The organism is Pseudomonas sp. ABFPK (assembly GCF_001586765.1).
In the GTDB taxonomy this organism is placed as follows: domain Bacteria; phylum Pseudomonadota; class Gammaproteobacteria; order Pseudomonadales; family Pseudomonadaceae; genus Aquipseudomonas; species Aquipseudomonas asiatica.
In genome coordinates this window covers 1-57,671 of the sequence record NZ_LQXW01000017.1, presented here as the reverse complement: position 1 = coordinate 57,671, position 57,671 = coordinate 1, and the positions used below count along the sequence as shown (strand labels likewise).

Annotated in this window: 45 protein-coding genes, 2 tRNA genes and 1 other RNA gene (1 of these 48 running past the window's edge); 18 read left to right on the top strand and 30 right to left on the bottom strand. The window is 60.8% G+C overall.

The genetic code is table 11. The features are described 5' to 3' along the window. From pgi to WM94_RS13350, 4 genes are all read left to right on the top strand, one after another. Window positions 1-1,348, top strand: the 3' portion of a protein-coding gene (pgi, locus tag WM94_RS13365; protein WP_061551387.1) for a glucose-6-phosphate isomerase. The gene continues 317 nt to the left of window position 1, outside the view; 1,348 of the gene's 1,665 nt are visible here — the last part of the coding sequence; its start codon lies off the left edge, out of view; it ends in the stop codon at window positions 1,346-1,348. Window positions 1,349-1,546: 198 nt separating this feature from the next. Beyond that, window positions 1,547-3,481, top strand: a complete 1,935-nt coding sequence (gene acs / locus WM94_RS13360; protein WP_061551386.1) for an acetate--CoA ligase — start codon at window positions 1,547-1,549, stop codon at window positions 3,479-3,481. Between the two features lie 42 nt (window positions 3,482-3,523). Further along, window positions 3,524-4,393 (top strand): oxygenase MpaB family protein, encoded by an 870-nt coding sequence (locus tag WM94_RS13355; RefSeq protein WP_061551385.1) that lies wholly within the window; start codon window positions 3,524-3,526, stop codon window positions 4,391-4,393. 78 nt (window positions 4,394-4,471) lie between these two features. Continuing rightward, entirely contained in the window at window positions 4,472-7,408 is a 2,937-nt protein-coding gene (locus WM94_RS13350; protein ID WP_061551384.1) for a DUF748 domain-containing protein, read from the top strand. Between the two features lie 121 nt (window positions 7,409-7,529). Here WM94_RS13350 and WM94_RS13345 read toward each other — a convergent pair whose 3' ends face one another. After that, window positions 7,530-7,943, bottom strand: a complete 414-nt coding sequence (locus WM94_RS13345; RefSeq protein ID WP_061551383.1) for a VOC family protein — start codon at window positions 7,941-7,943, stop codon at window positions 7,530-7,532. 60 nt (window positions 7,944-8,003) lie between these two features. On the opposite strand from WM94_RS13345, the gene WM94_RS13340 reads away from it, so the two are divergent. Beyond that, entirely contained in the window at window positions 8,004-8,306 is a 303-nt protein-coding gene (locus WM94_RS13340) for a putative quinol monooxygenase (RefSeq protein ID WP_061551382.1), read from the top strand. A gap of 78 nt (window positions 8,307-8,384) precedes the next feature. On the opposite strand, the gene WM94_RS13335 is transcribed toward WM94_RS13340, so the two are convergent. The 16 genes from WM94_RS13335 to rlmE form a co-directional block, all read right to left on the bottom strand. Then, entirely contained in the window at window positions 8,385-8,735 is a 351-nt protein-coding gene (locus WM94_RS13335) for a BON domain-containing protein (RefSeq protein WP_013974282.1), read from the bottom strand. 264 nt (window positions 8,736-8,999) lie between these two features. Continuing rightward, complete coding sequence (gene pnp, locus WM94_RS13330; protein ID WP_013974283.1) at window positions 9,000-11,105, bottom strand: polyribonucleotide nucleotidyltransferase; 2,106 nt, start codon at window positions 11,103-11,105, stop codon at window positions 9,000-9,002. Window positions 11,106-11,355: 250 nt separating this feature from the next. Further along, complete coding sequence (gene rpsO / locus WM94_RS13325) at window positions 11,356-11,625, bottom strand: 30S ribosomal protein S15 (protein ID WP_003249971.1); 270 nt, start codon at window positions 11,623-11,625, stop codon at window positions 11,356-11,358. A 147-nt stretch (window positions 11,626-11,772) separates the two neighbouring features. Then, complete coding sequence (truB, locus tag WM94_RS13320) at window positions 11,773-12,690, bottom strand: tRNA pseudouridine(55) synthase TruB (protein ID WP_013974284.1); 918 nt, start codon at window positions 12,688-12,690, stop codon at window positions 11,773-11,775. A 3-nt stretch (window positions 12,691-12,693) separates the two neighbouring features. Further along, on the bottom strand, window positions 12,694-13,092 hold the full coding sequence (rbfA, locus tag WM94_RS13315; protein ID WP_003258061.1) for a 30S ribosome-binding factor RbfA: 399 nt from the start codon (window positions 13,090-13,092) through the stop codon (window positions 12,694-12,696). Window positions 13,093-13,208: 116 nt separating this feature from the next. Beyond that, on the bottom strand, window positions 13,209-15,749 hold the full coding sequence (infB, locus tag WM94_RS13310; RefSeq protein WP_024087764.1) for a translation initiation factor IF-2: 2,541 nt from the start codon (window positions 15,747-15,749) through the stop codon (window positions 13,209-13,211). A 27-nt stretch (window positions 15,750-15,776) separates the two neighbouring features. Then, window positions 15,777-17,258, bottom strand: coding sequence for a transcription termination factor NusA (gene nusA, locus WM94_RS13305; protein ID WP_003258062.1), 1,482 nt, complete (start codon window positions 17,256-17,258; stop codon window positions 15,777-15,779). A 59-nt stretch (window positions 17,259-17,317) separates the two neighbouring features. Continuing rightward, entirely contained in the window at window positions 17,318-17,776 is a 459-nt protein-coding gene (rimP, locus tag WM94_RS13300) for a ribosome maturation factor RimP (RefSeq protein ID WP_003249960.1), read from the bottom strand. 129 nt (window positions 17,777-17,905) lie between these two features. Continuing rightward, window positions 17,906-17,982 (bottom strand) — tRNA-Met (locus WM94_RS13295). A gap of 100 nt (window positions 17,983-18,082) precedes the next feature. Next, window positions 18,083-18,168 (bottom strand) — tRNA-Leu (locus WM94_RS13290). Window positions 18,169-18,186: 18 nt separating this feature from the next. Then, the gene (gene secG, locus WM94_RS13285; RefSeq protein ID WP_015271857.1) at window positions 18,187-18,585 is read right to left on the bottom strand and encodes a preprotein translocase subunit SecG; all 399 of its coding nucleotides are present in this window, start codon (window positions 18,583-18,585) and stop codon (window positions 18,187-18,189) included. A gap of 4 nt (window positions 18,586-18,589) precedes the next feature. After that, entirely contained in the window at window positions 18,590-19,345 is a 756-nt protein-coding gene (tpiA, locus tag WM94_RS13280) for a triose-phosphate isomerase (protein ID WP_015271858.1), read from the bottom strand. 65 nt (window positions 19,346-19,410) lie between these two features. Then, window positions 19,411-20,751 (bottom strand): phosphoglucosamine mutase, encoded by a 1,341-nt coding sequence (gene glmM, locus WM94_RS13275; RefSeq protein ID WP_061551381.1) that lies wholly within the window; start codon window positions 20,749-20,751, stop codon window positions 19,411-19,413. Between the two features lie 16 nt (window positions 20,752-20,767). After that, window positions 20,768-21,619 carry a dihydropteroate synthase gene (gene folP, locus WM94_RS13270; protein ID WP_024087765.1) on the bottom strand — a complete coding sequence of 284 codons (852 nt, stop codon included), beginning with the start codon at window positions 21,617-21,619 and terminating at the stop codon, window positions 20,768-20,770. 8 nt (window positions 21,620-21,627) lie between these two features. Next, complete coding sequence (ftsH, locus tag WM94_RS13265; protein ID WP_061551380.1) at window positions 21,628-23,532, bottom strand: ATP-dependent zinc metalloprotease FtsH; 1,905 nt, start codon at window positions 23,530-23,532, stop codon at window positions 21,628-21,630. Between the two features lie 203 nt (window positions 23,533-23,735). After that, complete coding sequence (rlmE, locus tag WM94_RS13260; RefSeq protein WP_024087766.1) at window positions 23,736-24,362, bottom strand: 23S rRNA (uridine(2552)-2'-O)-methyltransferase RlmE; 627 nt, start codon at window positions 24,360-24,362, stop codon at window positions 23,736-23,738. 102 nt (window positions 24,363-24,464) lie between these two features. Here rlmE and yhbY point away from each other — a divergent pair, with 102 nt between their 5' ends. Continuing rightward, a complete protein-coding gene (gene yhbY, locus WM94_RS13255; RefSeq protein ID WP_003249945.1) occupies window positions 24,465-24,773 on the top strand; it encodes a ribosome assembly RNA-binding protein YhbY in 309 nt (102 codons plus the stop codon). Window positions 24,774-24,914: 141 nt separating this feature from the next. On the opposite strand, the gene WM94_RS13250 is transcribed toward yhbY, so the two are convergent. The 8 genes from WM94_RS13250 to grpE all read right to left on the bottom strand — a co-directional run bounded on the left by WM94_RS13250 (window position 24,915) and on the right by grpE (window position 35,326). Next, on the bottom strand, window positions 24,915-25,355 hold the full coding sequence (locus tag WM94_RS13250; RefSeq protein WP_052261053.1) for a hypothetical protein: 441 nt from the start codon (window positions 25,353-25,355) through the stop codon (window positions 24,915-24,917). Then, complete coding sequence (greA, locus tag WM94_RS13245; protein ID WP_003258067.1) at window positions 25,333-25,815, bottom strand: transcription elongation factor GreA; 483 nt, start codon at window positions 25,813-25,815, stop codon at window positions 25,333-25,335. The genes WM94_RS13250 and greA overlap by 23 nt, the downstream gene beginning before the upstream one ends. Then, entirely contained in the window at window positions 25,812-29,033 is a 3,222-nt protein-coding gene (gene carB, locus WM94_RS13240) for a carbamoyl-phosphate synthase large subunit (RefSeq protein ID WP_061551379.1), read from the bottom strand. Before carB ends, greA begins: the two co-directional genes overlap by 4 nt. Window positions 29,034-29,138: 105 nt before the next feature. Next, complete coding sequence (carA, locus tag WM94_RS13235; RefSeq protein ID WP_013974294.1) at window positions 29,139-30,275, bottom strand: glutamine-hydrolyzing carbamoyl-phosphate synthase small subunit; 1,137 nt, start codon at window positions 30,273-30,275, stop codon at window positions 29,139-29,141. Window positions 30,276-30,602: 327 nt separating this feature from the next. Continuing rightward, window positions 30,603-31,409 carry a 4-hydroxy-tetrahydrodipicolinate reductase gene (dapB, locus tag WM94_RS13230; RefSeq protein ID WP_015271866.1) on the bottom strand — a complete coding sequence of 269 codons (807 nt, stop codon included), beginning with the start codon at window positions 31,407-31,409 and terminating at the stop codon, window positions 30,603-30,605. Between the two features lie 13 nt (window positions 31,410-31,422). Next, window positions 31,423-32,544, bottom strand: coding sequence for a molecular chaperone DnaJ (dnaJ, locus tag WM94_RS13225; protein WP_061551378.1), 1,122 nt, complete (start codon window positions 32,542-32,544; stop codon window positions 31,423-31,425). Window positions 32,545-32,741: 197 nt separating this feature from the next. After that, window positions 32,742-34,667, bottom strand: a complete 1,926-nt coding sequence (gene dnaK / locus WM94_RS13220) for a molecular chaperone DnaK (protein ID WP_061551377.1) — start codon at window positions 34,665-34,667, stop codon at window positions 32,742-32,744. A gap of 101 nt (window positions 34,668-34,768) precedes the next feature. Beyond that, window positions 34,769-35,326: a nucleotide exchange factor GrpE gene (grpE, locus tag WM94_RS13215; RefSeq protein ID WP_003258073.1), complete on the bottom strand. Its 558-nt coding sequence runs from the start codon at window positions 35,324-35,326 to the stop codon at window positions 34,769-34,771. Window positions 35,327-35,517: 191 nt separating this feature from the next. Here grpE and recN point away from each other — a divergent pair, with 191 nt between their 5' ends. After that, window positions 35,518-37,191 (top strand): DNA repair protein RecN, encoded by a 1,674-nt coding sequence (recN, locus tag WM94_RS13210; RefSeq protein WP_061551376.1) that lies wholly within the window; start codon window positions 35,518-35,520, stop codon window positions 37,189-37,191. Window positions 37,192-37,382: 191 nt separating this feature from the next. Here recN and fur read toward each other — a convergent pair whose 3' ends face one another. Next, window positions 37,383-37,787, bottom strand: a complete 405-nt coding sequence (fur, locus tag WM94_RS13205; RefSeq protein WP_015271870.1) for a ferric iron uptake transcriptional regulator — start codon at window positions 37,785-37,787, stop codon at window positions 37,383-37,385. Window positions 37,788-37,884: 97 nt separating this feature from the next. Here fur and WM94_RS13200 point away from each other — a divergent pair, with 97 nt between their 5' ends. After that, a complete protein-coding gene (locus WM94_RS13200) occupies window positions 37,885-38,418 on the top strand; it encodes an outer membrane protein assembly factor BamE (protein WP_025340711.1) in 534 nt (177 codons plus the stop codon). Window positions 38,419-38,479: 61 nt separating this feature from the next. Here the strand turns inward: WM94_RS13200 and WM94_RS13195 are convergent, their stop codons facing one another. Then, window positions 38,480-38,914 carry a type II toxin-antitoxin system RatA family toxin gene (locus WM94_RS13195; RefSeq protein ID WP_003258078.1) on the bottom strand — a complete coding sequence of 145 codons (435 nt, stop codon included), beginning with the start codon at window positions 38,912-38,914 and terminating at the stop codon, window positions 38,480-38,482. 162 nt (window positions 38,915-39,076) lie between these two features. On the opposite strand from WM94_RS13195, the gene smpB reads away from it, so the two are divergent. Continuing rightward, the gene (smpB, locus tag WM94_RS13190; RefSeq protein WP_013974300.1) at window positions 39,077-39,559 is read left to right on the top strand and encodes an SsrA-binding protein SmpB; all 483 of its coding nucleotides are present in this window, start codon (window positions 39,077-39,079) and stop codon (window positions 39,557-39,559) included. 73 nt (window positions 39,560-39,632) lie between these two features. Here smpB and WM94_RS13185 read toward each other — a convergent pair whose 3' ends face one another. Further along, window positions 39,633-40,400, bottom strand: a complete 768-nt coding sequence (locus WM94_RS13185) for an FCD domain-containing protein (RefSeq protein ID WP_013974301.1) — start codon at window positions 40,398-40,400, stop codon at window positions 39,633-39,635. A gap of 256 nt (window positions 40,401-40,656) precedes the next feature. Here WM94_RS13185 and WM94_RS13180 point away from each other — a divergent pair, with 256 nt between their 5' ends. From WM94_RS13180 to WM94_RS13140, 9 genes are all read left to right on the top strand, one after another. Continuing rightward, a complete protein-coding gene (locus WM94_RS13180; protein ID WP_015271872.1) occupies window positions 40,657-42,327 on the top strand; it encodes a lactate permease LctP family transporter in 1,671 nt (556 codons plus the stop codon). Window positions 42,328-42,390: 63 nt separating this feature from the next. Further along, the gene (lldD, locus tag WM94_RS13175; RefSeq protein ID WP_013974303.1) at window positions 42,391-43,536 is read left to right on the top strand and encodes an FMN-dependent L-lactate dehydrogenase LldD; all 1,146 of its coding nucleotides are present in this window, start codon (window positions 42,391-42,393) and stop codon (window positions 43,534-43,536) included. Window positions 43,537-43,611: 75 nt separating this feature from the next. Continuing rightward, on the top strand, window positions 43,612-46,422 hold the full coding sequence (locus tag WM94_RS13170) for an FAD-binding and (Fe-S)-binding domain-containing protein (RefSeq protein WP_061551375.1): 2,811 nt from the start codon (window positions 43,612-43,614) through the stop codon (window positions 46,420-46,422). Window positions 46,423-46,697: 275 nt separating this feature from the next. Continuing rightward, a complete protein-coding gene (locus WM94_RS13165; RefSeq protein ID WP_013974305.1) occupies window positions 46,698-46,994 on the top strand; it encodes a hypothetical protein in 297 nt (98 codons plus the stop codon). A 99-nt stretch (window positions 46,995-47,093) separates the two neighbouring features. Continuing rightward, window positions 47,094-47,488: a transfer-messenger RNA gene (gene ssrA / locus WM94_RS13160) on the top strand. Between the two features lie 173 nt (window positions 47,489-47,661). Then, window positions 47,662-48,867: an integrase arm-type DNA-binding domain-containing protein gene (locus tag WM94_RS13155; RefSeq protein ID WP_061551374.1), complete on the top strand. Its 1,206-nt coding sequence runs from the start codon at window positions 47,662-47,664 to the stop codon at window positions 48,865-48,867. A gap of 140 nt (window positions 48,868-49,007) precedes the next feature. Then, the gene (locus WM94_RS13150) at window positions 49,008-53,918 is read left to right on the top strand and encodes a type ISP restriction/modification enzyme (protein ID WP_061551373.1); all 4,911 of its coding nucleotides are present in this window, start codon (window positions 49,008-49,010) and stop codon (window positions 53,916-53,918) included. Window positions 53,919-54,282: 364 nt separating this feature from the next. Then, a complete protein-coding gene (locus WM94_RS31105) occupies window positions 54,283-54,615 on the top strand; it encodes a helix-turn-helix transcriptional regulator (protein WP_371264023.1) in 333 nt (110 codons plus the stop codon). Then, complete coding sequence (locus tag WM94_RS13140; protein ID WP_061551371.1) at window positions 54,615-55,670, top strand: AAA family ATPase; 1,056 nt, start codon at window positions 54,615-54,617, stop codon at window positions 55,668-55,670. The genes WM94_RS31105 and WM94_RS13140 overlap by 1 nt, the downstream gene beginning before the upstream one ends. A 144-nt stretch (window positions 55,671-55,814) precedes the next feature. Here WM94_RS13140 and WM94_RS13135 read toward each other — a convergent pair whose 3' ends face one another. Further along, window positions 55,815-56,516 (bottom strand): hypothetical protein, encoded by a 702-nt coding sequence (locus WM94_RS13135; RefSeq protein ID WP_061551370.1) that lies wholly within the window; start codon window positions 56,514-56,516, stop codon window positions 55,815-55,817. A gap of 260 nt (window positions 56,517-56,776) precedes the next feature. After that, on the bottom strand, window positions 56,777-57,352 hold the full coding sequence (locus WM94_RS13130) for a recombinase family protein (RefSeq protein WP_034061324.1): 576 nt from the start codon (window positions 57,350-57,352) through the stop codon (window positions 56,777-56,779). Between the last annotated feature and the right edge of the window lie 319 nt (window positions 57,353-57,671).

Below are 57,671 nucleotides of genomic sequence, written 5' to 3'. Positions count from 1 at the left end.
GCCGGTAGGCGACAAGCTCAGCGTCAACGGCGTGAACGTCATGCCGGAAGTACACAAGGTACTCAACCAGATCACCGAACTGGTCGGCCGCATCCACGACGGGCTGTGGCGCGGCTACAGCGAAAAACCGATCACCGACGTGGTCAACATCGGCATCGGTGGCTCGTTCCTCGGCCCCGAGCTGGTGTCCGAGGCGCTGCTGCCCTACGCCCAGCGCGGCGTGCGCTGCCACTACCTGGCGAACATCGACGGCAGTGAGTTCCACGAGCTGTCGGCCAACCTGCGCGCCGAAACCACCCTGTTCATCGTCTCGTCGAAGTCGTTCAACACCCTCGAGACCTTGAAGAACGCAATGGCCGCGCGTACCTGGTACCTGGCCCAGGGCGGCTCGGAAGCCGAGCTGTACCGCCACTTCATCGCCGTTTCCAGCAACAAGGCCGCCGCCGTGGCCTTCGGCATCCGCGAAGAAAACATCTTCCCGATGTGGGACTGGGTGGGCGGTCGCTACTCGCTGTGGTCGGCCATCGGCCTGCCGATCGCCCTGGCCATCGGTACCGCCAACTTCAAGGAACTGCTGTCCGGTGCCTACACCATGGACCAGCACTTCCAGACCGCGCCGTTCGACAAGAACATGCCGGTGCTGCTGGCCCTGCTGGGCGTGTGGTACGGCAACTTCTGGGGCGCCCAGAGTCACGCGATCCTGCCGTACGACCACTACCTGCGCAACATCACCAAGCACCTGCAACAGCTGGACATGGAGTCCAACGGCAAGAGCGTGCTGCAGGACGGCACCCCGGTGAAGACCGACACCGGTCCGGTTATCTGGGGTGGCGTCGGCTGCAACGGCCAGCATGCCTACCACCAGCTGCTGCACCAGGGCACTCAGCTGATTCCGGCCGACTTCATCGTGCCGGTGGTGAGCTTCAACCCGGTGGCCGACCATCATCAGTGGCTGTACGCCAACTGCCTGTCGCAGAGCCAGGCGCTGATGTTGGGCAAAACCCGCGAGGAAGCCGAGGCAGAGCTGCGTGGCAAAGGCCTGAACGAAGCGGACATCGAAAAGCTGGCCCCGCACAAGGTGATCCCGGGCAACCGCCCGAGCAACACCCTGGTGGTGGAACGCATCAGCCCGCGCCGCCTGGGCGCGCTGGTGGCGATGTACGAGCACAAGGTGTTCGTGCAGAGCGTGATCTGGGGCATCAACGCTTTCGACCAGTGGGGCGTGGAGCTGGGCAAAGAATTGGGCAAGGGCGTTTACCAACGCCTGGTCGGCAGCCTGGAAGACAGCGCCGAAGATGGTTCCACCCAAGGCCTGATCAACTACTTCCGCGGCCGTCACCGCGGTTGATCTGAAACCTTCGCCAACTTCTTCGCGGGCTCGCCCGCTCCCTCAGGTACCGTACAGGCCTCAAGAACTGTTCAGTACCTGTGGGAGCGGGCGAGCCCGCGAAGAGGCCGGCTCAGGTTGAACACCTCTCCCAGCTACACTGTCCTATCGAATAGCCGTTGCAGTCCATCGCCCCTTACAAGAGCAGGACCACCCGCCATGTTCGATATCCGCAACTACCCCCAGGCCCTGGCCGTCAGCCAGTCCGCCGCCCTAACCCCCGACGAGTACCGCCGCCTCTACCGCCAGTCGGTGGATGACCCCGACACATTCTGGGCCGAACAGGCCAAGCGCCTGGAGTGGTTCAAGCCCTGGTCGAGCGTGCAGCAATGCGACCTGAAGACCGGCAGCGCCCGCTGGTTCGACGGCGCCCAGCTCAACGTCAGCTACAACTGCATCGACCGCCACCTGGCCCGACGCGGCGAACAGACCGCCCTGCTGTGGGAAGGCGATGACCCCAAGGATTCCAAGACCATCACCTACCGCGAAATGCACCGCCAGGTCTGCCGCCTGGCCAATGCATTGAAAGCACGCGGGGTGAAGAAAGGCGACAGGGTGTGCATCTACATGCCGATGATCCCCGAGGCCGCCTTCGCCATGCTTGCCTGCACCCGCATCGGTGCCATCCACTCGGTGGTGTTCGGCGGCTTCTCGCCCGATGCCTTGCGCGACCGTATCCTCGATGCCGACTGCCGTACGGTGATCACCGCCGATGAAGGTGTGCGCGGCGGCAAACGCATCCCACTGAAGCAGAACGTCGACAAGGCCCTGGCCAGTTGCCCCGCGGTCAGCAGCGTATTCGTGGTGCGCCGTACCGGCGGCGATATCGTCTGGGCCGAAGGCCGTGACCTCTGGTACCACGAGGCAACGGAAAAGGCCGGCGACGACTGCGTTCCCGAGCCGATGGGTGCAGAAGACCCGCTGTTCATCCTCTACACCTCCGGCAGCACCGGCAAACCCAAAGGCGTGCTGCACACTACCGGCGGCTACCTGCTGCAGGCCACCCTCACCTTCAAGGTGGTGTTCGACTACCGTGACGGCGAGGTGTTCTGGTGCACCGCCGATGTCGGCTGGGTAACCGGCCACAGCTACATCGTCTATGGCCCGCTGGCCAATGGCGCGATCTCGCTGATGTTCGAAGGCGTGCCCAACTACCCGGACACCTCGCGCTTCTGGCAAGTGGTGGACAAACACAAGGTGAACATCTTCTACACCGCCCCGACCGCCCTGCGCGCGTTGATGCGCGAGGGCTCCGCGCCGCTGCAGAGTACTTCACGCCAGAGCCTGCGCCTGCTGGGCAGCGTCGGCGAGCCGATCAACCCGGAAGCCTGGGAGTGGTATTTCGAAGAAGTCGGGCTAAAGCGCTGCCCCATCGTCGATACCTGGTGGCAGACCGAGACAGGCGGCATCATGCTCACCCCGCTGCCCGGCTCGCAGTCGCTCAAGCCCGGCTGTGCCACCCAGCCCATGTTCGGCGTACAACCAGTGCTGCTGGACGAAAAGGGCAAGCTCATCGAGGGCCCCGGTGCCGGCCTGCTGGCGATCAAGGCCAGCTGGCCCGGGCAGATCCGAAGTGTCTATGGCGACCATCAGCGCATGGTCGACACCTACTTCAAGCCGATGCCCGGCTATTACTTCACCGGCGACGGTGCCCGCCGCGATGCCGATGGAGACTACTGGATCACCGGGCGTATCGATGACGTGATCAACGTTTCCGGTCATCGTATCGGTACCGCCGAAGTGGAAAGCGCGCTGGTGCTGCATGAGAGCGTTGCCGAAGCGGCGGTGGTCGGTTACCCCCACGACCTCAAGGGCCAAGGCGTTTACGCCTTCGTCACACCGATGAATGGTGTAACACCGGACGACGCGCTCAAGGCCGAGCTACTGGCCCTGGTCAGCAAGGAAATCGGCAGTTTCGCCAAGCCCGAGCTGATCCAGTGGGCTCCGGCGCTGCCCAAGACACGCTCAGGCAAGATCATGCGGCGTATACTGCGCAAGATCGCCTGCAACGAACTCGACAACCTGGGCGATACCTCGACCCTGGCCGACCCCAGCGTGGTGCAGGGCCTGATCGACAAACGCCTCAACCAGTAACCGGCGGCCGTTGCCCATGGCCGCCCTGAACCACAGGTCGCCATGGAAGCCCTTCGCCGCCGCATCGAAACCCAGGTCATGAGCCTTACCGGGCTGGCCCTCGGCCAGCTCGACCTGGAATCGCCCAAAGGTGACCCCGGGCTGTTCGGCCCGCACAGCATCAGCTGGCGGATACATGGCGACTTCCCGAGCATGCTGGTCGGTGGCATCAGTGCCCTCATGCTGCAGTTGCTGCACCCGCTGGCCCTGGCCGGGGTGTGGGACCATTCCAACTTCCGTGAAGACCTGCTCGGTCGCCTGCGCCGCACCAGCCAATTCATCTCGGGCACCACCTTCGGCGCCACCCGCGATGCCGAGTGGCTGATCGACAAGGTGCGTACCATCCACCTGCAGGTAACCGGCACCGCGCCGGATGGCCGCCCGTATGCGGCCAGCGACCCGGACCTGCTGACCTGGGTGCACGTGGCGGAAGTCAGCAGCTTTCTCGCCGCCCACCTGCGTTACCGCAACCCGCACCTTGCGCGCGCCGAGCAGGATGCCTACTACGCAGAGATCGCATTGATTGCCGAGCGCCTTGGCGCCCGCGACGTGCCGCGCTCGTGCCAGCAGGTCGAGGACTATCTGCAGCGCATGCGTCCGCAGTTGCACTGCGACGCACGCAGCCATGAGGTGGTCGGCATCCTGCTCGATGCCCCCGCCCCCAGCCGCTTGGCACAGCCGGTGGGCAAGCTGATGCTGCACGCCGGCGTCGACCTGCTGCCGGGCTGGGCCCAGACCATGCTCGGGCTACAGCACGGTCCGTTGCAGCGGCGCATGATCCGCCTGGGCCTGCAACGCACTGCGCCAGTACTGCGCTGGGCGATGCGTGACGGCTCGGCGCACCGGGCCAAACGGCGCATGGGTATTGAATGAGGTCAACTGGTCACCTCAGCGGAACTGATTTAACGTGCCATACTCCAAGCTCTCCTGCTTAGACAGACGAAGCGACACATGTACAAAGGATTGACTCGCGCCGCTGGCGCACTGCTGGCCCTGGTAGCCCTCTACAGCCTTCTTGGCTTTTTCGTTCTCCCCGGTGTCGCGCTGCGCATCGCCAACCAACAGTTGGCCCAGTACGCAACCGTGCCTGCCCACCTCGAACGGATCGAATTCAACCCCTTCAGCCTCGAGCTGACACTGTGGGGCCTGCAGATCGGCGAGCCTGGCAAGGAGCAGGTCGGCTTCGACCGGCTGTACGCCAACCTTTCGCTCGACAGTCTATGGAGCGGTGCCCTGCACCTGGACGCAGTGGAACTGGTCAAACCGCGCAACGAAGTGCTGTTCGCCAAGGACGGTACTCTCAACCTGACCCGCCTGTTCAAACTGCCAGCCAGCGAAGCCAAGACTGACGAGCCACCCAGCGACCCGTTCCCGCTACGCATCGGCAGCATCAAGCTCAGCGATGGCTACCTGCACTTCGAGGACCTGCGCCCGAGCGAACCGATCGAGTTCCTCTACGACAACATGAACCTGGAGCTGAAAAACCTCAGCACCCTGCCCAACGACAATGCCGACATGACCCTGGTGGCCATCGGCCCCAACGGCGGGCGCATCGACTGGAAAGGCACCCTTAGCCTGGCGCCAATCGCCTCTGAAGGCACACTGAAGATCACCGAAGGCAAGATGAAGGCATTCTGGCCCTATGTGCGCGATGCCGTGCCACTGGTGCTGGAAGACGGCGTGGTCAGCCTCGACACCCATTACAAGCTCAACCTCGCCAAGCAGACCGAACTGTTGCTGGACAACGCGTCGGTGCGCATCGCCCCGTTTGCCATCAAGGCCCCGGATGGCCGCCCGCTGGCACGCCTGGCCAGCCTGGAAGTAAGCGAAACCTCGGTCGACCTGGTCAAGCAGCTGGTCACCGTGGGCAAGATCCGCAGCGAAAAACTGGAAACCTGGGCCGCGCTGGAAAAGGACGGCCAGCTCGACTGGCAGAAACTGTTCGCCAGCCAGCCGGCCAAGGCTACGCCGAAGGAAAAGGCCGAACCGGCCGCCGCCGAGCCCACGCCCGAACAGCAAGCCGCCAAGGAGCCGAGCAAACCCTGGCAGGTGCTGCTCAAGGACGTGCAACTGCGTAACTACCTGGTGCACCTGGCGGACCGTACTCAGAAGGAGCCGGTGGCCCTCGACGTCGGCCCGCTCAACGCCGACCTGCAAGGTTTCGACAGTCTCAACAAGTCGCCCTTCAACCTCAAGCTCGATACCGGCGTGGGCAAGCAAGGCAAGCTTCAGGCGGCCGGCCAGGTCAACCTGGCGCCCATCTGGGCTAAGCTGGACGTGAGCACCCGCGATATCGACCTGCGAGTGACCCAGGCCTATATCAGCCCGTTCATCCTGCTGGAGCTGCGCAGCGGCATGCTCGCCAGCGACCTCAAGGTCGACCTGAAGAACACCTCACCACTGGCCTTCAGTGTTACCGGCAAGGCACAGGTCAGCCAGCTGCACACCCTCGACACCATCAAGAGCCGTGACTTCGTCAAATGGCAACAGGTGAACGTCGACGGCCTGTCCTACGTGCACGGCGATGCGCTGTCGATCGACAAAGTGACCCTGCTGCAACCCTATGCGCGTTTCATCATCAACGAAGACCGCACGACCAACATCAACGACCTGCTGATCCCGCAGCCGGCCGGCGCCCCGGCGACCAGCCAGGCCAAGCCGGCCTCCGCCGGCAACGACAAGCCGCTGGGCATCCACATCGGCCAGATCGACATCAACGACGGCTCGGCCAACTTCGCCGACCTGTCCCTCACCCCCAACTTCGCCACGGCCATCCAGCAGCTGAACGGCAGGATCGGCACCATCGACAATCGCAAGCCGGTGCCGGCCAAGGTCGACGTCAAGGGCAAGGTCGACCGCTACGCGCCGGTCACCATCAAAGGCGCCCTCAACCCGTTCAACCCGCTGGCCAGCCTGGACATCGCCACCAGCTTCAAGCGGGTCGAGCTGACCACACTCACCCCCTACTCCGGCAAGTTCGCCGGCTTCCGTATCCGCAAGGGCCGGCTCAACCTCGACCTGCATTACCTGATCACCAATGGCCAGCTGAAGGCCGAGAACAAGGTGGTGGTTGAGCAGTTGCAGTTGGGCGAGAAGGTCGACAGCCCGGACGCAGTGGACCTCCCTATCCGCCTGGCGGTGGCACTGCTGAAGGATACAGAAGGCAAGATCTCGATCGAGCTGCCGGTATCCGGAGACCTCAACAACCCGCAGTTCAGCGTGATGCCGATCGTCTGGCAAACCCTGCGCAACCTGGTGTTGCGTGCGGCGCAGGCGCCGTTCAAGTTCATTGGCGGGCTGGTTGCCGGCGGTGGCTCGGAAGATCTGGGCAATGTGTCCTTCGCCCCGGGCTCCAGCGAGCTTAGTGGCGACGCCCAGGCATCGCTGGACAAATTGGCGTCGGCCCTGAAGGAACGCCCGGAGCTGCGCCTGGAAATCGAAGGCACCAGCGCCCAGGCCAGCGACGGCCCGCTGATCGCCCAGCAGCGCCTGGAGCGTGAGTACCAGGCCACCTGGTACAAGATCCTGCAGCGCCGCGGTGACAAGGTGCCGGCCAATGCCTCGATGCTGGTGGTCGACGACAGCGAAAAACCGGCGATGCTCGAAGGCATCTACCGTAACCGCCTGAAGCAACAGCCGCCTGCGGAATGGGAGCAATTGGGCCGCGACGAGCGCACCGCCAAGCTGCGCGAGGCGGTGATCAAGTCCTGGGCCGAAAGTACTGCGCTGCTGCGCACACTTGGCCAGGAGCGGGCCAGCAGCATCAAGGATTACCTGGTGGACAAAGGCCAGCTGGAAGATGACCGGGTGTACTTCATCGATACCAACCTGGGCCAGGCCGAGAGCGATGGGCGGGTGGTGACGCCGATGCATCTGGATGCCGAGTAACTTCTACTAGCAGGGCTGGCCTCTTCGCGGGTAAACCCGCTCCCACAAGGTATGCGCCGGCCTTGAGCTGTGCGCGATCCCTGTGGGAGCGGGCAAGCCCGCGAAGAGACCGGTACAGGCCTCACACCAACCGCTGCCCCGACACCGCCGGGTGGTACAACGGCTGCACCTTGTTCCCTGCCGGGTCCAGCAGGTGGAAGCTGCGCGCCCCGTCACCATGGTTGAACGGCCGGTCCAGCAGGGTCACGCCATGGGCCTTGAAATACTGGTACCAGGCCTCCAGCTCCTCCACGCTATCGACGATGAACCCATAGTGGTCCAAGGTCTGCAACCCATTGGCCGCCCCAGCCCCGCGCCCCAGCGACAGGTTGTCGTTACCACAAGTGAGATACACCAGGTCTTCGTTGGCGCGCTTCAGCACTTCCATGCCCAGCACATCGACGTAGAAGCGTTCGCACTCCTCCAGGTTGGGCACCAACAAGGCAATATGGCGCAGGCCGTTCAGGCGGCCAGGGCGTGCAGGCAATTCGGACATTGGCGAGGCTCCATTTTTGTATACAATTCACAATAGAATTTAAAACAAAAGGAGAGCCTTGTGTATAGTCTGTTCATCAAGACCCGTGTGAAGTCCGGTTGCGCCGAGGATTTCCTGACCGCGATCAAGGTCAATGCCGCGGCTTCCGTCTCCACCGAACCTGGTTGCCTGGTGTTCGATGTGTCGCAGGACCGCGTCGACCCGGAGGTGATCTACCTGTACGAGATCTACCGCGACGATGCAGCCTATGAAGCGCATACCCAGACCGCGCACTTTCGCGATAGCCGGCCATTGGTCGAGCCGCTGATCGTCGAGCAAGAATGCTTCGAGAGCGATGTGATCGCGCGTAACCCGGTGTACTAGCCGCCAATGAAAAGCCCCGGCAAATAGCCGGGGCTCGGAGCGAAGGTGGCCAAATCCGTTTGGCCGACGGGACATTCCTTATTCGGCTTTCAGGCCGTCAGACATGACGCTTTTCACGCCCTTGATGTTCTTGGTGATGCGTACTGCTTCTTCTTTCTGGGATTGAGTGATCGCCACGTCAGACGACAGCGAGACGACGCCTTGGCTGGTCTCGACTTTGATGTCGCTGCCTGGAATACCTTTTTCAGTCAGCAAGTCCGCTTTCACCTTGGTAGTGATCCAGGTGTCGGAACCTTCCTGCTTGGCGTTATCCACGGTGTTGGCAGCCAACATGACTGGAGCCTGGGTTGGCTCCGCAGCGAATGCGCCGTTAGCCATGGTCAGGGTCAGGGCGGTAGCAGTAGCGGCAGCAATGGCGAACTTCTTCATGTGAGTCACTCCTGTTTTTTCGAAAGGTCTGCGCCGTATGTCCTGGCGTCAGATATGGAGGTAGTTGCATGCGCTGTGCCAGCTTTTCCGTCTCGACTTTTTCCTTTAAAATCAATAAGTTAGCGAAAAACCAGCATTCCCGTCGTCGTGCATTTTGCAATCTGCACGGTAAACCTGCATGCAAGATGCAAGTCCGCAAAAGGTTCCCTTTCGCCCATGAAAAAAGGGCCCCGAAGGGCCCTTTTCCTGTTGCGTGGCGGTCGCTTAGACGCCCGAGGCCTTGGCCGCGGCAACGTCCTTGATCGACAGCTTGATACGGCCGCGGTTATCCACGTCCAGTACCAGTACTTCGACTTCCTGGCCTTCTTTCAGGATGTCGGTGACCTTCTCGACGCGAGCATCGCTCAGCATGGAGATGTGCACCAGGCCGTCCTTGCCAGGCAGGATGTTTACGAACGCACCGAAGTCGACGATGCGCTCGACCTTGCCGACGTAGATCTTGCCGATCTCGGCTTCGGCGGTAATGCCCAGGATGCGTTGCTTGGCAGCATCTGCCGCTTCCTTGGTTTCGCCGAAGATCTTGATCGAGCCATCGTCTTCGATGTCGATCGAAGCCTTGGTCTCTTCGCAGATGGCGCGAATGGTGGCGCCGCCTTTACCGATGACGTCACGGATCTTGTCGGTGTCGATCTTCATCGCGATCATGGTCGGGGCGTTGGCCGACAGCTCGCTACGCGACTGGGCGATGATCTGGTTCATCTGGCCGAGGATATTCAGGCGCGCTTCCAGGGCCTGGCCCAGGGCGATCTCCATGATCTCTTCGGTGATACCGTTGATCTTGATGTCCATCTGCAGCGCGGTAACACCCTTGGCGGTACCGGCTACCTTGAAGTCCATGTCGCCCAGGTGGTCTTCGTCACCCAGGATGTCGGTCAGGACGGCGAACTTGTCACCTTCCTTGACCAGGCCCATGGCGATACCGGCAACCGGTGCCTTCATCGGTACACCAGCGTCCATCAGGGCCAGGGAAGCACCACAGACCGAAGCCATGGAGCTGGAACCGTTGGATTCGGTGATTTCCGATACCACGCGGATGGTGTACGGGAACTCGCTGTCGCTCGGCAGCATGGCCTGCACGCCACGACGGGCCAGGCGGCCGTGGCCGATTTCACGACGGCCAGCGCCGCCCATGCGACCGCACTCACCCACCGAGAATGGCGGGAAGTTGTAGTGCAGCATGAACGGGTCTTTTTTCTCGCCTTCCAGGGTGTCCAGCAGCTGGGCGTCACGGGCAGTACCCAGGGTCGCAACGACCAGGGCCTGGGTTTCGCCACGGGTGAACAGCGCCGAACCGTGAGTCTTCGGCAATACGCCGACTTCGATGTTCAGCGGGCGCACGGTGCGGGTGTCACGACCGTCGATACGCGGTTTGCCGTTGACGATGTTCTCACGGACGGTGCGGTATTCCAGCTCGCCGAAGATTTCCTTGATGGCGCCGGCGGACGGGCCGGTCTCTTCGTTGCTCAGACGGGCAACAGCCTCGTCGCGCAGCTGGCCCAGGCGATTGTAGCGGTCAGCCTTCTGGGTGATGGTGTAGGCCTGCGAAACGGCTTCGCCGAACTCGGCGCGTACCAGGTTCATCAGCTCGACGTTGGCCGGGGCTGGCTGCCAGTCCCAGGTCGGCTTGCCGGCTTCGGCAGCCAGTTCCTTGACGGCCTGGATCACGGCCTGGAATTCGTCGTGGGCGAACAGCACGGCGCCCAGCATCTGGTCTTCGGTCAGCTCTTTGGCTTCCGACTCAACCATCAGTACAGCCGATTCGGTACCGGCAACGACCATGTCCAGGCTCGAGGCAGCCAGTTGCTCGTAGGTCGGGTTCAGCAGGTAGCCGGTGCTTTCGTGGAAGGCAACGCGAGCGGCGCCGATCGGGCCTTCGAAAGGAATGCCGGAGATGGCCAGGGCGGCCGAGGTACCGATCATCGCAGCGATGTCCGGGTCGGTCTTCTTGCTGGTGGAAACCACGGTGCAGACAACCTGCACTTCGTTCATGAAGCCTTCCGGGAACAGCGGACGGATCGGACGGTCGATCAGGCGCGAGGTCAGGGTCTCTTTCTCGGAAGGACGGCCTTCACGCTTGAAGAAGCCACCCGGGATCTTGCCGGCGGCGTAGGTCTTTTCCTGGTAGTGGACCGACAGCGGGAAGAAGCCCTTGCCTGGATCGGCCTGTTTGGCACCGACCACGGTCACCAGCACGGTGACGTCGTTGTCGACGGTAACCAGCACGGCGCCGGTTGCCTGACGGGCAATACGGCCCGTTTCGAGAGTAACGGTCGACTGACCGAACTGGAATGTCTTGATTACCGGGTTCACGGTTTCCTACCTTTTTTCAGTGGCTCTGGGGGAACTGGTTTCTTGCGAATTCTTGGGCAGAACGGGGAATCGGCCCCATTGACCGTCCAGATACAACACGAGGCTGGGAGCCTGGCACCAAGCGGAAAATCCGCTCAGCATTGCCAGGCTGCCAACCTCGGAGATACGCGTGGCGTGTCCAACGGCAGCACTGCAAAACAGCCCTGCCGAAGCCTGCGACACGCCATGCACACCACTGGCCAGGCCGCTATTAGCGACGCAGACCCAGGCGACCGATCAGGGCGCTGTAACGAGTGGTGTCTTTGCCCTTCAGGTAGTCCAGCAGCTTACGACGCTGGTTGACCATACGGATCAGACCACGACGGGAGTGGTGGTCTTTATCGTTGGCCTTGAAGTGGCCTTGCAGCTTGTTGATGTTGGCGGTCAGCAGAGCAACCTGCACTTCCGGGCTACCGGTATCGCCGGCGGCTTGCTGGTATTCGGCAACGATCTGAGCTTTTTCTTCAACGCTGAGGGCCATTTGGCTTCTCCTGATAACGGATCCCGCATGCGGGGTCCAATAGGCCAGGGACAAATCCCTGTATTAATAAAAAAGGTGTGACCGTGCCTACTGACAGCCACCCTTGGTGCCGTGGGGCCTGGCAATTGCCCGACCCCGCGGTTTCGGTCATTCCGACCGAATCAGCCGACGCGGCGCAATGCGCCCGTCTTCGCTCACTTCACCGATACCGATGAAGCGCGCATTGTGATCCTGTACCCGGACCATGCCAAATTGCGGCGCGTCCGGCGCGCGTACCGCCTGCCCATGCAGCCAGTAGAACGCACTGTGCTCGGACAGGCACACCAGTGGCCAGTCCTGCAGGCCGCTGTCCGAAGGCATCAGGAAGCGGTCGAGCGCTTCGTTGCCGCCTTCGGCATGGGCCTGTTCGAGTTCCTCGAGGGTGACCGTCTGTGCCAGCGCGAAAGGCCCGGCCTGGGTCCTGCGCAGCTCGGCGACATAGGCGCCACAGCCAAGGGCCTCACCGATATCCTCCACCAGGGTGCGGATATAGGTGCCTTTACTGCATCCTACGCTCAGCCGTGCACGGGTGCCTTCGCACTCGAGCAACTCCAAGCGGCCAATAGTAACAGAACGCGCCTCGCGCTCCACTACCTCTCCTGCACGTGCCAGCTTGTAAAGCGGCTGGCCATCACGCTTGAGCGCCGAGTACATCGGCGGTATCTGGCTGATCTGGCCACGAAAACGCGGCAGCAGGGCCTCGATGTCGGCGCGACCAACGGTCACCTCACGGGTCTGCAGCACTTCACCTTCGGCATCGCCGGTGTTGGTAGTCTGCCCCATCTGCATGACCGTTTCGTAGCCCTTGTCGGAATCGAGCAGGTACTGCGAAAACTTGGTCGCTTCGCCAAAGCACAGCGGCAGCACGCCGGTTGCCAGCGGATCGAGGCTGCCGGTGTGACCGGCCTTTTCCGCATTGAGCAGCCAGCGCACCTTTTGCAGGGCGGCGTTGGAGGTGAAGCCCAGCGGCTTGTCGAGCAGGATGATGCCGCTGACGTTGCGGCGGATACGTTTGACCTGGGCCACCGCTTACTCCTCGGCGTCCAGCTTGTCGGCATCCTTGTGCAGACGGTCTTCGGCGACCGCGCGCTCGATCAGTGCCGACAGGTGGGCACCACGGCTGACGCTTTCGTCGAAGTGGAAGTGCAGTTGCGGCACGCTGCGCAGTTGCATCACACGGCCCAGGTGCAGGCGCAGGAAGCTCGCGGCGCTGGTCAGGGCCTTGAGGGTCTGCGGTACGGCGTCGGCGCCGTCCTGGCCCATCACGGTGATGAACACCTTGGCGTGGCCAAGATCACGGCTGACATCGACGGCAGTGATGGTCACCAGGCCGACGCGCGGGTCTTTGACTTCACGGCGGATCAGCTCCGACAGCTCGCGCTGCATCTGGTCGCCGATGCGTTGGGTACGGCTATATTCTTTTGCCATTCTTGCTACCTGTAACTTAAAGCGGCAAACGCCCGGTCAGGCTGAAGCCTGACCGGGCGCTACCTACTGAGGCGCTGCCCACCGCCCTGCGGCGGGGGCTGGCGCCCTGCTCACCTTTAAAGGGTACGAGCAACCTGGACTTTCTCGAAGACTTCGATCTTGTCGCCGACCTTGACGTCGTTGTAGCTCTTCACGCCAATACCGCACTCCATGCCGTTACGTACTTCGGAGGCGTCGTCCTTGAAGCGACGCAGCGACTCCAGTTCGCCTTCGAAGATCACAACGTCTTCGCGCAGTACGCGGATCGGACGGTTGCGGTACACGGTACCCTCGATGACCATACAGCCAGCGATGGCGCCGAACTTCGGCGAACGGAACACGTCACGTACTTCGGCGACACCCAGGATGTTCTCGCGAACATCGCTGCCGAGCATGCCGGTCAGGGCCTTCTTGACGTCTTCGATGATGTCGTAGATCACGTTGTAGTAACGCATATCCAGACCTTCCTGCTCGACGATCTTGCGCGCGCCGGCATCGGCACGCACGTTGAAGCCGAACAGTACTGCATTCGAAGCCAGCGCCAGGTTGGCGTCGCTTTCGGTGATACCACCGACGCCGCCACCGATCACGCGCACCTGAACTTCGTCGTTGCCCAGGCCCGACAGCGAACCCTGCAGTGCTTCCAGGGAACCACGCACGTCGGTCTTGAGGACGATGTTGAGGGTCTTCTTCTCTTCCTGACCCATGGTCTCGAAGATGTTTTCCAGCTTGCCGGCGTGAGCACGGGCCAGCTTGACCTCGCGGTACTTGCCTTGACGGAACAGGGCAACTTCACGAGCCTTCTTCTCGTCGGCAACCACGGACAGCTCGTCACCGGCTTCCGGGGTACCGTCCAGGCCGAGGATTTCGACCGGGATCGAAGGGCCGGCTTCCTTCACAGGCTTGCCGTTCTCGTCGAGCATGGCGCGCACGCGGCCATAGTTGGAACCGCACAGGACCATGTCGCCCTGACGCAGGGTACCGTCCTGAACCAGGATGGTCGCCACCGGGCCACGGCCCTTGTCCAGGCGAGATTCGACAACCACACCACGACCTGGAGCGGTCGGGGTAGCGGTCAGTTCCAGGATCTCGGCCTGCAGCAGTACAGCCTCGAGCAGTTCGTCGACGCCGGTACCCATCTTGGCCGAAACCTTGACGAACGGAGTATCACCACCCCAGTCCTCGGAGGTCACGCCTTCGACAGCAAGCTCGTTGCGGATGCGATCGATATCGGCACCCGGCTTGTCGATCTTGTTCACTGCAACCACCAGCGGAACGCCAGCTGCCTTGGCATGCTGAACGGCTTCGCGGGTTTGCGGCATCACGCCGTCGTCCGCCGCCACCACCAGGATGACGATGTCGGTAGCCTTGGCACCACGGGCACGCATCGCGGTGAACGCAGCGTGGCCTGGGGTATCGAGGAAGGTGACCATGCCGCGGTCGGTTTCCACGTGGTAGGCACCGATGTGCTGGGTAATACCACCGGCTTCGCCAGCGGCAACCTTGGCACGACGGATGTAGTCGAGCAGCGAGGTCTTACCGTGGTCAACGTGACCCATGACGGTAACGACCGGCGCACGCGATTCGACTTCACCTTCGAACTTCAGCGATTCGGCCAGGGAGTCTTCCAGGGCGGTATCGCTGACCAGGGTCACTTTGTGGCCCAGTTCTTCGGCGACCAGCTGAGCGGTTTCCTGGTCGAGCACCTGGTTGATGGTGACCGGGGTACCCAGTTTGAACATGAACTTGACCACTTCAGCGGCCTTGACCGACATCTGTTGGGCCAGTTCCGAGACGGTGATGGTCTCGCCGATGGTCACGTCACGGATGACTGGACCGGTCGGGTTCTGGAAGCCGTGCTGGTTGCGCTTCTTCAGCTTGCTCTTGCCACCCCGGCCACGGCGTACGCCATCGCTCTCTTCATCGGTGGTGCGCGGTGCGGCACGAGGAGTCGGAGCCTTTTCCTTCTCCTTGACCTTGACCTTGATCGACACGCGCGGGGCCTCGCCACGACGCTCGCCACCACGACGGTCTTCGTCACGGGTGCGGCCTTCGTTGCGACGGGCTTCGTCCTTCTTGCGCTCGGCAGCACGGGCTGCGGCGTCTTCGGACGCCGGGGCGTCGGCAACTACCGGGGCCGGGGCAGCGGCAGGTGCCGCCTCTGGCTTGGCGGCAGGCGCAGGGGCTGCAGCAGCGGTTTCGGCGGCCTGACGGCGAGCCTGCTCTTCGTTGCGCTGGCGAACTTCGGCCTCGACCTTCTCGCGAGCGGCGTTTTCAGCCGCGCGGCGCTCTTCCAGCTCACGCTTCTGCTCAGCCTGGATTTCTTCCGGGCTGCGCTGCACGAATACTTTCTTCTTGCGTACTTCTACGCTGATGCTCTTGCTACCGGCGACACGCAGGGTGCTGGTGGTTTTGCGCTGCAAGGTAATCTTGCGCGGCTCTTCCGCCTTGCTCTTGTGGCTGCTCTTCAAATGAGTCAGCAAGGTCTGCTTCTCATTGTCGGTCACTACCTGACCGGCGTCGGTGTGCGGCAGACCTGCCTCACGCATCTGCTGCAGCAGGCGCTCTACCGGTGCCTCGACCTCTTGGGCCAGTTCTTTCACCGTGACTTGCGTCATGCACTTCTCTCCTCAGGCCGCGCCTAATTACTCGAACCAGTGGGCTCGGGCGGCCATGATCAACTTGCCGGCACGCTCTTCGTCGATGCCGTCGATGTCGAGCAGATCGTCGATCGACTGCTCGGCCAGGTCTTCGCGGTTAACCACGCCGCGCACCGCCAGTTCCGCCGCCAGGTCCTTGTCCATACCCTCGAGGGAGAGCAGGTCGTCAGCCGGATGGGCGTCTGCCAGTTTTTCTTCGGTAGCGATGGCCTTGGTCAACAAACGGTCCTTGGCTCGAGCGCGGAGCTCGTTGACGATATCTTCGTCAAAGCCATCGATGTTGAGCATTTCTTCCAACGGTACGTAGGCAATTTCTTCGAGGCTGGTGAAGCCTTCGTCGACCAGCACTTGGGCCAGCTCCTCGTCGACTTCCAGTTCATCGATGAAATTGCGCAGGATGTCACCGGTTTCGGCCTGCTGCTTGGCCTGGATGTCCTTTTCGGTCATCACGTTCAGGGTCCAGCCGGTCAGCTGACTGGCCAGGCGAACGTTCTGACCGCCACGACCAATGGCCTGGGCCAGGTTGTCCTCGGCAACGGCGATGTCCATGGCATGGGCATCTTCATCAACGATGATCGCCGCGACTTCAGCCGGCGACATGGCGTTGATGACGAACTGCGCCGGGTTATCGTCCCACAGGACGATATCCACACGCTCACCACCCAACTCCCCGGATACGGCCTGGACGCGCGAACCACGCATGCCGATGCAGGCGCCTTGCGGGTCGATGCGCTTGTCCTTGGAGCGGACGGCGATCTTGGCTCGCGAACCCGGATCACGGGATGCAGCCATGACTTCGATGAGGCCCTCGGCAATTTCCGGCACTTCGATGCGGAAAAGCTCGATCAGCATCTGTGGCGCGGTGCGCGACAGGATCAGCTGTGGGCCACGGTTCTCGGTGCGAATTTCCTTGAGCAGCGCACGCAGGCGCACGCCAACACGGAAGGTCTCGCGCGGAATGATGTCTTCGCGGGCCAGCAGGGCCTCGGCGTTGTTGCCCAGGTCAACGATGACGTTGTCGCGGGTAACCTTTTTGACGGTACCGGAGATGATCTCGCCAACGCGCTCGCGGTAGGCATCGACCACCTGGGCACGCTCGGCCTCACGGACCTTCTGCACGATGACCTGCTTGGCGGTCTGGGCGGCAATACGACCGAATTCGATGGACTCGATCTTCTCTTCGATCACGTCACCAACCTTGGCTTCAGGGTGGGTTTCGTGAATCTTGCTCAACCAGGTCTCGATCGCCGGATCATCAAGATCGGCTTCGTCGACCACGGTCCAGCGACGGAAGGTCTCGTAGCTACCGGTGTGGCGATTGATTTCCACACGCAGGTCGACTTCGTCTTCAAAACGTTTTTTGGTTGCAGTGGCCAGTGCCACTTCCAGCGCTTCGAAAATGACGCCGGGCGGTACACCTTTTTCGTTGGATACCGATTCAACAACCAGCAGTACTTCTTTGCTCATCGTACGCCTCGCCTTGCGCAAGCCATTGGGCCCGGATAGTCCGCCGGGCCCGGCACGTCTCAGTCAAAACTGGGAATAATATTGGCCTTGTCGATCGAGTCGATCGGCAACAGGAATTCTTGATTGTCCACCTGGACCACCACATCCTGTTCCTCCACACCGCGGAGAAGGCCCTGGAAGTTACGACGACCCTCGAAGGGTGAGCGCAGCTTGATCTTCACTTGTTCGCCGGCATGCGAGGCAAACTGTTCCAGAGTGAACAGTGGGCGATCCATGCCTGGAGAAGACACCTCGAGGGTGTATTCACTGCTGATCGGATCTTCCACATCGAGAATTGCGCTGGCCTGACGGCTGACCGCTTCGCAGTCGTCCACCAGGATGCCGCCTTCCTTGTCGATGTAGATGCGCAGTACCGAATGCTTACCCTGGGAAACGTATTCGATCCCCCAGCATTGATAGCCCAGACCCTCGACAACCGGGGCCAACAAGGCCTGCAACTGTTCTAGCTTGCTCGACACCTGAACCCCCTCGTGCATGCTGTGCAAATAAAAAATGGGCGAAGCGCCCATCCCTGAAAGCGCCGTTGGACAACGACGCCGAAACTGTTCGGTTAGCAAAAAGCCCCTGAAAAGGGGCTCCGCTGAAGCTGGTTGCGGGGGCTGGATTTGAACCAACGACCTTCGGGTTATGAGCCCGACGAGCTACCAAGCTGCTCCACCCCGCGACAAAGCTGGGGCAAAAGTATAAGACCGAACCCTCTTGAGGGTCAAATCCGAACCTTCACCTGCAAGAAAGCCCGCTAAAGCGGGCTCTCAAGCTTTAATTGGTACCGAGAAGGGGACTCGAACCCCTACACCCTATGGGCACAACCACCTCAAGGTTGCGTGTCTACCAATTCCACCACCTCGGCAATACTACTTGAAACCCGTTACTTCTGCTCTTGTGCCGGAGGAGGTACATCACCCGTGTTAGGAGTGGTTTCGCTCTTCTGCTGCTGGAGCACCGGTACATCATCATTAACTGCCGGTTTCTGCGGCTCTTTCACTTCTAGCACTGCTGGATCTGGAAGACCTGCTTGGCTAAGCTGATGAGCTTGTTGCTTCGCGAAGTATCCTAACCCAAGTGCTGTCAAAAAGAAAGTGGCAGCGAGTATAGCAGTTAATTTACTCAGAAACGTTGCAGAACCCTGGCTCCCGAACACGGTATTTGAAGCACCCGCGCCGAAAGATGCACCTGCTTCCGCACCTTTACCCTGTTGCAACAGAACCAGCACTACAAGCGACAGCGCTGCCAACAGATGAAAAACAACGATGACTGTTTCCAGCATTTGTTCAGTTTCCTGCGGCGCGACAAATTGCACCGAATTCGTCTGCGTTCAGGGAAGCTCCACCAATGAGCCCCCCATCGATATCCGGCATGCCGAACAGTTCGGCCGCATTGGCCGCCTTCACGCTGCCGCCGTAGAGCAACTGCACCTTCGCAGCCACTTCAGCATCTTTTGCCGCCAACTGGCTACGGATGGCTGCGTGCACATCCTGGGCCTGCTGTGGCGTGGCCGTAAGGCCGGTACCGATGGCCCATACAGGCTCATAGGCAATTACTGCATTGGCAAAAGCCTTAACACCGAATGCCTCGATGATACTGCTTAGTTGACGCCCGACAACTTCGAGCGTTTTGCCAGCCTCGCGCTCTTCAAGGGTTTCCCCGATGCAAAGCACTGGTTTCAAACCTTTGGCCTGGGCCGCTGCAAACTTGCGATTGAGCACTTCGTCGGTCTCACCAATGACCTGGCGACGCTCCGAATGACCAATCAACACCAACTTGCAGCCTGCTTCAACCAGCTGTTCCGGAGCAACTTCTCCGGTCAGCGCACCCTGTTCGGGTTGTACTGCAGAATTCTGTGCGCCGACAGTAATTTCCTTACCTGCCAGGCCATCGATCACTTGATTGATGAACAAGGCCGGTGGAAATACAACGACTTCCACTCCGCTCGGCAAGGCCAGATTTCTCAAGCCTTCGGTCAGCTCAGCGACGCTAGCGCGGGTACCGTGCATCTTCCAGTTACCAGCTACCATAGGGCGACGCATGCTTTACCTCGTCGGTCAAAGTGGGCGCAGATAGTACCCAACCCTATCTGCGCTGGCAAGCGCCTTCAGACACAAACTTCGCCGACCAGTTTGGCCAACGCTTCTGCGTGCGCACGCACCTGGCTTTCGTCCTCGCCCTCGACCATCACCCGCACCAACGGCTCGGTACCGGATTTTCGCAGCAGCACGCGGCCGCGGCCTGCCAAGGCCTCGGTCACCTTGGCACTGGCTTCCTTGACCGCCGGGTGCTCCAGTGGGTCGACCTTGCTGGCGCCATAGCGCACGTTGATAAGCACCTGCGGGCACTTGCGCAGGGCCTGACGAGCCTGCGCCAGGGTTTCGCCACGACGCTTGAGTGCCATCAATACCTGCAGCGCTGCGATGATCGCATCACCGGTGGTGGTGTGGTTGCAGCACACGACGTGCCCGGAGTTTTCGCCACCGACCAGCCACTCACGCTCCAGCAGCTCTGCCATGACGTAACGGTCACCGACCTTCGCCCGCACGAACGGAATATCCAGTTCCTTCAGCGCAAGCTCCAGGCCCAGGTTGCTCATCAGCGTGCCCACCACCCCGCCCTGCAGCTTGCCACGCTCCTGCAGGTCGCGGGCGATGATGAACAGCAGTTCGTCACCATCAACGATGGCACCGGTGTGGTCGACCATCAGCACGCGGTCGCCATCACCGTCGAAGGCGATGCCCAGGTCGGCATGACCGACCAGCACGGCAGCCTGCAGCGATTCGATGTGAGTCGAGCCACAGCCTTCGTTGATGTTCAGGCCGTCTGGCTGGGCATGCAGCACGGTCACTTCAGCACCCAGCTCGCGGAAAACGCTTGGCGCGACCTTGTAGGTGGCACCGTGGGCGCAATCGACAACCAGCTTGAGGCCGTCGAAGCTGGTGCTGGTCGGCACACTGCTCTTGCAGAACTCGATGTAGCGGCCGGCTGCATCGTTGATGCGCGAAACCTTGCCCAGCTTGCCCGACTCGACAACGGTCATCGGCTGGTCGAGCAATTCCTCGATCATCAACTCGACTTCGTCCGGCAGCTTGGTCCCTTGGCCCGAGAAGAACTTGATGCCATTGTCATCGTGCGGGTTGTGCGAGGCGCTGATGACGATGCCGGCTTCGGCGTGGAAGGTACGCGTCAGGTAGGCGATGGCCGGCGTAGGCATCGGCCCGAGCAGCATCACATCGGCACCTGCCGCGGACAGGCCGGCTTCGAGTGCGGACTCGAACATGTAGCCGGAGATACGCGTGTCCTTGCCAACCAGCACTCGGCAGTGGCCTTGCTTGCGGAAGGCCATGCCGGCCGCCCAGCCAAGCTTCAGCATGAAGTCAGGCGTGATCGGGTATTCGCCGACGCGGCCACGAATGCCGTCGGTACCAAAGTATTTTCTGCTCATAGGGACTCCAATGTTCTTATTCGGCGTTTTGCACCGCAGCGATCATGCGCACCACATCAACGGTTTCGGCCACGTCATGGACACGAAGGATGCTCGCCCCCTTGGTCATGGCCAACGCCGCCAGCGCAAGGCTGCCATACAACCGCTCGCCGACCGGACGTTCCAGCGTCAGGCCGATCATGCTCTTGCGCGAAACACCCACCAGCAGCGGGCGCCCAAGGCGATAGAGCGCTTCCATGTGCTTGAACAGGCTCAGATTGTGCGCCAGTGTCTTGGCGAAACCGAAGCCCGGATCAAGGATGATTCTGTTTGCGTCGATGCCCGCCGCCGCGCAGGCGACCATTCGCTGTTCAAGGTAGCGCGTAACGTCGGCGGTCACATCTTCGTAATGCGGGTCGTCCTGCATGTTACCCGGCTCGCCACGCATGTGCATGAGGCATACCGGCAGGCCAGTATCCGCAGCAGCATCCAGGGCGCCATCGCGCTCCAGGGCTCGCACGTCGTTGATCAGCCCAGCACCGAGGCGCGCCGATTCACGCATGACCGCTGGGGTGGAGGTATCGACCGAGATGACCACATCGAGGCGGCTGTTGATCGCCTCGACCATGGGGGCTACCCGCTCCAGCTCCTCGGTTACCGATACCGCGCGCGCGCCCGGCCGCGTGGACTCGCCGCCGATGTCGATCAGCGTGGCGCCTGCGGCAACCATAGCTTCGGCATGACGCAACGCCTCGTCGCGCTGGTTGAAGCGCCCGCCATCGGAGAAGGAATCAGGGGTGATATTGAGAATACCCATGACATGGGTACGCGACAAATCAAGAACCCGGTTGCCGCAAGGCAACCGGGTCGGGTACTGCACTGAGCTCATAGATGCCCTTAGTGTTGAGCCGCTGGACCGCCGATCGGCGATTCCGGGCGATCACCTTGGGCAGCTGGTTTGCCCGAAGCCGAGTCATCATCCCAGTCGCGCGGTTCGCGGGGGGGACGGCCAGCCATGATATCGTCAATCTGCTCGGCGTCGATGGTCTCGTACTTCATCAGCGCTTCGGCCATGGCATCGAGCTTGTCACGGTTGTCGGTGAGCAGCTGCTTGGCCGTGGCGTAGCATTGGTCGATGATGCTGCGCACTTCCGAGTCGATCAGCTTGGCGGTTTCGCCGGAAACGCTGGCGTGCTGGCTCGCAGCACTGCGCCCCAGGAACACCTCGCCTTCTTCCTCGGCGTACATCAGCGGCCCGAGTTTTTCGGAAAGGCCCCACTTGGTCACCATGTTGCGGGCGATCTGGCTGGCACGCATGATGTCGTTGGACGCACCGGTAGTGACGCCGTCGAAGCCCAAGGTCATTTCCTCGGCGATACGGCCGCCGTACAGCGAGCAGATCTGGCTGATCAGTGCGCGCTTGGACAGGCTGTAGCGGTCTTCTTCCGGCAGGAACATGGTCACGCCCAGGGCACGGCCACGCGGAATGATCGAAACCTTGTAGACCGGATCGTGCTCAGGCACCAGGCGACCGACAATGGCGTGGCCAGCCTCGTGGTAGGCAGTGTTCTGCTTTTCTTTCTCGGACATGACCATGGTCTTGCGCTCGGCGCCCATCATGATCTTGTCCTTGGCCAGTTCGAACTCTTTCATTTCGACCAGGCGCTTGTTGGCGCGCGCGGCAAACAGCGAGGCCTCGTTGACCAGGTTGGCTAGGTCCGCACCGGAGAAGCCAGGGGTACCACGGGCAATGACCGCCGGGTTGACGTTCTCGCCGACCGGCACCTTGCGCATGTGCACCTTGAGGATCTGTTCACGACCACGAATGTCCGGCAGGCCCACCACCACCTGACGGTCGAAGCGGCCGGGGCGCAGCAGCGCCGGGTCGAGCACGTCCGGACGGTTGGTAGCGGCGATGACGATGATGCCATCGTTCATCTCGAAGCCGTCCATCTCCACCAGCAACTGGTTGAGGGTTTGCTCACGTTCGTCGTGACCGCCACCCATGCCAGCGCCACGGTGGCGACCAACGGCGTCGATCTCGTCGATGAAGATGATGCAGGGGGCGTGCTTCTTGGCCTGTTCGAACATGTCGCGCACACGGCTGGCGCCGACACCGACGAACATTTCCACGAAGTCCGAACCGGAAATGGTGAAGAAAGGCACCTTCGCCTCACCGGCGATGGCCTTGGCTAGCAAGGTCTTACCGGTACCGGGCGGGCCGACCATCAGCACGCCACGCGGGATACGGCCGCCCAGGCGCTGGAACTTGCCCGGGTCGCGCAGGAACTCGACCAGCTCGCCGACTTCTTCCTTGGCTTCGTCGCAACCTGCAACGTCGGCCAGGGTGGTCTTGACCTGGTCTTCGGACAGCAGGCGCGCCTTGCTCTTGCCGAAGCTCATCGGCCCGCCCTTGCCCCCCGCTCCGCCCTGCATCTGGCGCATGAAGAACATGAACACGGCGATGATCACCAGGATCGGGAAGCTCGCTACCAGCAGTTGTGTCCAGATGCTCTGCTGCTCAGGCTGCTTGCCTTCGATGATGACGTGATTGTCGACCAGGTCGCCAATCAGGCCGTTGTCGGTAATGGCCGGACGCACGGTCTTGAAATTGTCGCCATCGGCGCGCTTGCCGGTGATGATGTAGCCGTCGACGGTCACACGCTCGACCTTGCCATCCTTGACCTGCTGGATGAAGTCGGAATAGTTGAGGGTCTGCGGCTCGTTAGGGCTGGAGAAGTTGTTCATCACTGTCACCAGGACAGCTGCGATGATCAACCACAGGATCAGATTCTTTGCCATGTCGTTCAATTCGCTACCCTCTGAGGTCGGCGCACGACGCAGCCGTTCCTCGCATGATATTCATCGCCCTAACTTACTACATTACCTACGCAGCCGCAGGCACCGTCTGTAACCCTTTGTGAAAGCTAGACTACACGAAGTTCGGACGATCCTGACGCGGCGGCCGATTGGAAATAACTATCGGCCACCACGCTTCACGCCTTTCATGCCCCTTTGAAACCCCTGGCCAGCAGGTACTGCTCGCGGGAACGGTCACGCGACGACGACGGCTTGCGCATCTGTACCTTGTCGAACTTGCTGCGCACGTCCTTGAGGTACACGTCAAAACCTTCGCCCTGGAAAATCTTGATCAGGAAATCGCCGCCGGGCTTTAGCACGCGGGTTGCCAGATCGAGGGCCAGCTCGCAGAGGAACATGGCACGCGGCATGTCCACCGCAGGCGTACCACTCATATTGGGGGCCATGTCTGAAATCACAAGGTCTACGTGCGAATCGCCGACGGCCTCGAGAATGCGCTGCAGCACTTCATCCTGGGTGAAATCGCCCTGGATGAAGGTCACATCGGGGATCGAGTCCATCTCCAGGATGTCGGACGCGATCAGGCGGCCCTGGCCACCAATCAGACGACTGGTCACCTGCGACCAGCCACCAGGAGCAGCGCCGAGATCGATCACGCTCATACCCGGGCGGATCAGCCGGTCCTTTTCCTGGATCTCCAGCAGTTTGTAGCTCGCACGCGAGCGGTAGCCGTCCTTTTGTGCCTGTTTCACAAAAGGATCGTTGAAATGCTCTCGCAGCCAGTTTGCGCTGCTTTTGGAACGTTGTACCACGGGGCACCTCGATGATATGCGTCGTGATTGACTGGGCGGAGCCGGTGGCCCTCGGGTAAAATGCCGGTCAATTTTACAGAATCAGACGGAAAGGGTCAGATTATGCCGCTCAATAACGAGCAGAAGAAGCAATACAAGTCCATTGGTCATGACCTGAAGCCGGTCCTGATCGTCGCTGGCAACGGTTTGAATGAAGGCGTCATCGCCGAACTGGAGCGCGCCTTGGTCGACCATGAGCTGATCAAGGTCGAAATTCGCTCGGAAGACCGCGAAGAGCGCGCCGAGACCATTGCCGAACTGTGCAAGGCCGGTCGTGCCGAACTGGTGCAGACCATCGGCAAGAAAGCGCTGATCTACCGCAAGAACCCACAGCCGAACAAGCAACTGTCCAATATCCACCGTTACAAGTAACGGCAAAGGGGCTGCTGCGCAGCCCATCGCCGGCAAGCCAGCTCCCACAGGTACGGCGCATGGCCTGAATTCGATGCGGTCGGTGTGGGCGCCGGCTTGCCGGCGATGGGCCGCTAAGCGGCTCCAGCGATCTCGAGCCGCTTAGCGGCGCACTTTGACCGGAACCGGCTGGGCCACCAGCACGATGCCGGAAAAGCCCAGCACCAGGAAACAGAGCAGCTGCCAACGCTCGCCAACGGAAATACCGTAGCGCAAGGTGTAATACCCCACGCAGGCACCGAAGCCGAGCAGCAGCATCTGGCCGCGGAACTGCCGCCACCAGGCCGACAGGCCGTCCACCCTTGCCAGCACCGCCAGCTGGGTCAACAAGCCAAGCAGCGCCACGCCGATCAACCAGCGGTCGATCTGCCCGGCGACATCCTGCACCAGCAGCGGCGCCAGGCCACTGACCTTGAGCGCGGGCACCAACCCCACGTGAAACACCCACAAGCCGCCGACCCAGAAAACCTGGGCCAGTTGCCAGAGGATCCCCTCGAGGGATGGCGCCCGCAGGCGCCGGTCAGATGTGCTTGACTTCGACAATCTCGTACTCGACCGTACCGTTCGGCGTCTTGACGACAACGGTATCCCCTTCTTCCTTGCCAATGATGGCGCGGGCGATCGGCGCACTGTTCGACAGTTTGCCCTTCTTCACGTCGGCCTCATCCTCGCCAACGATCTGGTAGGTCACCTGGTCACCGGTTTCGGTGTTTTCCAAGTCCACGGTGGTGCCGAAGATGACCTTGCCGGTGTGGGCAATGGTAGTCACATCGATCACCACCGAGTTCTGCAGACGACCTTCGATATCGCGGATACGCGCCTCGACCATGCCCTGCTCTTCACGAGCAGCGTGGTATTCGGCATTTTCCTTCAGGTCACCCAGTTCGCGCGCTTCACCAATGGCCTGGCTCAGGCGCGGGCGCTCGGTCTTGCTCAGGAAGAGCAGCTCCTCTTCCAGGGCGCGAGCGCCCTGGACGGTCATCGGGTATTTGGTAATGCTCATGCTTTCAGTCCTGCATGCAGATCCTGCAGGCGGCGAACGGTCTTTTCCGGACCAAATTTCAGCGCCTCGCAGATGGCTTCACCGGCCGCAATGGTGGTGGTGCAGTAAATCTTGTGCTGCAGCGCATTGCGACGAATCGAGTAGGAATCGGCGATCGACTGACGGCCTTCGGTGGTGTTGATGATCAGCGACACTTCGTCGTTCTTGATCATGTCGACCACGTGCGGGCGACCTTCGGTCACCTTGTTCACACGGCGCACTTTCAGGCCAGCCGCTTCGATAACCTTGGCAGTACCGGCAGTTGCAACCACTTCGAAGCCCAGGGCGATCAGGTCGCGGGCAACGCCAGCCACTTGCGGCTTGTCGTCGTCGCGCACGCTGATGAATGCGGTACCGCCGGTCGGCAGTACTTCGCTGGCACCCATCTGGGCCTTGGCGAAGGCTTCACCGAAGCTGTCACCGACACCCATGACTTCACCGGTCGATTTCATCTCAGGGCCGAGGATCGGGTCAACCCCCGGGAACTTGGCGAACGGGAAGACGGCTTCCTTGACGCTGTAGAAGTTCGGGATGATTTCCTGGGTGAAGCCCAGCTCTTTCAGGGTTTTGCCGGCCATGACGCGGGCCGCGATCATCGCCAGGGAGGTGCCGATGCACTTGGAGACGAACGGCACGGTACGCGAAGCGCGCGGGTTGACTTCGATCACGTAGATCTTGTCGCCCTGCAGGGCCAGCTGCACGTTCATCAGGCCGACCACGCCCAGCTCCAGGGCCATTTTCTTGACCTGTACGCGGACTTCGTCCTGCACTTCCTTGCTCAGCGAGTACGGTGGCAGGGAGCATGCCGAGTCGCCGGAGTGAACGCCGGCCTGCTCGATGTGCTGCATGATGGCGCCGATCACCACATCGGTGCCGTCGCACACCGCATCCACGTCCATCTCGATGGCGCAGTTGAGGAAGTGGTCGAGCAGTACCGGGCTGTCGTTGGACACCTGCACAGCTTCGCGCAGGTAGCGCTTGAGCTCGTCCAGCTCGTAGACGATTTCCATGGCACGGCCGCCCAGTACGTAGGACGGGCGCACTACCAGCGGATAGCCGATGCCACCAGCAGCGCTGATGGCTTCTTCTTCGCTGCGCACGGTGGCGTTTGGCGGCTGCAGCAGGTTCAGGCGCTGAACCATCTGCTGGAAGCGCTCGCGGTCTTCAGCGCGGTCGATGGCATCCGGGCTGGTACCGATGATCGGTACGCCAGCTTCTTCCAGGGCGCGGGCCAGTTTCAGCGGGGTCTGGCCACCGTAGTGGACGATCACGCCTTTCGGCTTCTCGACGCGGCACACTTCCAGCACGTCTTCCAGGGTCAGCGGCTCGAAGTACAGGCGGTCGGAAGTGTCGTAGTCGGTGGAGACGGTTTCCGGGTTGCAGTTGACCATGATGGTCTCGTAACCGTCTTCACGCAGCGCCAGTGCGGCGTGTACGCAGCAGTAGTCGAACTCGATACCCTGGCCGATACGGTTAGGGCCGCCACCCAGGATCATGATCTTGTCGCGGGTCGACGGGTTGGCCTCGCACTCTTCCTCATAGGTGGAGTACAGGTAGGCGGTGTCGGTAGCGAATTCGGCAGCGCAGGTGTCGACGCGCTTGTACACCGGGAACACTTCCAGCTTGTGGCGGTGACGGCGCAGGTTCTTGTCGGTAATACCCAACAGCTTGGCCAAGCGCTGGTCAGAGAAGCCCTTGCGCTTGAGGCGCAGCATGTAGTCCTTGTCGATCGACGACAGGGCCAGGGTCTTGACCTTCTCTTCTTCCTTGATCAGGTCTTCCATCTGCACCAGGAACCACATGTCGATGCCGGTCAGGTCGAAGATCTGCTCGCAGGTCATGCCGGCACGCATGGCGTCGGCCACGTACCAGATACGCTCGGCGCCCGGTACGGTCAGCTCGCGCTTGAGGATGCTGCTGGCTTCAGGGTTGGCCAGGTCGATTTTCGGGTCGAGGCCGCAGGCGCCGACTTCCAGGCCGCGCAGGGCTTTCTGCAGAGACTCCTGGAAGGTACGACCGATGGCCATGACTTCACCCACGGACTTCATCTGGGTGGTCAGGCGGGCGTCGGCTTTCGGGAATTTCTCGAAGGCGAAACGCGGCAGCTTGGTGACGACGTAGTCGATCGACGGCTCGAAGGACGCCGGGGTGCGGCCGCCGGTGATGTCGTTCTGCAGTTCGTCGAGGGTGTAGCCGACAGCCAGCTTGGCAGCGATCTTGGCGATCGGGAAGCCGGTGGCCTTGGAGGCCAGCGCCGAGGAACGTGAAACGCGCGGGTTCATCTCGATCACGACCATGCGGCCTGTGTTCGGGCAGATACCGAACTGAACGTTGGAACCGCCGGTTTCAACACCGATTTCACGCAGCACCGCCAGGGAGGCGTTGCGCATGATCTGGTATTCCTTGTCGGTCAGGGTCTGTGCCGGGGCGACAGTGATCGAGTCACCGGTGTGCACGCCCATCGGGTCGAAGTTCTCGATCGAGCAGACGATGATGCAGTTGTCCTTCTTGTCGCGGACAACCTCCATCTCGTATTCCTTCCAGCCGATCAGCGATTCGTCGATCAGCAGTTCCTTGGTCGGCGACAGGTCCAGGCCACGGGCGCAGATTTCTTCGAATTCTTCACGGTTGTAGGCGATACCGCCACCGGTGCCGCCCATGGTGAACGACGGACGGATGATGCACGGGAAGCCCAGGCGCTCGAGGACGGCGTTGGCTTCTTCCATGCTGTGGGCGATACCGGAGCGCGGGCACTCCAGGCCGATGTCTTTCATGGCCTTGTCGAAGCGCGAGCGGTCTTCGGCCTTGTCGATGGTGTCGGCATTGGCACCGATCATTTCCACGCCGAACTTTTCCAGAACGCCGTGGCGCTCCAGGTCCAGGGCGCAGTTCAGTGCAGTCTGGCCACCCATGGTCGGCAGCAGTGCGTCCGGGCGCTCTTTCTCGATGATCTTGGCCACCGACTGCCACTTGATCGGCTCGATGTAGGTGGCGTCGGCCATGGCCGGGTCGGTCATGATGGTGGCTGGGTTGGAGTTCACCAGGATGACGCGGAAACCTTCCTCGCGCAGGGCTTTACAGGCCTGGGCGCCGGAGTAGTCGAATTCGCAGGCCTGGCCGATCACGATCGGGCCAGCGCCGAGAATCAGGATGCTTTTGATGTCTGTACGTTTTGGCATGGTTGTCACTCAAATCCGGAGTCAGTCGGCAAGCCGCTTTGAACAATCTGGGTCAGGCGCTTCCGGGCGCGGCGCAAGCCGGCCCGGGGCCTTGAAGCAGGATGCTCAGCGGCGCTTGGCCATGGCATCGATGAAACGATCGAACAGTGGCGCGACGTCGGTCGGGCCTGGGCTCGCTTCAGGGTGGCCCTGGAAGCTGAACGCGCTCTTGTCGGTACGCTCGATACCCTGCAGGGTGCCGTCGAACAGCGACTTGTGGATGGCGCGGACGTTACCCGGCAGGGTGGCCTCGTCAACGGCAAAGCCGTGGTTCTGGCTGGTGATCATGACCACACCGGTGTCCAGATCCTGGACCGGGTGGTTGGCACCGTGGTGGCCATGGCCCATTTTCACGGTCTTGGCGCCAGAAGCCAGGGCCAGCAGCTGGTGGCCCAGGCAGATACCGAATACCGGGATCTCGGTCTCGAGGATTTCCTTGATCGCCTGGATGGCGTAGTCGCAAGGCTCGGGGTCACCAGGGCCGTTGGACAGGAAAACGCCGTCCGGGTTGAGTGCCAGCACTTCGCTGGCCGGAGTCTGGGCCGGCACCACGGTCACGCGGCAGCCACGGGCAACCAGCATGCGCAGGATGTTCAGCTTGACGCCGTAGTCGAAGGCGACCACGTGGTAAGGCAGGTCAGCGGCTTCGATGGTCGGATGGCTGTCGGTCTTCAGTTCCCACACGCTGGAGCGCCACTCGTAGCGTTCCTTGGTGGAAACGACCTTGGCCAGGTCCATGCCCTTCAGGCCCGGGAAGGCGCGGGCAGCGGCGATGGCGGCTTCTTCGCTGATGTTGTCACCGGCGAGGATGCAACCGTTCTGAGCGCCCTTTTCACGCAGGATTCGGGTCAGGCGACGGGTGTCGATGCCGGCGATGGCGACGACGTTGTTGGCCTTGAGGTACTCAGGCAGCGACTGGGTGTTACGCCAGTTGCTGGCCAGCAGCGGCAGGTCACGAATGACCAGGCCAGCGGACCAGACGCGGTTCGACTCGGCGTCTTCCGGGGTAGTACCGGTATTGCCGATGTGCGGGTAGGTCAGGGTAACGATTTGCTGCGCATAGGAAGGGTCTGTAAGGATTTCCTGGTAGCCGGTCATAGCGGTGTTGAATACCACCTCACCAACGGTCTGACCGTCGGCACCGATAGCTTCACCGCGGAAAATACTGCCGTCGGCAAGGGCGAGTATGGCTGGCTTTGTCAAGAAGACCTCCCGTAAATCAAGCATGAAAGGGCGATCGCAGGTTGCAAAAAAGCGGAGTGACGTATGGACACGTCACCCCGCTTTCATGTGCTGAATTCAATTCGCTGCGCGCTTTTAGTGGACACACTAAAGCTGTAGCTTACAGAAAAGTGCGTTTTCGGTCTACCGTGGATGTGTCTCTAAAACACATCAATGCGACAGGCTGACATCTGTGCCAGCTTCTTCGCGGGTAAACCCGCTCCTACAGGGATAGCGCCATGCCTGAGGGCAACGCTGTACCTGTAGGAGCGGGTTTACCCGCGAAGAAGCCAACACAGTTCAAACTGCTTAACGCAGCTCGAGCACATCCTGCATGTCGTACAGGCCAGGCTCGCGCCCGTCCAGCCACAGCGCCGCACGCACGGCGCCCTTGGCAAAGGTCATGCGGCTGGAAGCCTTGTGGGTAATCTCGACGCGCTCGCCTTCAGCGGCGAACAGCACTGTATGGTCACCCACCACATCACCGGCACGCACGGTGGCGAAGCCGATGGTCTGACGCTCACGTGCACCGGTCTGCCCTTCACGGCCATACACGGCCACTTCCTGCAGGTTGCGACCCAGCGCCTGGGCAACGACTTCACCCATGCGCAGCGCGGTGCCCGACGGCGCATCGACCTTGTGCCGGTGGTGCGCCTCGAGGATTTCGATATCCACATCGTCACCCAGCACGCGCGCTGCGGTATCCAGCAGCTTAAGGCACAGGTTGACGCCGACACTGAAGTTGGCGGCAAAAACGATCGGGATTTCCTTGCCGGCCTCGGCCAGCAGCTGCTTCTCTTCCGGCGTGAAGCCAGTAGTACCAATGACCATGGCCTTGCCCGCCTTGCGGCAGAACGCCAGGTTCTTCAGGGTCACCGAAGGGTGAGTGAAATCGATCAGCACGTCGAACTCGTCGACCACCTTGGACAGGTCGTCGGAAATCGGCACACCAATACGGCCCAGGGCCGCCAGCTCACCAGCATCAGCCCCTACCAGCGAGCTGTCCGGGCGGTCGATCGCCGCCGTCAGGCCCGCCTGGGGAGCCTGTTGCTGCACGGCTTCGACGAGGGTCTTGCCCATCCGCCCTGCCGCGCCCATCACTGCAATACGTCGCATAGCCATTTCCTTGTCAGAGATCGCCGAAGAAGCGCTTCACGCCATCGAACCAGCCACTGGCCTTGGGCGAGTGGGAGCTATCGCCTTCCAGCGAATCACGCAGCTCTTCGAGCAACTCGCGCTGGCGGCGGCTGAGGTTGACCGGGGTTTCCACCGCCACGCGGCACAGCAGGTCACCCGCACCACCACCGCGCACCGGGGCAACACCCTTGCCGCGCAGGCGGAACTGCTTGCCGGTCTGGGTACCTTCCGGGATCTTCAGCTTCACCCGCCCATCGAGGGTCGGCACTTCCAGCTCGCCACCCAAGGCGGCATCGGTGTAGCTGATCGGTACTTCGCAGTACAGATGCTTGCCATCTCGCTGGAAGATCTCGTGCTCACGCACGTTGATCACCACATACAGGTCGCCGGTCGGGCCACCATGGGTACCGGCCTCGCCCTCGCCCGACAGACGGATGCGGTCGCCGGTATCGACACCTGCCGGCACCTTGACCGACAGCGTCTTGTATTCCTCGACACGGCCTTCGCCGTGGCACGAGGTGCAGGGGTCGGTAATGATCTTGCCCTGACCATGGCAGCGCGGGCAGGTCTGCTGTACCGAGAAGAAGCCCTGCTGCATGCGAACCTGGCCGATACCGCCACAAGTCGGGCAGGTAGATGGGGTCGAGCCCTTCTTGGCACCGGAGCCGTCGCACGGCTGGCAGTTGACCAGGGTGGGCACACGGATGCTGACCGTGGTGCCACGTACCGCTTCTTCCAGGTTCAGTTCCAGGGTGTAGCGCAGGTCGCTGCCGCGCTGGGCGCCGCCACGCGAGCCGCCACGGCCGCCCCCGAAGAAGTCGCTGAACACATCACCGAAGATGTCGGAGAAGTTGGCACCACCGAACCCGGCGCCACCACCCATGCTCGGGTCGACACCCGCATGACCGTACTGGTCGAACGCAGCACGCTTGCTGGCGTCAGACAGCACTTCGTAGGCCTCGTTGGCCTCCTTGAACTTGTCTTCCGACTCTTTGTCGCCCGGATTGCGGTCCGGATGGTACTTCATCGCCAGGCGACGGTAAGCCTTCTTGAGGTCTGATTCGCTGGCGCCGCGCTCGACACCCAATACCTCATAATAATCACGCTTGGACATAGGTCATTTGCACCTTGTTGGGCGTCTGGCATCTACGCCGCGCCATCAGCACCCGCCCTTTGCCCACCAGGGCCACCGACAGATGCTGTAAAAATTCTCGAATTCCAGATACGCCAACGCGGGAGCAAGCCCCCGCGCGGCGACATCCTACCAGCTCACCACCAAACGGCGGTGAACTGGCCGACAACATGCAGGGATTACTGCTTGTTGTTGTCTTTCACTTCTTCGAACTCAGCGTCAACCACGTCATCGTGCTTGGCTTCCGGCTCGGCCTGCTGCGCGCCGCCCTGAGGCGGTTCGGCCGACTGCTCGGCGTACATCTTCTGGGCAACCGGCGCCGAAACCTTGGACAGCTCTTCGACCTTGGCGTCGATGGCAGCCTTGTCGTCGCCTTTGACAGCGGCTTCCAGGGCAACAACGGCAGCCTCGATGGCGGCTTTCTCTTCAGCGGTAACCTTGTCACCAGCGTCAGCGACCATCTTGCGGGTCGAGTGAACCAGCGCGTCACCCTGGTTACGGGCAGCAGCCAGTTCTTCGAACTTGCGGTCCTCCTCGGCGTTGGCCTCGGCGTCACGCACCATGCGCTCGATTTCTTCGTCCGACAGGCCGGAGTTGGCCTTGATCACGATCGACTGCGACTTGCCGGTAGCCTTGTCCTTGGCACTGACGTGCAGGATGCCGTTGGCGTCGATGTCGAAGGTTACTTCGATCTGTGGAACGCCACGTGGAGCCGGCGGAATGTCAGCCAGGTCGAACTTGCCCAGCGACTTGTTCTGTGCAGCCTGCTTGCGCTCACCCTGCAGCACGTGAATGGTCACGGCACCCTGGTTGTCGTCGGCAGTCGAGAACACCTGCGACTTCTTGGTCGGGATGGTGGTGTTCTTCTCGATCAGCGAAGTCATCACGCCACCCATGGTTTCGATACCAAGGGTCAGCGGGCTGACGTCCAGCAGCAGTACGTCTTTGACGTCACCAGCCAGCACCGCGCCCTGGATGGCAGCACCCATGGCCACGGCTTCGTCCGGGTTGACGTCCTTGCGCGCTTCTTTGCCGAAGAAGTCGGCAACGGCTTTCTGTACCAGTGGCATACGGGTCTGGCCACCGACCAGGATCACATCATCGATCTTGCTGGCATCGATGCCGGCGTCTTTCAGAGCGATGCGGCAAGGCTCGATGGTACGGGTGACCAGGTCTTCGACCAGCGACTCCAGCTTGGCGCGGGAGATTTTCACGTTCAGGTGCTTCGGACCGGTAGCGTCTGCAGTGATGTACGGCAGGTTGACGTCGGTCGACTGAGCGGAGGACAGCTCGATCTTGGCCTTTTCAGCGGCTTCTTTCAGACGCTGCAGCGCCAGCGGATCGTTCTTCAGGTCCATGCCGGACTCTTTCTTGAACTCATCGACGAGGTAGTCGATCAGGCGCATGTCGAAGTCTTCGCCACCCAGGAAGGTGTCACCGTTGGTAGCCAGTACTTCGAACTGGTGCTCACCATCGACTTCGGCAATCTCGATGACCGAAACGTCGAAGGTACCACCACCCAGGTCATAAACGATGACGGTGTGGTCGCCCTTGGCCTTGTCCATGCCGTAAGCCAGTGCAGCGGCAGTCGGCTCGTTGATGATGCGTTTTACATCCAGGCCAGCGATGCGACCGGCATCCTTGGTGGCCTGACGCTGACTGTCATTGAAGTAGGCCGGAACGGTGATGACCGCTTCGGTAACTGGCTCGCCGAGGTAGTCTTCGGCGGTTTTCTTCATTTTCTTCAGGACTTCGGCGCTGATCTGCGGCGGAGCCATGTCCTTGCCACTGGCCTGCACCCAGGCGTCACCATTGCTGGCCTTGACGATCTTGTAAGGCACCAGCTTGATGTCTTTCTGTACAACATCTTCTTCGAAGCGGCGGCCGATCAGGCGCTTCACTGCGAACAGAGTGTTGTGCGGGTTGGTGACCGCCTGACGCTTGGCCGACTGACCAACCAGGATTTCGCCATCATTGGCGTAGGCCACGATCGAAGGGGTGGTACGCGCACCTTCGGCGTTTTCGATGACCTTGACGTTACCGTTTTCCAGAACAGAAACGCACGAGTTGGTGGTCCCCAGGTCGATACCGATGATTTTACCCATGTTAACTCTCCCGAAACTTGAATTTGGTAGCAGCGACTACTTTGGCCAACTGCGGTAATACTTGAAGGCTTGACACCTAGATGGGGATGCCCGGATGGATTTCAAGCCTTTTCATTGATCGAGGGTTGCGCCGCGCTTGGCGCCTTGCTGACCACCACCATGGCGGGGCGCAGCAGGCGACCGTTGAGCAGATAGCCCTTCTGGAACACGTTCAGCACGCTGTTCGGCTCCACTTCGGCGTTTTCCTGCATGGCCATGGCCTGGTGGTGCTCTGGGTTGAACGGCTGGCCGTGCGGGTCGACTGCTTCGAGGTTGTAGCGCTTGAGAGTGTCCTGGAACATCTTCAGGGTCAGCTCGACACCCTCGCGGATCTGCTTGACGTGCTCATCGTCGGCACTGGAGTGCGCCAGGGCCAGCTCCAGGCTGTCGATCACCGGCAGCAGGTCGCCCGAGAACTTCTCGAGGGCAAACTTGTGTGCTTTCTCGACATCCTGCTCGGCACGACGACGAGCGTTCTGCACGTCGGCAACGGCGCGCAGCGCCTGGTCCTTGGCGGCGGCCAGCTGCTCCTCGAGTTCCAGGACGCGGGCATCGGCAGCATTACCTGCACCGGTCTCTTCGACGTTAAGGTCTTTCTCGTTCAGCTGTTCGTCAGCCATGGGGTCTCTCCTGCGCAATTTTGTGGACTGCGAGCCAGGCTCGCCATTGATGTCGGCTATATGGGGCCGGAAAAACCAGCTTCAAGGGGCAAGGTCGTTTTCCCGGCTGCAACAGAATCTGCCAAGGGGCATTGGCAGGCCTGAAAAAAGTACTGTATAAATAACCAGACCTGACTTTCGGGAGCCGCCCCATGCTGGTGCACCTGTCCATTCACAACTACGCCATCGTCGAGCACCTCGACCTCGAGATCGCCCGAGGCATGTCCGTCATCACCGGTGAGACCGGTGCAGGCAAATCGATCATGCTCGATGCCCTCGGTCTGGCCCTGGGCGACCGGGCCGACAGTGGCGTGGTGCGCCCCGGCACGGACAAGGCAGACATCCTCGCCACCTTCGACCTGGTGGACATCCCCGAGGCGCATGCCTGGCTGGCCGAGCGTGACCTGGACAACGACGGCCTGTGCATCCTGCGCCGGGTGATCACCGCCGAAGGCCGCAGCCGCGGCTACATCAATGGCACCCCCTGCCCGCTCGGCGACCTCAAGGCACTGGGCGAGCTGCTGATCGATATCCACAGCCAGCACGAGCACCAGTCACTACTCAAGACCGACACCCATCGCCGCCTGCTCGACGAGTACGCCGGCGCCGTCGACCTGGCCCGTCAGGTACAGCTGGCGGCCAAGCGCTGGAACCAGACCCGCCTGGAGCTGGAGCGCCTGTCCAACTCCGGCGATGAGCAGCGCGCCCGCCATCAGCTGCTGAGCTACCAGCTGGAGGAACTGGACAACCTCGGCCTGGGTGAATACGAACTGGAGCAGTTGGAGCAGGAACACAAGAACCTGACCAGCGCCGAAGCCTTGTTCGGCATCTGCCGCCAAGTCATCGACCAGTGCAGCGAAAGCGATTCGGGCAACGTGCTCAGCGCCCTCACCTCCAGCCTCAACCGCCTGGGTGCCGCCCCCAACTCGCCAAAGGCACTGGGCGAAGCGGCCAACCTGATCGCCAGCGCGCAGATTCAGGTCGAGGAAGCCGTGGGCGAGCTCAACCGTTTCCTCGACAACTTCGACGCCGACCCCATGCGCCTGCAGGCATTGGAAGAACGCCTCGACACTATCTATACGCTGGCACGCAAACACCGAGTGCACCCAACCGAACTGCCCCACCTGCAGCAGCAACTGATGGAAGAGCTGGAGGGCCTGAACGCCAGTGACGAGTCGATCGAGCGATTGGGTGAAGAACTGGCCGCTTTCGCCCAGCATTATAAAGAGAAGGCGCTGGAGCTCAGCGCGCTGCGCCAGCAGGCCGCCCAGCAGTTGGCGGTGGCCGTCGAGCAGGAGATCCAGCGCCTGGGCATGCCTGGCGGGCGCTTCTGTATCGCACTTACACCCAATGAAGGAGCAGACCTTTCGCCCCATGGCCTGGAGCAGATCGAGCTACTGGTCAGCGCCAACCCTGGCCAACCGCTCAAGGGCCTGGCCAAGGTGGCCTCAGGCGGTGAACTGTCCCGCATCAGCCTGGCGATCCAGGTGATTACCGCGCAGACCTCGCGCATTCCCACCCTGGTGTTCGACGAAGTCGACGTCGGTATCGGCGGGCCTACTGCCGAAATCGTCGGCCAATTGCTGCGCCGCTTGGGCGAGCGAGGCCAGGTGCTGACCGTAACCCACCTGCCGCAAGTAGCAGCACAAGGTCATCACCACCTGTTCGTACACAAGGTGCGCAATAGCGACACTACCCACACCGCCGTGGCCAATCTGGGCAAGCGCGAGCGGGTCGAGGAAGTGGCGAGGATGCTGGGCGGCATAGACCTGACCAAGGAATCCCTGGCGCATGCGCGCAAGATGGTTGTAAGCGGCAAGGCCTGAACCCTTCTTTTTCAGGCCCATTCGCGGGCAAACCCGCTCCCACAGGATATTCACCGGGCCTGAGCCTGCGCAGTACCTGTGGGAGCGGGTTTACCCGCGAAGAGGCCGGCACAAACGACACCGCTCTCTACCTCAGAAAGCACAAAGGCGACCCGAAGGTCGCCTTTGCCATTCATAACGATAAGAAATCGTTACTTCTTTTTACGTACGTACAGGACCAGATTGTGATCCACCAGCTCGTAGCCATGCTCGGCCACGATTTCGCGCTGGCGTTTCTCGATCTCGGCATCCATGAACTCGATGACTTCACTGGTCTCCACGTTGACCATATGGTCGTGATGACCGCCATCGGCCAGTTCGAACACCGCATGACCGCCGTCGAAGTTGTGGCGAACCACCAGACCCGCCGCTTCGAACTGGGTCAGTACGCGGTAGACGGTGGCCAGGCCCACGTCCTCGCCAGCCTCCATCAGCGCCTTGTAGACATCCTCGGCGCTCATGTGACGCTGCTCGGTGGAGTCGAGCATCTGAAGGATCTTGACTCGAGGCAGGGTCACCTTGAGACCGGCTTTGCGCAATTCGCTATTTTCAACCATGGTCAGCTTTCTCGCCGATGCTGCTTCGCAGCTTCTCTTAATACGGGTATGATCGGGGTTTACGTTGTCCAGCCAAGATAGTGGAAGTCGCCCACCGATGCAAAACACCAAGCTCTTGCTAACCAGCCTCACCCTAGTGGGACTGCTCGCACTCGCCGGTTGCTCGTTTCCCGGGGTTTACAAAATCGACATCCAGCAGGGCAATGTCGTTACGCAAGACATGATAGACCAATTGCGCCCCGGAATGACCCGCCGGCAAGTAAGGTTTATCATGGGTAACCCGCTAATCCAGGACACCTTCAACACCAACCGTTGGGATTACCTGTACAGCCTGCAGCCAGGCGGCGGCAAACGCCAGCAGGAACGCATGAGCGTGTTCTTCAACGAAAGCGACCAGTTGGTGAGCCTGTCCGGCGACTTCATGCCAGGCGTCAGCCGCGACCAGGAAATCCTCGGTGGCAGCAGCGACACCACGGTCAGCCCGGCCAACCAGCCAGAGCAGCCAACCGTGCAGCCTGAAGAAAAACCGGCCAAGCCAGGTTCGGTGGAAGAATCCATCCAGCGCGAAATCGACACCATCGAGACCACCCCGGTCCCGACTCCAGCGCCGCTGGAAACCTCGCCTCAATAAGCGGCGAGCAGATACAAAAAAGCCCGGACTTGGTCCGGGCTTTTTGTTGCCGCTGTTTCAGTCAGGCATTCAGTTGCTTGGCACGCTGGCAAAAGGCATCCACCAGCGTATTTGCCGCCTGGTTGAACAGCGGCCCCAAAGTCGCGCGCACCAGCGGGCCAGCATAGTCGAACGAAAGGTCCAGGCTGATCTTGCAGGCCTTTTCACCCAGCGGCTTGAACACCCAAAGGCCATGTAACTGGGTGAACGGCCCTTCCTCCAGGTTCATCTCGATAGACTGCCCCGGCACCAGTACATTGCGCGTGACGAAGTGCTGGCTCATGCCGCCCTTGGCCACTTCGAGCTTGGCACGCATGTGCGTGTCGCTGGCTTCGATCACCGTCGAGGCCGAGCACCAAGGCAGAAACTGCGGGTAGCTGGCCACATCGTTGACCAGATCGTAGAGCGCCTGGGCGGGATACGGCAGCAGGGCGGAGCGTTGAATATGGGTAGTCATCCAGGCATCACTTCCAAGGCTGGGTGGCGGCGCTTCGCAGCGTGCCGAAAACAGGTTCTGTCGCAAAGACAGGGGCTGTATTGTCCGGTATTCATTGCAGTGGCTCAAGCACACCGAAATCCCATAGCCGACGACGCGGCGACTGCCTATAATGCCGCCCCTATGGCTAAACAAAAGAAACATCCGACCGGGACCATCGCGCAGAACAAGAAGGCGCGACACGATTACTTCATCGAACACAAGTTCGAGGCCGGGCTGGTCCTGTCCGGCTGGGAAGTAAAAAGCCTGCGAGCCGGCAAGGCGCACCTGACTGACAGCTACGTGCTGCTGAAGGACGGTGAGGCCTGGCTGTTCGGCAGCCACATCACCCCGCTGACCACGGCCAGCACCCACGTCATAGCCGACCCCATCCGCACTCGCAAGCTGCTGCTGAACAAGCGCGAGCTCGAGCGCCTGGAAGCGGCCGTGGCGCAAAAAGGCTACACCTGCGTGGCCCTGGCGCTGTACTGGAGCAAGCACCTGATCAAGTGCGAAATCGCACTGGGCAAGGGCAAGAAGGAATTCGACAAGCGCGACACCATGCGCGAGCGCGATTCCAACCGCGAGCTGCAGCGGGCTGTGCGGAACAAGGGCAAGGAAGAGTAATACCTCTTCTTCAGCCTGCTCCGGCCTCTTCGCGGGTAAACCCGCGAAGAGGCCAGCACTGCCAGTACAAATCTCAACGCCCGCTACGCCGCTCCGCCCGCGCCACTCGCTGCGCTTCTTCATGCGCCTCTTCCAGCACCTCCTGCACATACAGAATGTGCCGGCTGGACACTTCCCGCGCATCCTCCGCCCTGCCCTCGACTATCGCCAGGTACAGCTCCCGGTGCTGGCTGATCAGCATGTCCCGGGTCTCGGTCCGTTGCTGGTACATGCCGCCGATGTTGGTCACCACGTTGCGCTTGAGCAGGTCGAACAAGCCCCGAATGGTGTGCAGCAACACGGCATTATGGCTGGCCTCGGCAATCGCCAGGTGGAAGCGCGCATCGGCCGCGCCTTCCTCCGCCCGGGTCACTTCGTCGGCCCTGGCATAGCAGTCCTGCAGCGCATCGAAGGCCGCCTTGAGGCGCGCCCGGTCGGGCTGGGTGGCGCGCTGGGCCGCGTAGTAGGCGCAGGACGCCTCCAGGGTATGGCGGAATTCGAGCAGGTCACGCTGCGCCTCGGCACTGTGCTCAAGCAGTTGCAGCAATGGGTCGCTGAAAGTGGACCCCAGAGACTCGGCGACAAAATTGCCCCCACCCTGGCGGCTGACCAGCAGCCCCTTGGCCACCAGCTTCTGGATCGCCTCACGCAGTGATGGGCGGGACACGCCGAACTGCTCGGCAAGGACGCGTTCGGCCGGCAGCCGCTGACCCGAGGTCAGCGTACCTTCCAGAATCATCCCTTCCAACCGATCGACGATGTCGTCGGACAGGCGCCGTTGGCGGACCTGATCAAAAACCATCACATGCTCTCCACAAACCCCCGGCAGATTTCAGGGGGCGCCTATTCTCGCCGATCCGGGCCTTGCAAACACCCACCAGCCGACGATTTTCCCCGCCCATCAGATGCCCACTCATCGGCACACGACCAAAGTTTTGCACGGGACAAATTGACACACCCACGAAGACGCTTTTAACCTAGCGCCCAGCCATTGTAAATTGGTCTTACCAATTATCCAATGCCAGTGCCTGACCAACAACAATTAGGGGCCACCCCATATGCAAACCTGGCAACAAATCTATAGTCCGCTTGGTAGTCTTGGCCTGTCCGCACTGGCGGCGGTCATCCCCATCGTCTTCTTCTTCCTTGCCCTCGCGGTGTTCCGCCTCAAAGGCCACGTGGCCGGCAGCATCACCCTCGCATTGTCGATCCTGGTGGCGATCTTCGCCTTCCAGATGCCTGTCGACATGGCATTCGCCGCTGCAGGTTATGGCTTCCTCTACGGCCTCTGGCCGATTGCCTGGATCATCGTTGCCGCGGTGTTCCTGTACAAACTCACGGTCAAGAGCGGCCAGTTCGAAGTGATCCGCAGTTCGGTGCTGTCGATTACCGACGACCAGCGCCTGCAAGTGCTGCTGATCGGTTTCTGCTTCGGTGCGTTCCTGGAAGGTGCGGCGGGCTTTGGTGCACCGGTGGCGATCACTGCCGCGCTGCTGGTGGGCCTGGGCTTCAACCCGCTGTACGCCGCCGGCCTGTGCCTGATCGCCAACACCGCGCCAGTGGCCTTTGGCGCCTTGGGCATCCCGATCATCGTGGCCGGCCAGGTCACCGGTATCGACGCCTTCCACATTGGCGCCATGACCGGTCGCCAGCTGCCGCTGCTGTCGCTGTTCGTACCGTTCTGGCTGGTATTCATGATGGACGGCCTGCGTGGCGTGAAGGAAACCTGGCCTGCCGCCCTGGTCGCCGGCCTGAGCTTCGCCGTCACCCAGTACTTCACCTCGAACTTCATCGGCCCGGAGCTTCCGGACATCACCTCGGCCCTGGCCAGCCTGATCGCCCTGACCCTGTTCCTGAAAGTCTGGCAGCCAAAGCGTTCGTTCGCCGAAGCCAAGGGCAGCGTCGGTGCCGCCGTGGTCCAGCCAAGCGGCAGCCAACCAAGCCCCTACAGCTTTGGCGAGATCTTCAAGGCCTGGTCGCCGTTCCTGATCCTCACCGTGCTGGTCACCATCTGGACCCTGAAACCGTTCAAGGCGGCCTTCGCCCCGGGCGGCGCGATGTACAATTTCGTGTTCAACTTCGCCATCCCGCACCTCGACCAACTGGTGATCAAGACCGCACCGATCGTCGCCGCGCCAACCGCCATGCCAGCGGTGTTCAAGCTCGACCCGATCTCTGCCACCGGCACCGCGATCTTCCTCTCGGCGCTGATCTCCATGGCCGTGCTGAAGATCAACTTCAAAACTGGTCTTACCACTTTCAAGGAAACCTTCTGGGAGCTGCGCTGGCCAATCCTGTCGATCGGCATGGTGCTGGCCTTCGCCTTCGTCACCAACTACTCGGGCATGTCCTCGACCATGGCCCTGGTGCTGGCCGGTACCGGTGCCGCGTTCCCGTTCTTCTCGCCGTTCCTCGGCTGGCTGGGTGTGTTCCTGACCGGTTCCGACACCTCGTCCAACGCCCTGTTCAGCTCGCTGCAGGCCACCACCGCGCACCAGATCGGGGTCAACGACACTTTGCTGGTAGCGGCCAACACCAGCGGCGGCGTGACCGGCAAGATGATCTCGCCGCAGTCGATCGCCGTGGCTTGCGCCGCCACCGGCCTGGTTGGCAAGGAATCCGACCTGTTCCGCTTCACCGTCAAGCACAGCCTGTTCTTCGCCACCATCGTCGGCCTGATCACTCTGATCCAGGCCTACTGGCTGACCGGCATGCTGGTTCATCACTAAAGTGAAAGGGGCCGGGCGCCGTCGCGCGCCCGGCAATCCCCACACGCAACGCTGCGAGAATCCATGATCATTTCTGCCTCTACCGACTATCGCGCCGCGGCCCAACGCAAGCTGCCTCCCTTCCTGTTCCACTATGCCGACGGCGGCGCCTACGCCGAGCACACCCTGCGCCACAACGTCTCGGACCTGGCCAGCATTGCCCTGCGTCAGCGCGTGCTGAAGAACATGTCCGAGCTCAGCCTGCAGACCAAGCTGTTCGACGAAACCCTGAGCATGCCGGTGGCCCTGGCCCCGGTCGGCCTCACCGGCATGTACGCCCGCCGTGGTGAAGTGCAGGCGGCACGTGCGGCGGCGGCCCACGGCATTCCGTTCACCATGTCCACGGTGTCGGTGTGCCCGATCGAAGAAGTGGCCCCGGCCATCGACCGGCCGATGTGGTTCCAGCTGTACGTGCTGAAGGACCGCGGCTTCATGCGCAACGCCCTGGAGCGGGCCAAGGCCGCCGGGGTCAAGACCCTGGTGTTCACTGTCGACATGCCGACACCCGGCGCCCGCTACCGCGACGCCCACTCTGGCATGAGCGGCAAGAACGGCCCGCTGCGCCGCGTGCTGCAAGCCATGACCCACCCCGAGTGGGCATGGGATGTCGGTGTGATGGGGCGCCCACACGACCTGGGCAACATTTCCACCTACCGTGGCAACCCCACCGGCCTTGCCGACTACATCGGCTGGCTGGCCAACAACTTCGACCCGTCGATCTCCTGGAAAGACCTGGAGTGGATCCGCGAGTTCTGGGACGGCCCGATGATCATCAAAGGCATTCTCGATGCCGATGACGCCCGCGATGCGGTCAGGTTCGGTGCTGACGGCATCGTCGTGTCCAACCACGGCGGCCGCCAGCTCGACGGCGTGCTGTCCAGCGCCCGCGCCCTGCCGGCAATTGCCGATGCGGTCAAAGGTGACCTGAAGATCCTCGCCGATTCCGGCATCCGCAGCGGCCTCGACGTGGTGCGCATGATCGCCCTCGGCGCCGATACCGTACTGATCGGCCGCGCCTTCCTCTACGCCCTTGCCGTGCACGGCCAGGCCGGGGTGAAGAACCTGCTGGAGCTGTTCGAGAAGGAAATGCGCGTAGCGATGGTGCTGACCGGCGCCAAGTCGATCAGCGAGATCACCCGCGACTCGCTGGTACGCGAACTGGGCGCCTGACCGCCCGCAAGAACGACCGCCTGATTGACCCGGGGCGTGTGGCGCACAGACGCCACGGCCCCGCGAGGAGACTGCATGAGCCTGCCCGCCGCGTTCCTGCGTGATGCCGAGCGCCTGATCCCCGCCGAACGCCGCTTCGACGACCCCACCTCCACTTTGGCTTTCGGCACCGATGCCAGCTTCTACCGGCTGATCCCCAAGCTGGTGGTGCGCGTCGAGTCAGAAGACGAAGTGGTCGGCCTGATCAAACTGGCCCAGCGCGAGCGGGTGCCGGTCACCTTCCGCGCCGCCGGCACCAGCCTGTCCGGCCAGGCCATCAGTGACTCGGTGCTGATCGTGCTGGGCGATAACTGGAACGGCCGCGAAATCCGCGGCCAAGGCGAGCAGATCCGCTTGCAGCCCGGCGTCATCGGTGCCCAGGCCAATGCCTGGCTGGCTCCCTTCGGGCGCAAGATCGGCCCCGACCCGGCGTCGATCAACGCCTGCAAGATCGGCGGCATCGTCGCCAACAACGCCAGCGGCATGTGCTGCGGCACCGCGCAGAATACCTACCACACCCTGGCCGGCCTGCGCCTGGTGCTGGCCGACGGCACGCGCCTGGACAGCGAAGACCCGGCCAGCGTCGCCGCGTTCGAGGCCAGCCACGCCGGCCTGCTGGAAGCACTGGCCCGCCTGGGCCGCGAGACCCGCGCCAACACTGCACTCGCCGAGCGCATCCGGCACAAATACCGGCTGAAGAACACCACTGGCCTATCGCTGAACGCACTGGTGGACTACGACCAACCGCTGGATATCCTGCAGCACCTGTTGGTCGGCTCCGAAGGTACCCTGGGCTTCATCAGTGCCGTCACCTACGACACCGTGCCCGACCACCCGCACAAAGCCAGCGCACTGCTGGTTTTCCCCAGCGTGGAAAGCTGCTGCCGCGCGGTGACCGTGCTCAAGCGCCAGCCGGTCTCGGCCGTTGAACTGCTCGACCGCCGCAGCCTTCGCTCGGTGCAGAACATGCCCGGCATGCCACTGTGGGTAAAAGGCCTGTCGGACAACGCCTGCGCCCTGCTGATCGAGTCCCGTGCCGCCAGCCAGAGCCTGCTGCATGAACAGCTGCAACAGGTGATGGCCTCGATCGCCGACTTCCCACTGGAACAGCAGGTGGACTTCAGCGAAGACCCCGCCGTGTACAACCAGCTGTGGAAAATCCGCAAGGACACCTTCCCCGCCGTCGGCGCCGTACGCCAGACCGGCACCACCGTCATCATCGAAGACGTCACCTTCCCCATCGAGCAACTGGCCGAAGGCGTCAACCGCCTGATCCAGCTGTTCGACAAGCATCGCTACGATGAAGCGATCATTTTCGGCCACGCCCTGGAAGGCAACCTGCACTTCGTCTTCACCCAGGGTTTCAACAGCGCCGAGGAAGTCGCACGCTACCAGGCCTTCATGGACGATGTGGCGCAACTGGTGGCGGTGGAGTTCGGCGGCTCGCTCAAGGCCGAGCACGGCACCGGGCGCAACATGGCACCGTTCGTGGAGCTGGAATGGGGCCATGACGCCTACCAACTGATGTGGAAGCTGAAGCGCCTGCTCGACCCCAACGGCATCCTCAACCCCGATGTGGTGCTGAGCGAAGACCCCGACATCCACCTGAAGAACCTCAAGCCGCTGCCCGCTGCAGACGAGATCGTCGACAAGTGCATCGAGTGCGGCTTCTGCGAACCGGTTTGCCCGTCCAAAGGCCTGACCCTCAGCCCGCGCCAGCGCATCGTCATGTGGCGTGACATCCAGGCCAAACAGCGCGCCGGCATCGACACCCGGGAATTGCGCCAGACCTACCAGTACCAGGGCATCGACACCTGCGCCGCCACCGGCCTGTGCGCACAGCGCTGCCCGGTTGGCATCAACACCGGCGAACTGGTGAAGAAACTGCGCAGCCAGGCCGCCGAACACGAAAAAACCGCCGACTGGCTGGCCGAACACTTCCACACCGCCCTGGGCGGCGCGCGCCTGACCCTGACCGCCGCCAATACCGCACGCAAGCTGCTCGGCGCCCCACGCCTGGGCCGCCTGAGCGCCTCGCTGCACAAAGCCAGCAAAGGCCGCCTGCCAAAGTGGACCCCGGCGATGCCACAACCACTGCGACCACTGGACTTCGGTCCGGCCAGCAACGACGCCCGCCCTCGCGTGGTGTACCTGGCTGCCTGCGTCTCGCGGGTGATGGGCCCGGCCTATGCCGACCGTGAGCAGAGTTCGCTGCTTGACAAGACCCGCGCCCTGCTGGAAAAGGCCGGCTACCAGGTGGTGTTCCCTGACAACGCCGACAGCCTGTGCTGCGGCCAACCGTTCGCCTCGAAGGGCTACCCCGAGCAGGCCGAACACAAACGCCAGGAACTGCTTGCCGCCCTGCTGCACGCCAGCCGCGGCGGCCTCGACCCTATCTACTGCGATACAAGCCCCTGCACTCTGCGCCTGGTGCAGGACCTGGACGACACCCGGCTGGACCTGTACGACCCAGTGCGCTTCATCCGCACCCACCTGCTCGAGCGCCTGGAGTTCACCCCCCAGGACGAACCAGTGGCCGTGCATGTGACCTGCAGCACCCAGCACCTGGGCGAAAGCCAGGCGCTGATCGACCTGGCGCGGCGGTGCAGCAAACAGGTGGTGATCCCGGAGGGCATACATTGCTGCGGCTTTGCCGGTGACAAAGGCTTCACCACCCCCGAGCTCAACGCCCACTCGCTGCGCAGCCTGAAGGATGCGGTGCAATATTGCAGCGAAGGCATCTCCACCAGCCGCACCTGCGAGATCGGCCTGTCCAGCCATAGTGGCATCGATTACCACGGGCTGGTCTACCTTGTAGACCGCGTCACCCGGCCACGCAGCATATGACCGTTTAACGCAAAACCTGATAGCTGCCGCAATCCCTGTGGGAGCGGGCATGCCCGCGAACACCGGCGCAGCCGGTGCCATACACCGCGCAGCCTGCTTCGCGGGCACGCCCGCTCCCACAAGTACCGCGCCGGCTTTGGGCCCACGCTGTACCTGTAGGAGCGGCTTCAGCCGCGAACACCGGCAAAGCCGGTACCATCCCGATTGAACCCCCGCCAATCCCCCGCAGTCCACCCTTACAGGCCCACCTTCCAGAGGCCCAGAAGGAGACTCCCATGAAAGGTACCGCGCTTTCGGCCCTGTTCGCGGCCGCCACCCTGCTGGCTTCGCCGGTATTCGCCGCCGAAGACCTCTGCACCGCCAACCTGCAAAAGATCGATGACAGCATGGCCACCGCCGGCGCTACCTCCGAAGGCCTGGACAAGGCCATCACCGAGCACGTCGACAAAGCCAAGGCTGCCCAGGCATCGGGGGACACCAAGGAATGCATCGCCATCACCAGCAAAGTCCTGGAGCGGTTGGAAAAAACGGAGAAAGGCAGCGGCACCAGCGGCGGCGGTAGCGGCGCGTGAGCCCAAAAGCGGGCGACCGGACCGGCTGTCGACGTCGCCCGCGCAATGGCGTATACTCAGCCTCACGTACCGTAAGGTGCGTTAGCTTAGAGCTAGTGTGGGGCCGATCAGGATTCGACGCCGGTAGCGAAACTCTAGGTGCATGCCGAGTTGGTAACAGAACTCGTAAATCCACTGTTGCAACTTTCTATAGTTGCCAATGACGAAAACTTCGAGGCGGAGTACGCTCTCGCTGCGTAAGCAGCCGAGCCCGACCTTCTGGTAGCTTCGGCTCCAGCAATCATCAGGGGATGCCTGTAAACCCGAAATGATTGTCATACAGAACAGGATCGTCGTGTAGCACGTTGGGGGCAAAGCGACTAAAACTTACCCAACTCGTCCAAAGCACCCTGCCCGTCGGGCGGCTGCGGATTAACTCAGTAGACACGGCTAAGCATGTAGTACCGACAGCGGAGTACTGGCGGACGGGGGTTCAAATCCCCCCGGCTCCACCAATTTTTCTTCCCAGGAAGACCCAGAAAAGCCGTAAAGCCTAGAGAAATCAAAGCTTTACGGCTTTTTTATTGCCCGCGTTTTCCCACCTTATCCCAGGGCATCCCACGATTGACGGGGGCACATATGGGGGCATAAAACGCTCATCTGCTCGTTCGGAGAGGATGTGCCCCCAATGCCCTTGAAAGACACCAACTGCCGCAACGCCAAGCCCCAGGACAAGCCGTACCGCCTGTATGACGAACAGGGCTTGTACCTGGAAGTGCAGCCCAACGGAGGTCGTTACTGGCGCTTGAAGTACCGCTTTCTGGGAAAGGAAAAGCGCTTAGCGCTTGGTGTTTATCCTGAGGTCGGCCTGCAGGAGGCCCGGCGCAAGCGTGATGATGCTCGCGTTCAGCTTGCCGGCGGCCAAGACCCTTCGCTGCAAAGACGCATGGCCAAGGTGGTCAGCCAGCTCGATCACCAACACACCTTTGAGTCGGTCGCAAAGCAATGGCTCACTATTCGCGAGTCAACCTGGGATCCGGAATATACCCGCACGGTGCGGCAGCGCCTTGAGCTCAATGCCTACCCCTGGCTGGGAAAACTCCCGATCAGCAGCATCAGCACGCCCATGCTGGTCGAAAACCTGCAGCGCATCATCAAGCGCGGCGCTCGCGAGACGGCGCGTCGTGTTGCCCAGATCTACAAACAGATTTTCGAGTTCGCCGAAGCTGCCGGTATCACCCCGCCCAACCAGATTGGCAATCTCTCACGTACGCTCCCAGCCAAGCGGGTGAAACACTTTGCTGCCGTGACCGATCCTGAAAAACTCGGGGCACTGCTCAAAGCACTGGATAGCTACACGGGGACATTGCCTGTTTGTTGTGCACTCAAGCTGGCCCCATTGCTGTTCTGCCGGCCCGGTGACCTGCGCCACATGGAGTGGTCGGAGGTCAATCTGGATGCGGGCGAGTGGTTGATTCCCGGCCACAAGATGAAAGGGCTCACTGCCACCAAACAGGATCGTCCGGATCATTTGGTTCCCCTGAGCCAGCAAGCAATCGCTGTTCTGCGCGAGCTGAAACCACTCACCGGCAGACATCGATACGCCTTCCCCTCGGCACGAGGAGGCGACCGGCCGATGTCCAACAATGCCGTACTCAGCGCATTACGCCGCATGGACATCAGCGGCGACGAAATGACTGGGCACGGCTTTCGTGCGACAGCGAGAACCATAGGTGCGGAGGTGCTGGGATTTCGCCCAGATCTCTTGGAGCATCAGCTTGCTCACACAGTAAAAAATCCGCTGGGACGCGCGTACGATCGAACCAGCTTCTTGCCAGAGCGGCGTGAAATGATGCAGATCTGGGCCGACTTTTTGGACTCGATAAAACGCTGAATGCAAGCGCCCCCATCAGTCAGCGAGCCCTCAAGCTAATACGAGCACTATCTTATCGCTCCAGTACTGGCTGAATTGCTAAACTGCGCCGATTTGGCGCCTGTAATGCGCCAGACGCAATCCAAAAGGAATTCCTACCGATGTCAGCCTTATCAGCTTTGCTGAATACCTACCGCAGCGCTTCTGTCACCGAACGCGAAAAAGGTACTTACTTCGAAGAGCTGATTTGCACTTACCTCCGCAACGAAGCCACCTACCGCGACCTTTACGACAAAGTATGGACGTATGCGGAGTGGGCGAAGGAACAAAGCCTCAGTGGCAAGGATGCGGGCGTTGATTTAGTGGCTCGCACCCAGGGCACCGGCGAGTACCACGCTATCCAGTGCAAGCTGTACGCCGAGGACTACAAAGTCCAGAAGAAGGACATAGACAGTTTCTTCACCGCCTCGGGCAAGGCGCCGTTCTCGCACCGCGTCATCGTCGCCACCACCAACAACTGGAGCGAGCACGCCGAGGACGCGTTGCAGGGTCAGCAGCCTCCGGTCAGTAAAATCGACCTGCAAGCCCTGGAAGACAGCCAGATAGACTGGGCCAAGTACCAGCCCAATCAGGCAGTCGCTCTCAAGGCCAAAAAGCAGCTGCGCGAGCACCAGCAAACCGCGTTGAATGCCGTGGCCGCTGGCCTCAAGGACGCCGAACGCGGCAAGCTAATCATGGCCTGCGGCACCGGCAAGACCTTCACCAGCTTGAAAATTGCCGAGCAGCAGGCCGGCAAGGGTAAGCGTGTACTGTTCCTGGTGCCTAGCCTGTCGCTGCTATCGCAGACCCTAACCGAATGGACGCAGGAAAGCGCCACCCCGCTCCACAGCTTTGCCGTCTGCTCCGACAGTGACGTAGGCAAGAAGCGAAAAGCAGAGGATGACGCGGTTCAGGTGTTCACCCATGAACTGCGATACCCGGCCACTACCAAGGCAGATCGCCTCGCGGCAGAAATGCTCAAGCGTCACGATGCCGAACACATGAGCGTGGTGTTCTCCACCTATCACTCCATCGATGTGATCAGCCGTGCCCAGGCTGATCATGGCCTGGCCGCTTTCGATCTGGTGATCTGCGACGAAGCGCACCGCACCACGGGTGCCACCTTTGGCGACGATGACGAAAGCAACTTTGTGCGCGTTCATGATGCCGACTACATCCGCGCCACCAAACGTCTGTACATGACCGCCACGCCGCGCATCTACGGTGACAACGCCAAGCTCAAGGCCGAGTCCGGCGAAGTCACCCTGTGCTCAATGGATGACGAAGCGCTCTACGGCAAAGAGCTGTTCGTCATCAACTTCTCCGAGGCCGTCCAGCGCGGCCTGCTCACCGATTACAAGGTGCTAGTACTCACCGTCGAGGAAAGCACAATCAGCCGCCGCCTTCAGGAGATGCTGAAGGACGAGAACAACCAGCTCAAGGTAGACGACGCCGCCAAGATAGTCGGTTGCTGGAAGGCGCTGGCCAAGCAGGGATTGGCCGAAAACTTGGTGGGTGATGATCAGCCCATGAGGCGCGCTGTAGCTTTCTGCCAGGTCATCTCGCCCAATTACAAGGGCACCAAGCACAAGGTCAGCTCGATCAACATCGCCAGCATGTTCCAGTCGGTGGTGGAAGCTTATCAAGACTCCGAAAATATCGATGAGGACTCACGCATCATCTGCGAAGCCGCACACGTCGATGGCGGCATGAATGCTAGTGCCAAAGAAGCCAAGCTCAACTGGCTCAAAGAAGAACCGCCAGCCAATACCTGCCGCATCCTCAGCAACGTACGCTGCCTGTCTGAAGGTGTGGACGTACCAGCGCTGGACGCCGTTCTCTTCCTCACCCCGCGTAATTCCCAGGTGGACGTGGTGCAATCCGTTGGCCGGGTAATGCGCAACGCACCGGGTAAGAAGCGTGGCTATGTGGTGCTGCCCGTGGTCATTCCGGCCGGCATGGAGCCCCACGAAGCGCTCAATGACAACCAGACCTACAAAGTTGTCTGGCAGGTGCTTCAGGCCCTGCGCTCGCACGACGACAGCTTCGACGCCATGGTCAACAAGCTCGACCTGATCGGCTCTGACCCGCGCAAGATGGAAGTCATCGCCATCACCGACAAGGCCGACAAGGCCGACAAAAAGACCAAGAAAAACAGCGGAACGAGCAACGGCCAGGCTGGCAAAGGCCAATACGGCATTGGTGAGAAACGCGCTAAGTACGATGTCGAGGGTCAGATGACCCAGCAGACCGAGCTGGCCTATGAGGTGGGGGAAATCGAGAAGGCCATCTACGCCAAGATCGTTGACAAGTGCGGCAACCGCCACCACTGGGAAGACTGGGCCAACGACATCGCCAAGATCGCCCGCACCCATATCGACCGCATTCAGGGCATCCTGGAGAACCCTGCCAACATCCAGGAAAAGACCGCATTCAATGCCTTCGCCACCGAGCTGCGCGACGACCTCAACGACAGCATCAGCGATGGCGAGATTGTCGAAATGCTCGCCCAGCACCTGGTAACCAAGCCAGTGTTCGACGCGCTGTTCGATGAGTACAGCTTCGCCAGCCACAACCCCATGTCCAAGGCCATGCAAGGCGTACTGGACGCGCTTCATGAACATCACCTGGCCAAGGAAGCCGATACCCTAGATAAGTTCTACGCCAGCGTGCGGCAACGCGCTGCCGGCATCAACAATGCCCAAGGCAAGCAGAAGATCATCGTCGAGCTGTACGACAAGTTTTTCCGCAATGCCTTCCCCAAGATGACTGAGCGCCTAGGGATCGTTTACACCCCGGTTGAGGTCGTGGACTTTATTCTGCACAGCGTCAATCACCTGCTGCAGCAGGAGTTCAGCCAGACCTTGGGCAGCAAGGGCGTCCACATCATTGACCCGTTCACCGGCACCGGTACCTTTATCACCCGCCTGATCCAGTCAGGCCTGATCAAGCCGGACGAGCTGCCGCACAAATACAGACACGAGATTCACGCCAACGAGCTGGTACTGCTGGCCTACTACATCGCGGCCATCAATATCGAAGCGGCATACCACGGCGAAGTGATTGACGAATACACCCCGTTTGAAGGTATCTGCCTGACCGACACCTTCCAGATGTACGAAAAGGACGATTTGGTAAGCGCGCTGCTGGAGGACAACAGCGCCCGGCGTCAGCGCCAGAAGGATTTGGATATACGGGTGATTGTGGGTAATCCGCCGTATTCGGTTGGTCAAGGAGATGCCAATGCCAACAATGCCAATGTGCCCTATCCATCATTGGACGCACGCATTCGTGATACATACGGAGCGCGTTCTGAAGCAACCAACAAGAACTCGCTGTATGACAGCTACATTCGCGCCATCCGATGGGCCAGCGATCGTATCGGTGATGCCGGGATCATCGGCTTTGTTACCAACGCCGGCTTTGTCGATGCCAGCACTACTGACGGACTGCGGAAGTGCCTAACTGATGAGTTTTCCAGCCTGTATGTGTTCCATCTGCGCGGGAACGCCCGCACATCAGGTGAAACACGCCGGAAGGAAAAGGACAACGTGTTTGGCATGGGTAGTCGAGCGCCTATTGCCATCTCCCTATTGGTCAAGAATCCTAACGCAGAGGCTTATGGCCAGATTAATTTCAACGACATAGGCGACTACCTCAGCCGTGAGGAAAAGCTGAAGAAGATCGCCGGCTTTAGCAGCGTGGCCGGCATCGAGCAGTGGCAGCCGATCACCCCGGATGAGCACGGGGACTGGGTTAAGCAGCGTGACGACAGCTTTAACCAGTTCATTGTGTTGGGCGAAAAGGACGACAAAAGCGCACTTACACTGTTCGACAACTACTCCAATGGCGTGAAAACTCAGCGTGATGCTTGGGCCTTCAATTCCTGCAAAGCCAAATTAGCGACCAATATGGAAGGCATGATTGGTTTCTACAACGCTGAAGTAAAGCGCTTCAATGCGGCGCATCCGGGGCTGGATACCAAGGGCCGTCAGGCTCAGGTGGATGGATTTATTGACACCGATCCGACACGCATCAGTTGGACTCGCGCACTGAAGCAGGATCTTGGCAAAGATCGCAGCTATGCCTTCGAGGTCGACTGCTTGGTGACTGCACTTTATCGCCCTTTCACCAAGCAATGGTTGTACTTCAACCGTCGATTCAACGAGATGGTTTACCAGATGCCGCGCATTTTTCCCGATGCCGTGGCTGAGAATTTGGTGATCGGCGTTTCTGCCACAGGTGAAAAGGTTGCATTTAGCGCCTTGATTTCTCGCCATGTACCAAGCCTTCACTTCGTGGATATTGAGGGTTCGCAGTGCTTCCCCCTGTACCTCTACGACGAAACCGCACAGGCCTCGAAAAAAGATCTCTTTTCCGAGCCCACTGAAGCCGGGCTGCGCCGGCGCGATGCCATCACCGATGCCGGCCTTGCACACTTCAATACCACCTACCCCGGCGAGCAGATCAGCAAAGAAGACCTGTTCTACTACGTCTACGGCATCCTGCACTCCCCAGACTACCGCGAGCGCTTTGCCGACAACCTGAGCAAAGAGCTGCCGCGCATCCCGGCTGTGAAGAAGGCCGCCGACTTCTGGGCTTTCAGCAAAGCAGGCCGCGCCCTGGCTGACCTCCACCTGAACTACGAAACTGTCGAGCCGTACCCGTTGACCATCGAGGCCAAGGGCACGCTGGCCGATGCCGACTACCGAGTGGAGAAGATGAAGTTCGCCAAGAAGGGCGACAAAACCACAGTCATCTATAACCCCCGTATCACCCTCAAGGGCATCCCCGAGGTGGCTTGGGATTACGTGGTCAACGGCAAAGCTGCGCTGGATTGGGTAATGGAACGCCAAGCCGTGCGCACCGACAAAGCCAGCGGCATCGTCAACGACGCCAACGACTGGGCAACCGAAACCATGGGCAACCCCAAATACCCTCTGGAGCTGTTCCAGCGCGTGGTCACCGTGAGCTTGGAAACCCAGAAAATCGTCAAGGGATTGCCCAAACTCGATATCGGTACAGATGACTAGTTGAGTCCGATAAAACGCTGAGCACTCAGTCAACTATTGCCTTGGTTGGGCCACCCTTTCCCAACCAAGGCAGAGCACCTGCTGATTGCCAGCCCGGCACTCTCATGTTAAATAGTGTTCGTCCCAAGCGATCCATATCGATCCGCAACGGTCCGCCACGTCGCCCTGGTAACGATGTTAAAAACTTTCGCCTCGTTCGCATCCGCTGAACGGGCCGCATCAACTGCCATTGGTTGATTTGCGTATCTGGCGAGGACATTCTCAGTCCGTTCTGCCACTAGAAGCCTTAGGGCCCTAGAACTTCTGTAGCCCACAACGACCTCCGACGCTACCGAACATCAATCTCGGAAACGCGCATATACCTATGCGTGTGGCAAATGCCCCTGCTCGCTATGTAGCCAGCCGATATCCGTCTTTTACCCTTTTTAGCAGTAGTGCCGGAGGACGCTGCCCCACGCTTCAGAACCTAGGACTCAAACCTATGTCAATGCACGTTAGCAACCCTGACGATGTCAGCGACGATGACAAAATTCTTCGTTTGCGCGATGTCGAGGCAATCGTCGGCCTAAAACGTTCAACGATCTATCGGAAAATTTCGGAAGGCCTTTTCCCGCGACAGCGCCTTTTGTGCGGCTCCAGCGTCGGTTGGCGTAATAGCGAAGTCCAGGCTTGGATTCGGCAAAGGGAGGCGCTGTAATGCAGCGCCGAACACCTCAACAACCGGGCTGGATGATAGAACTCACAGCAGCGGTCGATATCCCAGCGGAAAAAACCCAGTGGATTTGGCCAGGCTGGCTGCTAAAGGCAAAGTTATCCATTCTTGCCGGTGCAGGTGGATGCGGCAAAACCACGCTGGCAATCTCGCTGGCCGCCACGCTCAGCAGAGGTGGTGACTGGCCAGACGGCAGCAAATGTGAGGCAGCAGGCAACATCGTAATCTGGAGCGGCGAGGATGGTATCGCTGACACGATCATTCCCCGCCTTACGGCTGCAGATGCAGACCTAACCCGCGTGCACATAATCGAAGGGCTAAGTGATCAGCGCGGGAACAGGCGACAGTTTGATCCTGCAGCCAACTTTGCCCTTTTGAATGAGGCAGCCGCACGTATTGACGGCGTTTCATTGCTGATTTTCGATCCACTGATCAATCTTATTCGTGGGGATATGCACCGAGCAAACGAGGTTCGGCAAGGGCTACAAATGGTAGTGGATTTTGCAGAGCGGCATTGTTGCGCTGTCCTCGGCATATCTCACCTGAGCAAGGGTACGGCCCAGTCCTCCGCCGCTAATCGTGTAATCGGCAGCCAGGCATTCTCCGCGCTCGCTCGCACTGTACTGGTGGCAGAGAAGGATCAAAATTCAGAAGCCAGGGTGCTTGTCCGAGCCAAGTCCAACGTTTCGATTGATAACGGAGGAATCGAGTATTTCGTTGAGCCCATCGTTATAGACGAGCAGTTGGAGACAACCTGCATCCGATGGGGAGAGGCCATCGATGGTAGCGCTGAAGCCATTCTCGCTGCGATCGAGCAAGCGGGTGACGCCAGACCCGCATCAGCTACTCAAGAAGCGCGTAGCTTTCTTGAGGAGACGTTGCAAGCTGGGCCTGTTGCAATCAATGCGTTGATGGCTTTAGCTGAAGAACGTTGCATTTCTTCGGCGTCACTTCGCAGAGCCCAGAAACAGCTAGGTATACGTTCACACAAAACAGGTATGCAGGGCGGATGGGCATGGGAGCTTCCCACCGCTCCCTGAAGGCGCTCAACGCACGTCGAAGGTGCTCAATACTCGTGTTGAGCATCTTCGTTTTTATTGAACGCCTTCGACTCGCGAGAGAGTCTGTATGACTGATTCCGCAGATAAAACCCCAGCACGCCAGGCGCACAGGTCGACCACGAACTACTTCCCAATGAAATAGAGATTGCCGTTCTTGTTGTAAATAGCGGCAGGTCGGAAGTCCTTAGGCCAATTCCGTCCAGGGTAGTATGCATAGATCCATTCGGGCAGGTGACGAGCAATACCCGCCAGCGCATCCATGCCGTCCTTATCAGCTCTGCTAGCGTCAGCAAATAGTTCGCCTGAGGGATCGGTCAGGAAAATCGGGCCGTAGGCTTTCTCGGCCGAAATGAATGCTGGCGCAGCGCTCGCCGGAGCGTCGAACGGTGCAGGGTTCCCAGCAGCCAAATCTGCAAGCCTGTCGTATTTCTTGCCTGATCCGTCAGCGTACTTAGCCGGCTCATGACGCAACTTTGAGATTTTCCCACCGAAGTATTTTTCTCTCGCATCCAGCCAGGCCAACCTGACCAACGCAGATGCCTCCTTTGGGTTAGACGCGAGTTCCTCAGGCACCCACGCAGCAACCTGGTAATGATAGACAGGGCCAGCGCTGCCACCACCCAGCAAGAACAACCCGACGCCAAGAGAGGCTGCTCCTGCGCTGCTAAAACCAGTTGGAGGTGACACGTATCCCAAACCTGCCGTCGCCAGACCTCCAGAGCCTCCCGAAGTCCCCAGCGCGCTCAAGTTATTTACCTCGTTCCCGACCATTTCCCTTGGAATATCGCGCTGACCATCGATGCGCATGGCTTCCAGAACCAGCATGGCATCGGACCATTTCTCGCGAGGAACATTTTTAGGTTCTGGCAACGTGACCCTCGGGGTACTGGAGCACCCAACTAGCGCAACCAACAGCAAGGTACCAACGCATCCCTTCACAGAAAAATACACCGACATGAAAACTCCCTATTTTTATTCAGTGGTAGTCCGGCACACGTAGTGCGCCGGAGACATCCGTCACTTGCCTGCCAGGTCATAGCGCCCAAAATTATCTGGGCAACTTCAGCGGAAAATACCACCACCACTTAAACGACCGCAGATGATTTCTGTGAACCGACGTAGCGGTAAAGCGTTGTTCGAGAAACGCCATACCGTCGGGCAACATCGGTCACCTGTATCTCAGGATCTCTGAGAAGAGCTCGTATCTCACGTACCTGACGATCATCCAGCGCAGGCTTGCGTCCACCGTTTCTCCCACGGGCACGAGCCGCAGCCAGCCCTGCACGAGTTCGCTCTCGAATGAGGTTGCGCTCGAACTCCGCCAGGGCAGCGAACACGTGAAAGATCAGCTTACCGGCAGCGCTGGTGGTTTCGATTCGTTCGGTCATGGATTCGAAGGCCACCCCTTCCCGCTCCAAGCTACTGACAATCCCAACCAAGTCAGGCAGAGAACGACCGAGGCGGTCCAGTCGCCAGACAACCAGAGTGTCACCACTACGCAGAGCTTTTAGGCAATGCCCAAGCTCCGGCCTGTCCGCCGACTTGCCGCTCATGGTCTCCTCGTAGACTGTTGAGCACCCAGCCAGAGCAAGTGCATCTCGCTGCAGGTCGAGGTTCTGATCATCAGTCGACACTCGGGCATACCCAATCCGCTTTCCCATACGTTTTTCTCACACTGATTTCGGTACAGGAAAAGTGACAGGAAAGCGGTAAATCCCAAGTTCAAAAGATCATTTGGAATAGGTGTGCCATAAACGACCGTTTACGGGATGGATGCGCTCGTCAATTTCAGGCGCTAAATGCAACCGAAAACGAAGCCCAGGATATTTTTTCTCGCTCAACATTTCCTTTAGGGATGCTCCGATCAACTTGTCGTGCAGCCGCGGCAAGTTGCAATTTTCCAGGCACCTACAGCGTCATTGGACGAAAAGTGACCGAAAAATCATGTACGGAGAGCTTTTTCGACCGGTTCTCCGTGTT

Bases quoted from the DNA above. Each gene is read 5' to 3' on its own strand.
- acs (WP_061551386.1), top strand. From the start codon at position 1,547: ATGTTCGATATCCGCAACTACCCCCAGGCCCTGGCCGTCAGCCAGTCC.
- WM94_RS13355 (WP_061551385.1), top strand. From the start codon at position 3,524: ATGGAAGCCCTTCGCCGCCGCATCGAAACCCAGGTCATGAGCCTTACC.
- WM94_RS13350 (WP_061551384.1), top strand. From the start codon at position 4,472: ATGTACAAAGGATTGACTCGCGCCGCTGGCGCACTGCTGGCCCTGGTA.
- WM94_RS13345 (WP_061551383.1), bottom strand. From the start codon at position 7,943: ATGTCCGAATTGCCTGCACGCCCTGGCCGCCTGAACGGCCTGCGCCAT.
- WM94_RS13335 (WP_013974282.1), bottom strand. From the start codon at position 8,735: ATGAAGAAGTTCGCCATTGCTGCCGCTACTGCTACCGCCCTGACCCTG.
- rpsO (WP_003249971.1), bottom strand. From the start codon at position 11,625: ATGGCCCTCAGCGTTGAAGAAAAAGCTCAGATCGTTGCCGAATACCAG.
- rbfA (WP_003258061.1), bottom strand. From the start codon at position 13,092: ATGGCAAAAGAATATAGCCGTACCCAACGCATCGGCGACCAGATGCAG.
- infB (WP_024087764.1), bottom strand. From the start codon at position 15,749: ATGACGCAAGTCACGGTGAAAGAACTGGCCCAAGAGGTCGAGGCACCG.
- nusA (WP_003258062.1), bottom strand. From the start codon at position 17,258: ATGAGCAAAGAAGTACTGCTGGTTGTTGAATCGGTATCCAACGAAAAA.
- secG (WP_015271857.1), bottom strand. From the start codon at position 18,585: ATGCTGGAAACAGTCATCGTTGTTTTTCATCTGTTGGCAGCGCTGTCG.
- tpiA (WP_015271858.1), bottom strand. From the start codon at position 19,345: ATGCGTCGCCCTATGGTAGCTGGTAACTGGAAGATGCACGGTACCCGC.
- glmM (WP_061551381.1), bottom strand. From the start codon at position 20,751: ATGAGCAGAAAATACTTTGGTACCGACGGCATTCGTGGCCGCGTCGGC.
- folP (WP_024087765.1), bottom strand. From the start codon at position 21,619: ATGAGCTCAGTGCAGTACCCGACCCGGTTGCCTTGCGGCAACCGGGTT.
- ftsH (WP_061551380.1), bottom strand. From the start codon at position 23,532: ATGGCAAAGAATCTGATCCTGTGGTTGATCATCGCAGCTGTCCTGGTG.
- yhbY (WP_003249945.1), top strand. From the start codon at position 24,465: ATGCCGCTCAATAACGAGCAGAAGAAGCAATACAAGTCCATTGGTCAT.
- greA (WP_003258067.1), bottom strand. From the start codon at position 25,815: ATGAGCATTACCAAATACCCGATGACCGTCCAGGGCGCTCGCGCCCTG.
- carB (WP_061551379.1), bottom strand. From the start codon at position 29,033: ATGCCAAAACGTACAGACATCAAAAGCATCCTGATTCTCGGCGCTGGC.
- dapB (WP_015271866.1), bottom strand. From the start codon at position 31,409: ATGCGACGTATTGCAGTGATGGGCGCGGCAGGGCGGATGGGCAAGACC.
- dnaJ (WP_061551378.1), bottom strand. From the start codon at position 32,544: ATGTCCAAGCGTGATTATTATGAGGTATTGGGTGTCGAGCGCGGCGCC.
- dnaK (WP_061551377.1), bottom strand. From the start codon at position 34,667: ATGGGTAAAATCATCGGTATCGACCTGGGGACCACCAACTCGTGCGTT.
- grpE (WP_003258073.1), bottom strand. From the start codon at position 35,326: ATGGCTGACGAACAGCTGAACGAGAAAGACCTTAACGTCGAAGAGACC.
- recN (WP_061551376.1), top strand. From the start codon at position 35,518: ATGCTGGTGCACCTGTCCATTCACAACTACGCCATCGTCGAGCACCTC.
- fur (WP_015271870.1), bottom strand. From the start codon at position 37,787: ATGGTTGAAAATAGCGAATTGCGCAAAGCCGGTCTCAAGGTGACCCTG.
- WM94_RS13200 (WP_025340711.1), top strand. From the start codon at position 37,885: ATGCAAAACACCAAGCTCTTGCTAACCAGCCTCACCCTAGTGGGACTG.
- WM94_RS13195 (WP_003258078.1), bottom strand. From the start codon at position 38,914: ATGACTACCCATATTCAACGCTCCGCCCTGCTGCCGTATCCCGCCCAG.
- smpB (WP_013974300.1), top strand. From the start codon at position 39,077: ATGGCTAAACAAAAGAAACATCCGACCGGGACCATCGCGCAGAACAAG.
- WM94_RS13185 (WP_013974301.1), bottom strand. From the start codon at position 40,400: ATGGTTTTTGATCAGGTCCGCCAACGGCGCCTGTCCGACGACATCGTC.
- WM94_RS13180 (WP_015271872.1), top strand. From the start codon at position 40,657: ATGCAAACCTGGCAACAAATCTATAGTCCGCTTGGTAGTCTTGGCCTG.
- lldD (WP_013974303.1), top strand. From the start codon at position 42,391: ATGATCATTTCTGCCTCTACCGACTATCGCGCCGCGGCCCAACGCAAG.
- WM94_RS13170 (WP_061551375.1), top strand. From the start codon at position 43,612: ATGAGCCTGCCCGCCGCGTTCCTGCGTGATGCCGAGCGCCTGATCCCC.
- WM94_RS13165 (WP_013974305.1), top strand. From the start codon at position 46,698: ATGAAAGGTACCGCGCTTTCGGCCCTGTTCGCGGCCGCCACCCTGCTG.
- WM94_RS13155 (WP_061551374.1), top strand. From the start codon at position 47,662: ATGCCCTTGAAAGACACCAACTGCCGCAACGCCAAGCCCCAGGACAAG.
- WM94_RS13150 (WP_061551373.1), top strand. From the start codon at position 49,008: ATGTCAGCCTTATCAGCTTTGCTGAATACCTACCGCAGCGCTTCTGTC.
- WM94_RS31105 (WP_371264023.1), top strand. From the start codon at position 54,283: ATGCGTGTGGCAAATGCCCCTGCTCGCTATGTAGCCAGCCGATATCCG.
- WM94_RS13140 (WP_061551371.1), top strand. From the start codon at position 54,615: ATGCAGCGCCGAACACCTCAACAACCGGGCTGGATGATAGAACTCACA.
- WM94_RS13135 (WP_061551370.1), bottom strand. From the start codon at position 56,516: ATGCTGGTTCTGGAAGCCATGCGCATCGATGGTCAGCGCGATATTCCA.
- WM94_RS13130 (WP_034061324.1), bottom strand. From the start codon at position 57,352: ATGGGAAAGCGGATTGGGTATGCCCGAGTGTCGACTGATGATCAGAAC.